The sequence below is a fragment of the Methanomassiliicoccales archaeon genome, from assembly GCA_026394395.1.
Taxonomy (GTDB): domain Archaea; phylum Thermoplasmatota; class Thermoplasmata; order Methanomassiliicoccales; family UBA472; genus UBA472.
Window position 1 is genome coordinate 115,344 of the sequence record JAPKYK010000006.1, and the last position, 40,550, is coordinate 155,893.

Annotated in this window: 42 protein-coding genes (1 of these 42 only partly in view); 24 read left to right on the top strand and 18 right to left on the bottom strand. The window is 58.6% G+C overall.

The window, feature by feature from the left end; all coding sequences use genetic code 11:
* A protein-coding gene (gene hflX / locus NT131_08565; GenBank protein MCX6651686.1) for a GTPase HflX crosses the window boundary here: on the bottom strand, positions 1-1,116 show its 5' portion. It extends 159 nt beyond the left edge of the window; 1,116 of the gene's 1,275 nt are visible here — the first part of the coding sequence; the start codon lies at positions 1,114-1,116; its stop codon lies off the left edge, out of view.
* A gap of 223 nt (positions 1,117-1,339) precedes the next feature.
* On the opposite strand from hflX, the gene NT131_08570 reads away from it, so the two are divergent.
* Positions 1,340-2,578 (top strand): ORC1-type DNA replication protein, encoded by a 1,239-nt coding sequence (locus tag NT131_08570; GenBank protein MCX6651687.1) that lies wholly within the window; start codon positions 1,340-1,342, stop codon positions 2,576-2,578.
* Here NT131_08570 and NT131_08575 read toward each other — a convergent pair whose 3' ends face one another.
* Positions 2,579-3,493 carry a S26 family signal peptidase gene (locus tag NT131_08575; protein ID MCX6651688.1) on the bottom strand — a complete coding sequence of 305 codons (915 nt, stop codon included), beginning with the start codon at positions 3,491-3,493 and terminating at the stop codon, positions 2,579-2,581.
* Positions 3,494-3,548: 55 nt separating this feature from the next.
* Positions 3,549-4,457 (bottom strand): S26 family signal peptidase, encoded by a 909-nt coding sequence (locus tag NT131_08580; protein ID MCX6651689.1) that lies wholly within the window; start codon positions 4,455-4,457, stop codon positions 3,549-3,551.
* 78 nt (positions 4,458-4,535) lie between these two features.
* Between NT131_08580 and NT131_08585 the strand changes: the two genes are divergently transcribed.
* The 11 genes from NT131_08585 to NT131_08635 all read left to right on the top strand — a co-directional run bounded on the left by NT131_08585 (position 4,536) and on the right by NT131_08635 (position 13,679).
* The gene (locus tag NT131_08585) at positions 4,536-4,997 is read left to right on the top strand and encodes a cytidine/deoxycytidylate deaminase family protein (GenBank protein ID MCX6651690.1); all 462 of its coding nucleotides are present in this window, start codon (positions 4,536-4,538) and stop codon (positions 4,995-4,997) included.
* A 214-nt stretch (positions 4,998-5,211) separates the two neighbouring features.
* The gene (locus NT131_08590; GenBank protein ID MCX6651691.1) at positions 5,212-5,556 is read left to right on the top strand and encodes a hypothetical protein; all 345 of its coding nucleotides are present in this window, start codon (positions 5,212-5,214) and stop codon (positions 5,554-5,556) included.
* 28 nt (positions 5,557-5,584) lie between these two features.
* Positions 5,585-7,603 (top strand): V-type ATP synthase subunit I, encoded by a 2,019-nt coding sequence (locus NT131_08595; protein MCX6651692.1) that lies wholly within the window; start codon positions 5,585-5,587, stop codon positions 7,601-7,603.
* Between the two features lies 1 nt (position 7,604).
* On the top strand, positions 7,605-7,823 hold the full coding sequence (locus tag NT131_08600) for an ATPase (GenBank protein MCX6651693.1): 219 nt from the start codon (positions 7,605-7,607) through the stop codon (positions 7,821-7,823).
* 46 nt (positions 7,824-7,869) lie between these two features.
* Positions 7,870-8,427, top strand: a complete 558-nt coding sequence (locus tag NT131_08605) for a V-type ATP synthase subunit E family protein (protein ID MCX6651694.1) — start codon at positions 7,870-7,872, stop codon at positions 8,425-8,427.
* A gap of 4 nt (positions 8,428-8,431) precedes the next feature.
* Positions 8,432-9,493 carry an ATP synthase A1 subunit C gene (gene ahaC, locus NT131_08610; protein MCX6651695.1) on the top strand — a complete coding sequence of 354 codons (1,062 nt, stop codon included), beginning with the start codon at positions 8,432-8,434 and terminating at the stop codon, positions 9,491-9,493.
* Positions 9,493-9,792, top strand: coding sequence for a V-type ATP synthase subunit F (locus tag NT131_08615; GenBank protein ID MCX6651696.1), 300 nt, complete (start codon positions 9,493-9,495; stop codon positions 9,790-9,792). Before ahaC ends, NT131_08615 begins: the two co-directional genes overlap by 1 nt.
* 10 nt (positions 9,793-9,802) lie before the next feature.
* Positions 9,803-11,533 carry a V-type ATP synthase subunit A gene (locus tag NT131_08620; protein MCX6651697.1) on the top strand — a complete coding sequence of 577 codons (1,731 nt, stop codon included), beginning with the start codon at positions 9,803-9,805 and terminating at the stop codon, positions 11,531-11,533.
* Entirely contained in the window at positions 11,534-12,919 is a 1,386-nt protein-coding gene (locus NT131_08625) for a V-type ATP synthase subunit B (GenBank protein MCX6651698.1), read from the top strand.
* A gap of 2 nt (positions 12,920-12,921) precedes the next feature.
* Positions 12,922-13,557 (top strand): V-type ATP synthase subunit D, encoded by a 636-nt coding sequence (locus NT131_08630; GenBank protein MCX6651699.1) that lies wholly within the window; start codon positions 12,922-12,924, stop codon positions 13,555-13,557.
* A complete protein-coding gene (locus NT131_08635) occupies positions 13,557-13,679 on the top strand; it encodes a hypothetical protein (GenBank protein ID MCX6651700.1) in 123 nt (40 codons plus the stop codon). Before NT131_08630 ends, NT131_08635 begins: the two co-directional genes overlap by 1 nt.
* Before the next feature lie 3 nt (positions 13,680-13,682).
* On the opposite strand, the gene NT131_08640 is transcribed toward NT131_08635, so the two are convergent.
* Positions 13,683-15,122, bottom strand: a complete 1,440-nt coding sequence (locus tag NT131_08640; protein MCX6651701.1) for a DNA-directed DNA polymerase II small subunit — start codon at positions 15,120-15,122, stop codon at positions 13,683-13,685.
* A 55-nt stretch (positions 15,123-15,177) separates the two neighbouring features.
* On the opposite strand from NT131_08640, the gene NT131_08645 reads away from it, so the two are divergent.
* Together NT131_08645 and NT131_08650 are read left to right on the top strand one after the other, a co-directional pair.
* The gene (locus NT131_08645; GenBank protein ID MCX6651702.1) at positions 15,178-15,558 is read left to right on the top strand and encodes a hypothetical protein; all 381 of its coding nucleotides are present in this window, start codon (positions 15,178-15,180) and stop codon (positions 15,556-15,558) included.
* Positions 15,555-16,319 (top strand): sugar phosphate isomerase/epimerase, encoded by a 765-nt coding sequence (locus NT131_08650; GenBank protein ID MCX6651703.1) that lies wholly within the window; start codon positions 15,555-15,557, stop codon positions 16,317-16,319. The genes NT131_08645 and NT131_08650 overlap by 4 nt, the downstream gene beginning before the upstream one ends.
* A gap of 1 nt (position 16,320) precedes the next feature.
* Here NT131_08650 and NT131_08655 read toward each other — a convergent pair whose 3' ends face one another.
* A complete protein-coding gene (locus NT131_08655; GenBank protein MCX6651704.1) occupies positions 16,321-17,586 on the bottom strand; it encodes a CPBP family glutamic-type intramembrane protease in 1,266 nt (421 codons plus the stop codon).
* Between the two features lie 169 nt (positions 17,587-17,755).
* On the opposite strand from NT131_08655, the gene NT131_08660 reads away from it, so the two are divergent.
* Positions 17,756-18,007 carry a hypothetical protein gene (locus tag NT131_08660; GenBank protein MCX6651705.1) on the top strand — a complete coding sequence of 84 codons (252 nt, stop codon included), beginning with the start codon at positions 17,756-17,758 and terminating at the stop codon, positions 18,005-18,007.
* Between the two features lie 9 nt (positions 18,008-18,016).
* On the opposite strand, the gene cyaB is transcribed toward NT131_08660, so the two are convergent.
* Positions 18,017-18,535 (bottom strand): class IV adenylate cyclase, encoded by a 519-nt coding sequence (gene cyaB, locus NT131_08665; protein ID MCX6651706.1) that lies wholly within the window; start codon positions 18,533-18,535, stop codon positions 18,017-18,019.
* A gap of 35 nt (positions 18,536-18,570) precedes the next feature.
* Between cyaB and cobO the strand changes: the two genes are divergently transcribed.
* From cobO to NT131_08680, 3 genes are all read left to right on the top strand, one after another.
* On the top strand, positions 18,571-19,128 hold the full coding sequence (gene cobO / locus NT131_08670; protein MCX6651707.1) for a cob(I)yrinic acid a,c-diamide adenosyltransferase: 558 nt from the start codon (positions 18,571-18,573) through the stop codon (positions 19,126-19,128).
* Between the two features lie 100 nt (positions 19,129-19,228).
* A complete protein-coding gene (locus NT131_08675; protein ID MCX6651708.1) occupies positions 19,229-23,467 on the top strand; it encodes an FG-GAP-like repeat-containing protein in 4,239 nt (1,412 codons plus the stop codon).
* A 13-nt stretch (positions 23,468-23,480) separates the two neighbouring features.
* The gene (locus NT131_08680) at positions 23,481-24,650 is read left to right on the top strand and encodes an NAD(P)/FAD-dependent oxidoreductase (GenBank protein MCX6651709.1); all 1,170 of its coding nucleotides are present in this window, start codon (positions 23,481-23,483) and stop codon (positions 24,648-24,650) included.
* Here NT131_08680 and NT131_08685 read toward each other — a convergent pair.
* From NT131_08685 to NT131_08720, 8 genes are all read right to left on the bottom strand, one after another.
* Positions 24,647-26,314 carry a UbiA family prenyltransferase gene (locus NT131_08685; protein ID MCX6651710.1) on the bottom strand — a complete coding sequence of 556 codons (1,668 nt, stop codon included), beginning with the start codon at positions 26,312-26,314 and terminating at the stop codon, positions 24,647-24,649. The genes NT131_08680 and NT131_08685 overlap by 4 nt on opposite strands.
* A 25-nt stretch (positions 26,315-26,339) precedes the next feature.
* Positions 26,340-26,969 carry a hypothetical protein gene (locus NT131_08690; GenBank protein MCX6651711.1) on the bottom strand — a complete coding sequence of 210 codons (630 nt, stop codon included), beginning with the start codon at positions 26,967-26,969 and terminating at the stop codon, positions 26,340-26,342.
* Positions 26,956-27,915, bottom strand: coding sequence for a transcriptional regulator (locus NT131_08695; GenBank protein MCX6651712.1), 960 nt, complete (start codon positions 27,913-27,915; stop codon positions 26,956-26,958). The genes NT131_08690 and NT131_08695 overlap by 14 nt, the downstream gene beginning before the upstream one ends.
* A gap of 66 nt (positions 27,916-27,981) precedes the next feature.
* Positions 27,982-28,485 carry an Hsp20/alpha crystallin family protein gene (locus NT131_08700; protein MCX6651713.1) on the bottom strand — a complete coding sequence of 168 codons (504 nt, stop codon included), beginning with the start codon at positions 28,483-28,485 and terminating at the stop codon, positions 27,982-27,984.
* 4 nt (positions 28,486-28,489) lie between these two features.
* Positions 28,490-30,673, bottom strand: a complete 2,184-nt coding sequence (locus tag NT131_08705; GenBank protein MCX6651714.1) for a CDC48 family AAA ATPase — start codon at positions 30,671-30,673, stop codon at positions 28,490-28,492.
* 34 nt (positions 30,674-30,707) lie between these two features.
* A complete protein-coding gene (locus NT131_08710; protein MCX6651715.1) occupies positions 30,708-31,187 on the bottom strand; it encodes an Hsp20/alpha crystallin family protein in 480 nt (159 codons plus the stop codon).
* Between the two features lie 83 nt (positions 31,188-31,270).
* A complete protein-coding gene (locus NT131_08715; protein MCX6651716.1) occupies positions 31,271-31,573 on the bottom strand; it encodes a hypothetical protein in 303 nt (100 codons plus the stop codon).
* Positions 31,563-32,186: a helix-turn-helix domain-containing protein gene (locus tag NT131_08720; GenBank protein MCX6651717.1), complete on the bottom strand. Its 624-nt coding sequence runs from the start codon at positions 32,184-32,186 to the stop codon at positions 31,563-31,565. Before NT131_08720 ends, NT131_08715 begins: the two co-directional genes overlap by 11 nt.
* Before the next feature lie 110 nt (positions 32,187-32,296).
* Between NT131_08720 and endA the strand changes: the two genes are divergently transcribed.
* Entirely contained in the window at positions 32,297-33,340 is a 1,044-nt protein-coding gene (gene endA, locus NT131_08725; GenBank protein MCX6651718.1) for a tRNA-intron lyase, read from the top strand.
* On the opposite strand, the gene NT131_08730 is transcribed toward endA, so the two are convergent.
* The 3 genes from NT131_08730 to NT131_08740 form a co-directional block, all read right to left on the bottom strand.
* Positions 33,337-34,269, bottom strand: a complete 933-nt coding sequence (locus NT131_08730) for a tetratricopeptide repeat protein (GenBank protein ID MCX6651719.1) — start codon at positions 34,267-34,269, stop codon at positions 33,337-33,339. The two genes, endA and NT131_08730, sit on opposite strands and share 4 nt — an antisense overlap.
* Positions 34,270-34,337: 68 nt before the next feature.
* Entirely contained in the window at positions 34,338-35,276 is a 939-nt protein-coding gene (locus NT131_08735; GenBank protein ID MCX6651720.1) for a transcription initiation factor IIB, read from the bottom strand.
* Positions 35,215-35,511: a Gar1/Naf1 family protein gene (locus NT131_08740; GenBank protein ID MCX6651721.1), complete on the bottom strand. Its 297-nt coding sequence runs from the start codon at positions 35,509-35,511 to the stop codon at positions 35,215-35,217. Before NT131_08740 ends, NT131_08735 begins: the two co-directional genes overlap by 62 nt.
* Positions 35,512-35,732: 221 nt before the next feature.
* On the opposite strand from NT131_08740, the gene NT131_08745 reads away from it, so the two are divergent.
* The 5 genes from NT131_08745 (at position 35,733) to NT131_08765 (ending at position 40,345) form a co-directional block, all read left to right on the top strand.
* Positions 35,733-36,494, top strand: coding sequence for a phosphopantothenate/pantothenate synthetase (locus tag NT131_08745; protein ID MCX6651722.1), 762 nt, complete (start codon positions 35,733-35,735; stop codon positions 36,492-36,494).
* Positions 36,495-36,496: 2 nt separating this feature from the next.
* Positions 36,497-37,738 (top strand): adenosylhomocysteinase, encoded by a 1,242-nt coding sequence (locus tag NT131_08750; GenBank protein ID MCX6651723.1) that lies wholly within the window; start codon positions 36,497-36,499, stop codon positions 37,736-37,738.
* Positions 37,738-38,646, top strand: coding sequence for a carbohydrate kinase family protein (locus NT131_08755; GenBank protein MCX6651724.1), 909 nt, complete (start codon positions 37,738-37,740; stop codon positions 38,644-38,646). Before NT131_08750 ends, NT131_08755 begins: the two co-directional genes overlap by 1 nt.
* Positions 38,647-38,864: 218 nt before the next feature.
* Positions 38,865-39,161, top strand: coding sequence for a hypothetical protein (locus NT131_08760; protein MCX6651725.1), 297 nt, complete (start codon positions 38,865-38,867; stop codon positions 39,159-39,161).
* Between the two features lie 119 nt (positions 39,162-39,280).
* The gene (locus NT131_08765) at positions 39,281-40,345 is read left to right on the top strand and encodes a hypothetical protein (GenBank protein MCX6651726.1); all 1,065 of its coding nucleotides are present in this window, start codon (positions 39,281-39,283) and stop codon (positions 40,343-40,345) included.
* 1 nt (position 40,346) lies between these two features.
* Here the strand turns inward: NT131_08765 and NT131_08770 are convergent.
* The coding region (locus tag NT131_08770) for a hypothetical protein (protein MCX6651727.1) at positions 40,347-40,550 on the bottom strand (204 nt) is incomplete at its 5' end.

Consider the following 40,550-nt stretch of genomic DNA (forward strand, 5'->3'; position numbering starts at 1 on the left):
GATCCTTGAAATAACGGTAGAAGCTGCAGAGGTATTGTTGGCGGAAAAACGGACCAGCACCGGTGGTCGCAAATAGGTGCTCACCACGTCCATCAACGAATCGACACCCTCCCCAGTCATCGCCGAAATAGGGACCACGGCCAGTGGATCCAACAGATCATTGACGATCGTCATCATGTCCGTCATGCGGTCCGGATCGACGTCGCACTTGTTTAATGCCACCAGGATACGGCCCCCCGGGACCCCGCTTCCCAATATGTCCTGCACCGCCCCCACCTTCACATTCACATCATAGAGCGGCTCGGACGAATCGACCACCAATATCACCAGGTCTGCGGTGTAGATGTCCCGCAAGGTGTTCCGGAACGATTCTATCATATAGTGAGGCAGGTCCCTAAGGAAACCGACCGTGTCAGTGAGCAGGACCTTGGTGGACCCCACCCGTCTGGTGGTCGTCCCCAGCGTGGAGAACATGCGATCGGCCACCAGGACCTCTTCCCCGGTCAGCCTTCGCATCAGGGACGACTTTCCGGCGTTCGTATAACCGGCCAGGCAGACCGCCCTAAACCCCTTGTACTGCCGAACGCCCCTGCGGAGGTCCCCGTCCCGGGCCAGCCCCCGCAGCTCCTCCTCGATCTGGGCTATCCTTCTCCGGATGACGTTGTAATACACATCCACCGTATACTCACCAGCACCAAGGAATCCCGGGTGCTCCCCAGCCTTCGCGCTGTGCACCCACTCCCTCATCAACGGAACCTGGTAGTGCAATCTGGCCAGCTCTACCTGCAGCTTGGACTCTCGGCTCTCCGCCCTGGACGTGAAAATGTCCAGCACCACGCCGATGCGGTCCAGGCACTCCTTCTTCAAGCCGTTCTCCAGGTTGAAGTGCTGCGACGGCTTCAGGTCGCCGTTGATCACCAGCACCTCCACGTCCCTCTCCTTCAGCAGCTCTTGGAGCGCCCGGAACCTTCCCTTTCCAAGAAAATAGGACCGGTCTGGTCTGGTCCGCTGCTGCACAATCTCGAAGACGAGGTCTATATCAGCAGAGCGACACAGCTCCTCTATCTCAGCAACATCCTGATGCAAACTTATCAAAGCGCCCTTTCTTACGGTCACGGGGTATCTCCCCCCAATCCCCTCCGCATGCTTTACCTTATTTGGTAACAGAGGCTATCTCCGTTCCATCGGAAATGATGGGGTGGGGGTCGTTTCTATGGGCAAGGGAGGCGGGCGACATACTTACACCGCCAAACGATAAAAATAGGGTTTTAGTAAGTGATAGCGCAATCTACTTGTCCCTGACCGCGTCGGGGTCTGTTGTTATCGGCAGAGGGGCATCATGGAATCCAACGTATTCACGCAGCACATGGACCGCAAGCAGATATTCAAGAAGAACAACCGTGAGATCCTGCGGCCATCTTACATCCCGGACATGCTGCCTCACCGCCAGGAAGAGATCAATTCCCTGGCTTCCGTTCTGGTCACCGCCCTGAAGGGGGAGAGGCCCAGCAACATACTCATATTCGGCAAGACCGGGACGGGGAAGACGGCCTGCGTAAAGTTCATCGGCAACGAGATCAAGAAAGCGAGCGGCGAAGAGAGCAAGGCCATCTTCATCTACATGAACTGCGAGGTGGTGGACACTTCGTACGGTGTGCTGCAGAACATCGGCAACCAGTTCGTCAAGGACTTCGACCAACGCATACCCTTCACCGGCCTGAGCATCATGCAGGTCTACAACATGCTGCGGGACAAGCTCGACGAGCAGAACCAGGTCATCATCATCGCCCTGGACGAGATAGACAAGCTGGTCTATAAGAGCGGGGACGATGTCCTTTACCTATTGTCCAAAATAAACGACGACCTGAAGAAAGCTCGCGTATCGATCATAGGCATTTCCAACGACCTGCTGTTCACCGAGATGCTCGACACCCGTGTGCGCAGCCGCATGGAAGGTGAGCGGATGGTCTTCCCGCCCTACAACGCCGACCAGCTCAAGGACATCCTGCGGCAGAGGTCCTCCCTGGCCTTCGACGACGGGGCGCTGGAAGAAGCGGTCATACCGTTATGCGCTGCCCTGGCCGCCCAGGAGCACGGGGACGCCCGCCGGGCCCTCGACCTTCTGCGCATCTCCGCGGAGATCGCCGAGCGGGACAACGCGGACAGGGTCGCGGAGCTGCACGTCCTGAAGGCCAAGAACAAGATGGAGCTGGACTGCGTGAGCGAGGCCATCCGCACGCTGCCCACGCAATCCAAGCTGGTGCTCATGTGCATCGTGACCAACGTGGAACGGGGGGTGGAGAAGCTGACCACCGGCGACGTCTATGAGACGTACAAGGAGACGTCCCGCATCCTCGGTATGGGCCCGTTGACGCAGCGCAGGATTACCGACCTCATATCCGAACTGGACATGCTGGGTATCATCCACGCCCGGGTGCGCTCCTTCGGGCGCGGAGGGCGGACCAAGGAGATAGATATGGGCGTGCCATTGGCCGAGACCAAGAAGGTGCTAGAAGAGGACGAAATCTTTATCGGCCTGAAGCACTACAAGCAGAAGAACCAGACCACGCTCATGTGATCAGCCCTTCCCGCGCTTTCGCCTCTCTCTTATCCTATTCCCAGGGCGCTTCCCCCCTTCCCTCCATACCATCCGGGCAAGCTCGATCGACAGGGGCACCAGGACGAACAATGACAGCACCAATATCAGACCGCCCTTGCTGTTCTCCGGGGTGTATACATTCTTGCCACCGTTCACATAGAGCCGGATCAGCCCCAGCCAGGGGATCTCCACCCCCGCCTTCCCCTTGATCCAATCGTCAGGAATAGGTTCCCGGCACATATCGGTGACCGAGGACTGATCGCAGAGCCCCAACCACTCGCCGTCGACCAGTTCAAGGTTGTGGTCGCCCATGGTAATGAGGCCGCCATGGCAAGGCCCGAACACCGTGAAATATTCTAGCAGCTCGGTCAGGTTTACCCGGAGGGTGGCCGAACGGTAACCGACGTCGTAGATCTCCACGCGCTCGGACAGGTTCCACCAACGCCCGTCCTCACATTCCCCGTTCCCCCACTTATCTGCTGGCAGGTCGGCCAAAGAGGGGGCGTCGAACCCGCCGCCCGATTCGTTGTACTCCAGGCGCAACATGGCCCGATGACATATCCAGGTGAGATGATAGAACCCATAGCGCTCATAGACGATGACGTCCCCGTAATCTCCGAAGCTCTTATCCCCGAGGGGATAGCACTCCACGTACGTACGGACATCATCGCCATCTGAAGATTTGACTATGATCAGATCCCCGGTGTCGATGACCCCCAGAGCGCTTTCCCTGTCGCTATGTTGCATGCTGTTCGATTTCACTGCGTACAGCGGAGGCCACACACCGCTGTAGGCCAACAGCGCGCCCTCCAACAGCGCCACGACCAATAATATGGCGATCAAGACCCGGAAGCGCCGGACCGCGGCCCAGAACTCGCTCTCCTCATCGAACAACAGTACTGCTTACACCATGCCGCTAAATATATTTGAGGAACGAAAGTCCACAACCTCACTTCTTCCTTTTTATGCCGTTCCTCAGTTTGGCCCAGGGGTCGATGCCCTTCTTCCTCAGGACGCTGATGGTGATGTCAAAGGCCAGCGGCACGGTGATGAGCAGCGCAACCAGGACCATGAGGTCGGTCTTGCTGTTGTCCGGGGTGTCCGCGGGCATGTTCCCGTTAACCCAGAGCTTGATCAGACCCAGCCAGGGCAGTTCGAGCTTGGCCTCTCCCACGATCCATTCCTCCTCGACCGGCGAGCGACATATGGCGGAGGAGGTCTGGTCGTAAACGCCTACCCACTCGTTCCCGGAAAGTCTGACGTTGTGGTCGCCCATGGTTATGATGCCGTCGTGGCTAAGCCCAGCCGTGTTGTAATAGGAGAGCAGGTCGGCCAGGTCCACCCGGAGCGTGGCCAACCGGTATCCAACGTCGTATATCTCCACTATGCCGGACAGGTCCCACCATCTACCGTCCTCGTAGACCCCGTTCCCCCACTTATCCGCCGGAAGGCCGGCCAGTGAAGGGGCGTCAAAGCTTTTCGAGGTCTCGTTGTACTCCAAGCGCAACATGGCCCTATGGATGATTGGGGTGAGGTCAGAACGACCGTACGGTTCATAAACGATCACATCTCCATAGTCCCCGAAGCTCTTGTCCCCGTCTGGGAAGCACTCGACGTAGGTTCGCACGCCCCCGCCGTCAGTTCCTTTGACCACGACCAGGTCCCCGGTGTCCAAAAGACCGATGGCGCTCTTCTCGTCGCTGTGCTGCATGCTCGCCGATTCGACGACGTAGACAGGCGGCCAGAGCCCGCTGTAAGCCACCATCCCCCCGAACAGTAATGCCACGATCAATACGGCTGCGATGGGCCAACGGTTGCGCTTGATCGTTCCTATTATCTTACCAGAGAGCTCAGACAACGGGCCTCCATTACGTTCTTCTTTGTAATTAATGGTGATGAACGAGGGATTAATATCATGTGGTTGCATGCGTGAGCGATGAGCGACCGGCCGGACAACGACACCTACTTCATGCGCATGGCCGAGCTGGCGGCCACCCGTTCCACCTGCCTGCGCCGCCAGGTGGGGGCGGTCATCGTGAAGGAGAAGAGGGTGCTCACCACCGGATATAACGGTGCGCCCCGCGGCCTTCGCCACTGCGAGGAAGTTGGCTGCGTCCGTAAGCAGAACAACATAGAGTCCGGAACGCGCCACGAACTTTGCCGGGGTGTGCACGCCGAACAGAACGCGGTGATCCAAGGGGCCTATTTCGGGATTAGCATCAAGGGCGCGACCATCTACACTACCAACTTCCCCTGCGTGCTCTGCGCCAAGATCCTGCTGAACGCAGGTATAGAGGAGATAGTTTACCTCGACACCTACATCGACGAGCTATCGAAGAGCATCTTAAACGAGGCCGGGATCAAGGTTAGACAATACGTTAAACCTGTATTAAAATAGTCATATTTAATATAATATTTTATAAATGATATTTCCCCTCAGCGATTCCTATGTTAATTTCTATCATCTAAAATCTGGCTTTTAGAAAAATATTCCCAAAAGTAATCAAAATTTTTTATTTGAGGTCGAGATTTTGTCATCTTAACATGCTCATTTTAACAAATTGTTTATATACTTTAATTAAATTTCCAGACTATCTTCCGGGGAGACACCTGTGAACAGATCTGACATTCTTCTTCAAGTAAAGGACGCCGAGACCAAGGCGCAGCAGATCGTCAAGGAGGCGGAGGAGAAGCAAAGGGTCACCATATCCGCTGCTCGAAAGGATGCCGCCACCCGCGTGAACGAAGCCGACGAGAAGCTTAGGACGGAGCACGATGCCAAGTTCGCCCAGGAGCGCGAGAGCATCGCCGCCGAGAAGCAAACCTACCTGAACAAGGGAAAGGAGGAGGCCGCCAAGGTCAAGGCCAGCGCCGAGACCAAGGTGCCGAACGTCATAACCCACCTGATGCAGAGCTTCGAGAGGACTTTAGATGTTGCTGCCAAAACAAATGACTAGAGTCCTCATTGTGGGGTCCAGAGGGGCATTGAAGGACACCATTGAGGTGTTGTACCAGCTGGAATCCGTCCACCTTATCGACTTCAGCGCAGAGGACGCAGAGGAGGAAGGGTTCTCTCTTGGCAAACCGTTGCCCGAATCCTCCGAGGCCTCTCAGAAACTTCTGAAGCTCAGGTCGTTTGAGAAGGACCTGGACCTCGAGTCCATGGACATCAATGACACCATGGACATAGCCAAGATCGACGAGGACATCTCCAACACCATCATCGGCCTAGAGGCCGAGATCACCGGAGCCCTGGAGTCCAAGAACAGCATCCAGGGACGCATAAACGAGCTGGAGGCCGAGAAGGCCGTCCTGCAGAACTTCCAGAGCATCCCGCTTAACCTGGAACTTTACCGAGATTACGATTCTTTGAAGGTCTTCACCGGCAAGATACGCGGGGACGCCTCCGCGGCCCTGAAGGCCACCGTACCTCAGCACGAACTTTTCACCTCGACCGACGGCGGCTTCGTGGCCGCCTTCGTCCCCAAGGCCCAGGCCGACGAGGCCCAGAAGGTCTTGGTCCAGTTCGGTTTCACTGAAGTGGCACCTCCCACCGGGAGCGGCTCACCCCAGGAACGCCTAGGCAAGATCGAGGAAGAGCTCGTCGCCCTGAACGGAGGGATGGACGACGCTACCAACAAGCTGCAGGAGCTCAGGGAGAAGCACGCCCTATTCGTGAAGGCTGCCGACGAGCACCTTAGCATCATTGTGGAAAAGGCCGAGACGCCCCTGCGCGTCGGCACCACCGATTACACCTTTGCATTGGACGCCTGGATTCCCACCGCGAAGATGCCCAGGGTGGAGAAGGCCATCGCCGACAAGCTGGCCGGCAGGGTGCACATAGAAGCTCTGGAGGTAATGTCCCGCAAGGAGCCCCACGAGCACGAGGAAGCGGTCGAAGAAGGGCACAAAGCGACGCACGTGGAAGAGATCCCTTCCAAAATAGAAAACGGCAAGACCGCTAGAAAGTTCGAGTTCATGGCCCGGATGCTATCTACTCCCAAGTATCGGGAGATCGACCCCACCGTGACCATGATGATCACCATCCCCATATTCTTCGGGCTGATGGTCGGGGACATAGGCTACGGAATACCGTTCATGATCCTTGGCGCGCTGGGACTAAGGAAATGCACTTCTAACGAATGGAGAACAATATCCACACTTCTGTTCTTTGGTGGTATCTGGGCCACCATTTTCGGCATATTCATGTTCGGCGAAGCCTATGGGCTTCACTTCGCAGAACAGGCCCACGAGATGAGCTGGTCCTCGTTGCTTGGTATCCAATTACCGCATGAGATAGCCATCGGAGGGTTCGAGATACCCCTCGGCATCTACAGTAAGCTGCACAATGTCAAAGAGATACTGTACATGACCTTGTGGATCGGCATTGCCCACCTGTTCATAGGGTTCTGCATCGGATTCTACAACAAGGCCATCAGGTACGGTCTGAAGCACGCCATCATCGAGAAGGTAAGCTGGCTGATGATCCTGGTGGGCGGCGCCGTCCTGCTGCTCTTCCTGGTCGACGCTATGATCCGCGGGGTCGCCGTGGAGATGACCGACATACGCCTTCTCATCGCCGTGCCGTTAATGGTCGTCGGTATAATAGTGGCCTACAAGGGTGAGGGTTCCGGGGCCATCCTGGAGCTGCCCGGTCTCATGGGCAACATCATTTCCTACACTCGTTTGGCCGCCATAGGCATGTCCAAGGCCGGTCTGGCCTTGGCCTTCAACACCATAGCGTTCGAGGTAATATTCGGGCACGACTACCTCATACCCGGGTCGAACAATGGTGACATCGTGATGCTCATCGCCGCATTGGCAATATTCCTGATCGGCCACCTGACCATATTCATACTGGCCATCATATCGGCTGGATTGCACAGCCTCAGGTTGCACTACGTGGAGTTCTTCATGAAGTTCTACGAGGGCGGCGGTGTTGACTTCAATCCCTTAAAGGTGATCCGTAAGTATACGATAGAGAAAAAAGGAGTGAGTGAGTAAAATGGCAGACGCAGGTTTGATAGCAATAGGTGCTGGAATCGCAGTCGGACTAACTGGGTTGGCCTCCGCATGGGCGGAGAAAGACATCGGTTCGGCCGCCATCGGCGCCATGGCCGAGAACGAGAAGCTCTTCGGTAAGGGTCTCATCCTGACCGTTATCCCGGAAACCATCGTCATCTTCGGTATGGTCGTCGCGATTCTGCTCTGGCTCAACATGTGAACAGTGCGGAACGCACGGGAACGTAAAAAGGACAAGAGGCCGACGCATGGCATTGGATGAAGTGATAGGTAACATAACGGAGAGCGCCCAGGCCAAGGCCCGGGAGCTTGACGCTGAGACGGAGAAGGAGCGGACCGCCATCCTCAAGCAAGCCGACGAGAAGGTCGCCGCCAAGAGGCTGGCCCAGCAGAAGGAGCTGGAGGTCGCCCTGAAGCGCCTGAAACAACAGGAGATATCCAGTGCCGAGCTTGAAGCGAAGAGGATCGTCCTGAACGCCAAGAAGGACGTCATGGACAGATCGTTCCAGGTGGCTCTAAGCTCACTGCTCAACATGGACGAAGGGAACCGGAGGCGCATGTACCATAAGATACTTGACGGCGGCAAGGCCGTCATCAAATCTCCCAAGGTATACTGCCCCCGTGGCGAGTCCAAGTTGATCAGTGGAGTGACGGGTCTGGGAAAGGTAGAGGAAACCGACATGGAAACCGGGCTCATACTAGAGGATGCCTCGGGCACAGTTCGGCTAGACTACCGTTTCCGGGTCCTCCTGGAGAGTGTTTGGGACAAGGAACTGAAGAACGTCTCAAACATATTGTTCGGGTGAAAGGATGTTGTCTGTTTGGGGTAGCAAGGGTAATTACGCCTACGTGACCGCCAGGGTCAAAGCCAAGAAGAGCCTGCTAATCTCCAAGGACAACTACCCCAAGCTTATGCTGATGGACCTGAACGAGATAGGCCGCTTCCTTGGTGAAACCCAGTACCAGGTCGAGATGACCGAGCTGGCCACCAAGTATGACGGCGTAAATCTCATCGAGCTCGGCACCAGCAGGAATTTAGCCAGAGTGTTCACGGACATACTGGATTACAGCAAAGGGGACCTCCGGGAGATGCTGGAGCGTTACCTGATGCGCTGGGACATTTGGAACATCAAGACGGTGCTCCGCGGCAAGTACTACGGTGCGTCAACGGAGGAGATTCAGGAGGACATAGTCGCCGCCGGGAGGTTCAACGAGGAGTACATCAACGTACTCATATCGCTGGAGACCGTCGAGGACGTCCTGAAGGAGCTCAAGAGCAAGAAGGGGTTGGCCATACCCGACGATATAGTCGCCGAGTACAACGAATCAAAGACGCTAGCTCCCATCGAGGACTACCTGGACAAGCTCTATTACCAGGATGTCCTGGCCTGTGTGAAGTGCCGGGACAAGGCCGAGCGCCTGTTCAAAGAGTTCCTGCGCAAGGAAGTAGACGTCACCAACCTGATGACGCTCATGAAGCTCAAGAAAGAAGGGCTCACCCTGGAAAGGCCGGAAAAGTACTTCATCGAGGGCGGCGAGGAACTGGAGGTAAAGGCGCTGGTCGGGCTCAGCAAGGCGGAGTCCATGGACCAACTGGTCAGCGAATTGACCAAGTATTCATTTTACGTAGATATCAAGGACGCGCTGGAGGAGTTCAAACAGACCGGCTCCCTGAGCCCGGTCAGCCTGGCGATGCAGAGGCGCCTCCTCAAGCAGTCACAAAAGTTCTCGCACATCTATCCGTTGTCCGTCCTGCCCATCATGGACTTCATGCTGAGGAAGAAACAGGAAGTGGATAACATAAGGATAATCGCGAGATGCAAGGAGAGCGATCTGGAACCGGACCAGATAAAAAAGCTGTTGGTGATATGATGGACATTGCGGTATTAGGTAGCGACGAGTTCGTATTAGGGTTCCGGCTGGGCGGAGTGAAGCGCATCTACACCGCCAAATCCAAGGATTACGAGACCAAGGCGCTGGAGCTCATAGGCGACAGCACCATTGGCGTGCTAGCAATCGATTCCTCCGACCTGGAGCTCTTGAGCCCCAACGCCCGGAAGAAAATCATGGAGAGCATCGCCCCCGTCGTGGTGATGGTGGGCAAGGCCGAGAGCGACCTCAGGGAGAAGGTCAAGCGGGCCATCGGTGTTGATCTGTACAAAACTAATTGAGGGGTTAGAAATGGGAAAAGAAGGCGTGATCTATAGAGTCGCAGGCCCTGTGGTAACGGCGGTCGGCATTTCGCCTAGGATGTACGATGTTATCCTGGTGGGCAAGGAAAAGCTCATGGGAGAGGTCATCAAGATCGTGGGCGACAAGACCGTCATCCAGGTGTACGAAGATACCTCGGGCGTTCGACCAGGTGAGAAGGTCGTCGATACCGAACAGCCCCTCGTGGCCGAGCTGGGACCCGGGCTGCTGGGCTCCGTCTATGACGGTATCCAGAGGCCATTGCCGGTCCTGATGGCCAAGATGGGCAATTTCATTGAGAGAGGAGTTACCGCTCCCGGTCTGGACCACGGCGTCAAGTGGCCCTTCACCCCCACGGTGAAGCAGGGCGACAAGGTGACCGCGGGCCATATAATCGGTACTGTTCCGGAAAGGGCCATCACCCACAAGGTCATGGTGCCCCCTGGAATCAACGGCACCGTGGACATGATCAAGTCCGGTGATTTCACGGTGGACGACATCGTGGCCGTGATCGATGGAAAAGAGGTCCGCATGATGCAGAAGTGGCCCGTTAGGCGTGGCCGGCCGTTCCAAAAGAAGATGGCCCCCGAGGAGCCGCTCATCACCGGGCAGCGCGTGCTCGACACCCTATTCCCGTTGACCAAGGGAGGCACTGGTGCCATCCCCGGCGGTTTCGGTACCGGAAAGACGGTCACGCAGCAGCAGCTAGCCAAATGGTCCGATGCGGAAATCGTCGTATACATCGGTTGCGGCGAGCGCGGCAACGAGATGACCGAGGTTCTTACCTCCTTCCCGAAGCTGACCGACCCCAAGACCGGCAAGCCCCTGATGAACAGGACCGTGCTCATCGCCAACACTTCCAACATGCCCGTGGCCGCTCGCGAAGCGAGCGTATACACCGGCATGACCATCGCCGAATACTTCCGTGACATGGGGTTGAACGTCTCACTGATGGCCGACTCGACCTCCAGATGGGCCGAGGCCATGAGGGAGATATCCTCCAGGCTGGAAGAGATGCCTGGTGAAGAAGGATACCCCGCTTATCTATCGGCCAGGCTCTCCGAGTTCTACGAGAGGGCTGGCAGGGTCATAGCGCTATCCGGTAGCACCGGGTCCATCTCCGTCGTGGGAGCCGTTTCCCCGCCGGGCGGTGACCTGAGCGAGCCGGTTACGCAGAACACCCTGCGTATCGTGCGCGTCTTCTGGGCCCTCGACACCAAGTTGAGGGAGAGGAGGCACTTCCCGGCCATCAACTGGCTCACGTCGTATTCGCTGTACTCCGGACAATTGGACGGCTGGTACAAGAAGAACGTGGCCGAGGACTTCCCGGAGCTGCGCAACTGGGCCATCGGGCTTCTACAGAAGGAGGCCGAGCTTCAGGAGATCGTGCAGCTGGTCGGTTCAGACGCGTTGCCGGACGAGCAGAAACTGACCTTGGAGATCACCAGGATGATCCGCGAGATATTCCTGCAGCAGAACGCCTACCACCCCGTGGACACCTACTCCCCGATGAGCAGGCAGTACACTTACCTGAAGCTGATCAACAGGTTCGCCGCCAACGCCTCCAAGGCCGTGGAGAACGAGGTTTCCGTGGAGGCCATCGCCAACATGAACCTGCGCAACCGCCTAGCCAAGTCCAAGTTCGAGGAGAACATCGATGACGAGCTGAAGGCCATATCCGAGACCATGGACAAGGAGTTCGAAGCCCTGGGAGGTAAGTAAATGACAACCAAGGAGTACCGCACGATCACCCAGATCGCCGGGCCGCTGGTCTTCGTGGAGAAGACCGAGCCCGTTGGATTCAACGAATTGGCCGTGGTCACACTGCCCAACGGCACCGAGAGGATGGGGCAGGTCCTGGACAGCTCCGATGATGTCGTGGTCATCCAGATGTTCGAAGGCACGTCCGGTATCCCCCGGACCGCAGGCGCCCGCTTCTTGGGCGAAACGATGAAGATGCCCGTGTCCAAGGACATGCTGGGCAGAATCCTGTCCGGCTCCGGCAAGCCCCTCGACGGCGGCCCGGCCATCGTGCCCGAGGACCGCCTGGAGATAATCGGCGCGGCCATCAATCCCTGGGCCCGCGACAACCCTCAGGAGTTCATTCAGACCGGCATTTCCACCATCGACGGCATGAACACCCTGGTCAGGGGGCAGAAGCTGCCCATCTTCTCCGGGTCCGGTCTACCGCATAACGAAATAGCTTTGCAGATCGCCCGCCAGGCGAAAGTGCTCGGAGGTACCGAGGACTTCGCCGTAGTGTTCGCGGCCATGGGCATCACGAACGAAGAGGCGCAGTACTTCATGAAGGACTTCGAGAGGACCGGCGCCCTGAAGCGCGCCGTGGTGTTCCTGAACCTGGCCGACGACCCGGCCATCGAGAGGATCATCACTCCACGGCTGGCCCTCACCACCGCGGAGTACTTGGCTTTCACCCTGGACATGCACGTGCTAGTCATATTGACCGACCTTACGAACTACTGCGAGGCGCTGAGGCAGATCGGCGCCGCCCGTGAGGAAGTGCCCGGTCGTCGCGGCTATCCAGGGTACATGTACACCGACCTGGCAACCCTATACGAAAGGGCCGGGAGGATCAAGGGCAAGAAGGGAAGCATCACCCAGATCCCCATCCTGTCCATGCCCGGGGACGATATCACCCACCCCATACCAGACCTGACCGGATACATCACCGAGGGCCAGATCGTGGCCAAGAGAGAGCTGGTCAGGGCAGGCATCTACCCGCCCATCGATGTCGGTTCGTCCCTCTCCAGGCTGATGAACGAGGGTATCGGTCCGGGACGTACCAGGGAGGACCACAAGGCCGTCTCTGACCAATGCTACGCCGCTTATGCGGAAGGACGAGACCTGCGCGGTCTGGTGGCCATAGTCGGCAAGGACGCGCTGTCGGAAAGGGACCGTAAGTTCCTGGAGTTCGCCGACGAGTTCGAGAAGCGCTTCGTCCGGCAGGGCCGGGAAGAGGACCGCACCATCGAGGTCACCCTGGACCTGATGTGGGAGCTTCTGGCCTCCCTCGACGAGAGGCAGCTGGTCAGGATCGACCGCAAGTACATCGAGAAGTACCACCCGAAGTACCGCCAGAAGGAGTAAGGATGCCCACCGCCGACGTCAAACCGACCCGCTCCGAGCTCCTGGAGATCAAGAAAAAGATCAAGCTGACCAAGTCCGGCTACAAGATCCTGAAGATGAAGCGGGACGGCCTCATACTTGAGTTCTTCAAGATACTGGAGCAGGCTAAGGACATCCGGGACAAGGTCAACCACGATTACCAGGAGGCCATGGAGCGCATCGCCATAGCCAAGGCCGTGGACGGGGCCATAGCGGTGCAGAGCTCCGCCTTCGCCCTGAAGACCCACCCGGAGCTGACGCTGCGCTCCAAGAACATCATGGGCATCGTGGTGCCGGAGATCGAGGCCTCCTCCATCCGCACTCCCATGGACCAGCGCGGCTACGGCGTCATCGGCACCAGCGTCTACATCGACGAGGCGGCCAAGTCCTTCGAGAACCTGGTCGAGACGATAATCGAGGCGGCGGAGATCGAGACCACCATGAAGAAGCTGCTCGACGAGGTGGAGAAGACCAAGCGCCGGGTAAACGCCCTGGAGTTCAAGGTCATACCGGAACTGCAGGAGGCCGAAGCATTCATCAGGCTCCGCCTGGAAGAGATGGAGAGGGAGAACACCTTCCGGCTGAAGCGGGTCAAGCAGAAGGCGGAAGCGCGCGGCTGATGATAGAAAGACTTTTCGACACGCCAGAGAAGAAAGCCCGCCTGGTCAAGTGGACCTGGCTCATTTCCCTTCTCATGCTGGTGTTAGGCTATATCCTGATGGTCGTATTCTGGGGCGACTGAGCTTCAGAAATCGGCCTGGGACATCTTTCCCGTCCCCAGGTGCACCAGGGTCAGCTTGGCCGGGTCCGGCACGAAGTTGTGCATCTTCTGGAAGGAGGTCTGGTCCTGCCAGGTGGAGGCGTTGATCAGCCGCACGCCGTTGTAGTTGGATAGGCCCGCGGCGTGCACGTGCCCGGTGACGAAGATGTCCGGGACCTCCTCGATCACCAGATAGTCCTTGCGCTCCGGGGCGAAGGGCGTCTTCCCACCGTACGTAGGAGCTAGATGTCTTCTTTTTAACATCTCCTCCATGGCCTTGAGCGGTTGATTGTATGACAGCCCCTTGATGCCGCTGACCAGGTCGTCGAAGCTCTTGCCGTGGTAGCTCAATATGGTCCTCCCCTCTATCCTGAGGTAGGCTGGGTTGCCTATCTGGAGCACGTTGGAATCGAACAACTTGGCCACCTCATAGCTCAGCGCCGGCTGCGGTTCCGCCGGGCGCACCATGTCATGATTCCCTGGCTGCATCACGATGCGTACGTCGTCCGGAACGTCCTTGAGGTGCTCGGCCAGGGCCTTGTACTGATCGATGACGTCCTCGATCAGCAGCTCCTCCTCCTGCCCCGGGAAGATGCCCACGCCGTCCACGCAATCGCCGGATATGACCAAATAGCGCAGGTCCAGGTCCTGGGCCTCCGTCCTGAGCCAGGAGACCATGTCATTCCAGCGTTCCTCCAGGAAGGTGTTGCTGCCGATGTGCACGTCGGACATGAAGGCCACCTGGGCCGTGGAGCCGCTGACCTCCATGCCCGACCCGAAAGGCACGTCCGGGCGGATGAGCTCCTTCAGGATCATCTTGTGGTCCTTGCGCGTCAGCTTGCCCACCACCCCGATGACCTCGTCCAGCAGCACCGAGTCCTTGGCTACCTTGTTATCCTTGGGCACCATCACTGTGCACTTGCCGGTGTCGTCCTCGATCTCGATTATCTTATCCCCGCTGCGGGTCTCCCGGACCTCGTTGACCATGCCGATGACCTTGAGCTCGCCATCGCCCTGCAGCCTGTTGGGGTCCAACGCCCTCTGGATACTTATGGCTCCGGCCATATCCCGCCGTCGGGCGATCAACCCTCGCAACGTCGCGTAGCGGTCCTGGAAATAGCGGGCGAAGCCCTCCACGGAGGCCAGGCAATCGGAATGTGAGGTGATGTCCCGCAGCACCTCCACCTCCCCCAAGCGCCGCCTGGCGGGCGACCCCGGGGTCGGCAGCGACTCGAAGCGCGGGGCGTCGACACGAACGACCGTGCGCAGGTCCCGCAACGTCACCACCAGGGGCTGGTACTGCATCTGGTGTATGGCCTGACGGGCGAACTGCAGCGGCGAAGGCTGCGACAAGATGAACTCCTCGGCCTCCTGGTCCAGGAGAAAACCCTCGTTGGCCAGGGCCTCTACCACACTGCTCCGCATCCATCCTTGCCATGCCGCCCCCATTTTAAATAGTTTCTTCAGGTATCCATCCCCGATGCCCGAAGTCACGGCCAGCACCGTCCAATATCCTACCGAGGACCGGGAGAAGGTGACCCAGGCGCTGCTCAACATCTTCCCCGGGAAGATATCCGCCTCGGAGGGGGAGATGACGGTACGCACCACCGACCTTTCCCGCTTCAAGGAGGTCATCCGCAACCACCGCATACTGGACAGCACCAGGGCGGTCCTGCTGCGCGGGGTTGGCGAGGGCAGTATGGTCTTCCAGCTGAACAAACAGGCCGCCTTCGTCAGCAAGGTCAGCTTCGCCGAGGGCAAGGTCCCGTTGGGCCCCATCACTGTTACCATAATCGCCCCAGATCTCGAGGCGTTGATCGACGAGGTGGCCCCGCGCACGGTTAACGGAGAGATACAGTGATAGCCATATCCTCGCCGCACCTGTCAAGATGGGACTTCCCCTACGCCCTCGGCCGGGCGGCCGAGCACTACCAGGCCTGGGAGATAGTGGCCGAGGGCAAGCACCTGCTGCGGGACATCGTGGACGATTTTCTTAAGTTGTCGCCGTCGTACGATCTGCAGTACTCGGTCCACGCCCCCCTGAGCGACGTGAACATCGGGTCCATCAACCCCCGGCTCAGGCAGGCCGCCCTGGAAGAGGTGCTGGAATGCATGGAGATAGCGCACCGCATGGGCGCGGACCCGGTGACGATACACCCCGGCTTCCTCTCGCCCCTGACCCGCCTAGACCGAGAGACGGCGGTGGAGCTGACGACGTCCTCTTTGAAGGTCATCGATACCAAGGCCAAGGAGCTGGGGCTGCGGGTGGCCTTGGAGAACATGCCGGACATGCCCATGGCCATGGCCAAGACCCCCGAGGAACTGGTGCACTTCCTGGAAGGCACCGACCTGGGGGTGTGCTTCGACATCGGCCACGCCAACACCAACGGCAACATCCCCGATTTCCTGAGGATCAAGGACCGCTTCATCAACATGCACGTGCACGACAACCCGGGGGACATGGACCGGCATATGGTCATCGGCGAGGGGAACATCGATTTCCACAGGTGGCTAGCCGCTTTCCGTCCCTACTCGGGCAGGTACGTCATCGAGGCCCGGGAGCTGGAGCACTCGCTTCTCTCCCGGGACCGATTGAACGCCGCCCTGGCCTCCCTGGATTAGCTCAGTTCTCTTTTCCGCAGCGGGAGCACCTGAACTTACCGTCAGCGTAGCTGGCCTCGGTGCCACCGCAATGCCTGCACACGAACCCGAAGGAGGGGCTGTGGGCCGGTCCGGCATAAGGCTGGTACGCCGGAGCGGACGGGCTGGCTTGATAATAGGCGGCCACCGGCCTCTTGCTCTCCCAGCGCCATATGCTGCGGCCGCTGAAGAGCTCCAGGGCGCGGAAGAAGTAGTAGACCATGTACACGAAACCTACCACCATGGCCACTATCAGGAAGATGCCTAAGAACAGGTCGGTGCCCGTGCCCGGCCAGACGTAGGTGGGCATCGACAGGTAGTCGATGAAGAAGTGCAGCATGATGCTGGCATAGACCCCGTACTTCAGGAACAAGTATCCCAGGGCCAGGCCGGCCACGAAGGTGGGCAGCACCTTGTAGAGGTCCCAGCTGAACACATGGGCTATGGCGAAGATGGACGCGGATAATATTAGGAACACCTTCTCCCAGGTGCCGAACTGGAACCCTCCGCCAAAGATATAGCGTCCGTAGGGTGCGGCCTTGCCCTTTACCGCGTACACCACCGCTAGAGGCAGGCCGATGTAGAGGATGCGGCATATGACCTCCTCCCAGACCGAGGCCCTCAGCAAGCTGTAGAGCAGCTCCCAAAGGGCGGCGTTCTCCGATCCGCCGGAGGAGGCGTCCACCCCGAACAGGCCGATGAGGACATAGTACCCGGTGTTCATGGTCAGGATGGCCATGAAGAGGGTGGAGATGGTGTAGGCCGGCGAATGCCTGGTCTCCTTGAAGGACAGCTCCTTCAGGAACTCCTTCCGGCCCAGGCCCAGCATGAAAAGGTATGACAGCAGGACGGCCGCGATCAACAGCACGTAATAGATCACGAAGGAAAGGCCGGGAAGGCTAAGGATGCGTACCAGCCAGGGGAGGGCGAGGAAGAGGGAGGTGGTGCTTTCCAGGGCCTTCGGTATCACTAGGCCCGCTCCCCATATCATGAGCCCAACGTTGACGGTGACCAGGGTCAGGATGATCAGGGTCATTACCGCGCCGATGCCTCTCAGCACTTCCCTGGTGGTCTGCAGGCTGCTCTTCCGTTTCAGCGGCACGGGGGTCGGTGCATAATAGGCGTACTGCCCCCTCACGTCCTGGCCCGATGGCTGGGTGGTCTGCCCGCAGCGGTGGCAGAACAGGGCGTCCGCAGGCAATGATGCGCCGCAGTGCGAGCAATAAGAACGCGGAGCCTGCTCTTCCATACCCCACGCCATCCCGATTTTTCTATTTTTAACTGTCGATAGTAGTTGAACGAGAGGAAAACCAGCGAGATCATTTCATGCGCTACGACGGCCAGAATAAAATATCCGTAAGGCAAACCTTTATAATTTTATCAAATGTTGCATACATATCAAAACGGAGGCAACCGCAATGGATGACGATGCGCCGGGAAAGAAAGTAGATTTTGTGACACTGAGCTCCGAGAAGATACCCTTCGGCCGCAACAACTTCATAGAAGTGGCGCGGAAGAAGGCCATAACCGAGGACGGAGAGAACGAGTTCATCTCCCTGTCCCGCGGGTACTACCTGCCCGACGGCACCGAACGATTCAAGAAGTCCGTGACCATACCGGACGACAAGGCCATCAAGGACTTCGTGATCGAGAAGATACGCACGATGTGAGCGTCCCGCTCACCTCTTTTCCATAAGGAGCTCCAGGTAGGAGCGCCGCTCATTTCCTTCCAACTTCAGCTGGCGCTTCAGCTCCATGATCTTCCTCTTCCCCTCTTCCAGGTCCTGTCCCTCGTACTCCATCTCCACGAAGTCGCCCAGTCCCTCGACGCGGTCCAGGCAGAACTGGACGCTCTGGAGCAGATAGACGCGGCGGCGCTTGATCACTCGGTAGTGAGGTCTGAACCCTACCCGCTCCAGCACCTGGGACATGCGAGGCAGGTCCTCCACGTCCAGTTCGATCTCTTCGCGCATCTTGGTGTCCTGGTCCAGCTTCGGCCCCTTGTAGGTGATGCGCGAGCGGTCGTTCTCCCTCCGCAGACGCAGCGCTTCGTCCGTGATCCCGAAGTCCCGCGAGGGGTGGGAGAAATAGACATCCTCCTGGTCCAGGTCACCGGCCAGTCTGGCGCCCATCTCGATCAGGCGCTTCTCCAGGGCTTCCAGGTCCGGGCAGGGCACCTTGATCTCCAGTTCTATCATCGGAACAAACCTTACTCCGGGATGCAATATATAAATTGCTGGAGCCGAATGAAGGGTGCGATAGCATGGAAAGGAACGAACTGGGCCTACTGCACGTGTACACCGGCGAGGGGAAAGGCAAGACCACCGCCGCCCTAGGGCTGGTCCTTCGGGCCTGGGGACACGGTCTCAGGGTTTGCGTGGTCCAGTTCATGAAGAGGGGCGAGGACTACGGCGAGATACAGGCCCTGAGGAAGATTGGTGTAGATGTCTACCAGTTCGGGTCGGGAAAGCTGATTCGGAAGGGCCACCACTGCCAGGATGACGTGGACTGCGCCCGGCGGGCATTGGAGTTCTGCAGGTCGACGCTCAGCTGCGGGGAGTACGACCTGGTGGTATTGGATGAGGTGAACGTGGCCGCATATTTCGAGCTTGTACCGACAGGCGAAGTAATAGGGGCGCTCAGGGGACGGGGGAAGGAAGTGGAAGTGGTCTGCACAGGCCGTAACGCGCCAGACGAGCTCGTACGGGAGGCGGACATCGTCACGGTGATGACCATGGAGAAGCACCCCTACGACCAGGGACTGGTGGCCAGAAAAGGCATAGAATACTAACGTCAGTCCACTTTTCTATATTATTCTGATAAATATTATATATGGATGGGCCGCATTGTTTATATTCAGGAGCGTAAGCTATCCTTAAGGAGGGGCATCCATGGCACGATTCGATAAGCAGCTCAGAAGATGTAAGCGCGCAGTATCCGATGTAATCGGGAACCTGCTCATCCTGGCCATCACAGTCACCCTATTCTCCAGCATCATGTACTATGTCGGGACCATGCCCGAGCCCCAGGACAACACCTTCGCCGACATAAGCTACGAGATATCCGAGGTGTCGGGCGGAGCCCGCTGGATATACCTCACACACGAGGGCGGCCAAACCCTGTACAACTCCAGCACCAACTTCTACATCTACACCGACGGCACCAATCTGATCTATACCAACATGTCCGCTTCGGTCGGGGACGAATGGACCGCTGGCGAGGTCTGGTCATATCATCTAACCGGGATCACCGAGGACACCACCGTCAGCATAATGATCGTCGATACTGATAACAACGTCATCGTCTGGCAGACGGACCTGATAGGTGGGATGTTCAGTGGCTCGTACGCCCCCATAATCACCGTACGTGGCACCACCCCCTCCCCCATCGTCGATAGCAGCCTTTTCACCTTCTTCGTCTCGGTGATGGACCCCAACGGGGACCTGAACAAATCTAGCGTCTACATCGACGGGACCGCGATCGGTATGGGGGTCATCACCCTAACCGATATAGACAACGATGGCAAGTTCGTCAGCGCCGCCAAGACCGGCAAATATGCGTTCGATGGAAAAACCGTTCTCATATACGCCTCGGACCTCGAGGGGCACGTCAGCTCCAGCATGATGACCCTGTCGGCGACGCAGTCCGTCAATAGCGGTAACACCACTACCAACTGGGGTCCTTTCTACAACTACTCCAGCTACTTCGTGAACGGAACCTATCCCCCGGACGCCAGCGGCGGGCAGAGCACCAGCAAGGGCACGACCTTCTATTACATCAGGAGGGCCTCGGACGACAACATCACCAACCTCTTCAAGGCCAAGGAGGCCTTCTACATCGAGGTGTACAGCAACCAGCTGCAGAACCTAGCCGTAGACAACTCCTTCTACATGTTCAGCCCCACCACCGGTGGGATTATCTCCCCGCAGACCAAACTAATTAACGCCTTCTCCTACGGTGGAATATTTGCGACGTTCCATCGTTATATCATCAACCTGACCGCACCGGAACAACTATTGACGTTCCCCATCCAGATAGTGCTGCGGGACAACACCGGCACGGTGGTAAACATAATCGACACCATCAAGGTCATTGGGGCCACCTATCCCATATTGAAGACCTATAAACTAAACACGACCACATCCATGCTGGAGCCGTGCACCAGCTTCCAGCATACCGACATTGTCTACCTAAAGATATTCACCAAGGATGTGGACCTGAACATCAGCAAGGTGATCATATACGACCTCCAGGTGGACGCCTACACCGGCAAGTACATCATCAAGCAGACCCCGGCTACGCCCACCACGTACTTCTCAGCCCCAGTACCCACCTTGGCGAGGAACGAACCGTTGTCGCAAATCTACAAGACGGACAAAGCATCGCTCAGTCCTACTCGAGTATATGACAACAACCTCAACAGCGTATATACCATCCAGATCAACCTGCTGAAGGCCAACCAGGCCTGGTGGCTGGCGGGCAGGAACTCCTATACGCTATACATACCGATATTCTCCGATTCCGGCAGCTACGGAACAGGTGAGACGTACTACAACATGAACCTCCAGTTCAATGTCACCGCGCCCAAGACCACCACGGATATCGTGGCCAGCATAGGCGCCGGGTCGTTCACCTGGAGTGCTTCTGGGGCAAGCTGGAATGACAATCAGCTGGCCTGGTTCAAGAACGGCGAGAAGTTCGACCAGTGGGAGCGCATCTCCATCGACGATGACACTTACGCCGGCCCAGTGGGCATGTGCCTGGTGGACGTGGACAATGACGGCTACCAGGACGTCGTGGTCGGATATCAGGACACTTCGGTGGCTCTGGCCTGGTATCGGAACAAGGATGTGGACGGTAGCCAGTGGTCCTCCTCACCATACCTCATCAGCAGCGCCTTCGATGCCTACCCTGGACTGCAGGCCGACATGACCTCCCACGGTGGCTGGGTGGCCACCTGGTACGGAAGCAGCGACACCGGAACGGCCAACGAGGATGTGACCGTCTGGTCAAGCGACCGCAGCAGCTTCATCTCTAGGTACAGCTCCAATTACTACTACAACCAAAACGAGATAGTGGGAGCGATCCAGAACGGCGACTTCAACGGAGATGGCAAGCAGGACCTAGTGGTGTCCTTCGTTCACTCGGTGGTCTTCACCTCGGCCAACTCGCCAGGCAGCGCTGACTACTCAGATTCCTACGGCATGTTCTTCAACCGTGGCGTTTACATTTTCTGGAACGATGGTAGCTGGACCCGGACCCAGCTGTCCGGAACGGCCACATACACCAACACTAACGCCAACCCGGCCGCAATGGACCTGGCCGTAGGCGATCTAAACCAAGATGGTGTGGACGACATCGTGGCGGTTTACGAGACCGGCGTGACCAAGATCTGGCTGAACCAGTGGTACAACGTCATAGGCTCCTCCAGCCAGCCAAAGGTGGATGCCTTCGGTGCCGCCTCCTTGGTCGCAGCTGCTAGCGTGCCCACAGTTGCCGGTACCAATCCCTGGGACCACACCCAAAGGTCGCCCTCCGTCACCATCGCCGACGTGGACCGCAATGGATACCCGGACATAATCAGAACGTCCACCTACATCTCAGGCGGTGTGAACGCGGTCACGGTCATCAGGACCATGCCCTCGACCCCGACGACCTACATGCAGTACCCCAACAAAGAATATACAGACGAAGCAAATGTCAGCGCCTACATCCAAGGGAGCCTTTCCAACCTGCAGCTAATAGACAGCAACTACCAGACGCTGACGGAGGTCTACAAGAACACCTCGGTCATGTTCGGGCTGCCCGATCAGAAGCAGACCTCCGGAACGTACATCGACAACACTGGTCAGAATATCAACAACCTGAAGTTCGATGATGGGACGACGACGACATACAACGTGGACATAGGACAGACCATGGCCATGAGGACCTTCGCCATCGACAGCACCTATTCCACCAAGCCAGTAACCCAGGTGATCCTAAAGGTGAAGTATTCTGCGACCGCCACCTACACAGGTACTAACTATCTGATGTACTCTGTGGACGGAACCAATTACTATGCGACGAGCATCCTACCAACCAGTTCATCATTGAACGTCAACACCACCTACAACCTATACCTGCAAGGTGTCGACACCTGGAGCGAGTTGACGAACCTAAGGGTGGCCTTCGTCAACAACGGCCAGGGCACTGTCCAGTTCGACTACATCCACCTGGAGGTCAAGTTCGCCCAGACGCGCTGGATGGAACAGGTGTTGGAGATACCCAACGTGCAAACCCAGATTCTGCATCAGTTGACCATGACGGCCAATATCAAGACGACGGGGGAGGCGTTCAACGTCTACTACTCCACTGACAACTTCATCTGGTACCCGGCCTTCATCTACAACAGTACCACCGAGACCACGTACTCGATCATGCTCCCAGACACCTCCAACGCAGTGTACTACATCAAGATCTCGGCCGTGGACTCGTCAACCAGCGACGTCACCAACAATTCCCTTATGATCAACTATATGGCAATGGTCCACACCTCACCAACGGTGTATTGGCCTACGGCCTCGGAATCCACGGTCAACTTCAACGTCGGAACCGGTGAGTACATCACCTGTTTGGAGGTAGGCGACGTGGGTAGTTCGGCGACCAATCACCTGCCTGACCAATACCCAGACATCGTCGTCGGGACCACCAGGGTCGGGGACGGGTACACCACCCAGACCATAATGATCGCCACTGGGACCGGTGCGGCTTTCGACTCGGTAGTATCGGTCGATACCTCAAAAATGGCCTCCAACGTCGGTACGAACAATGCCATATACAACGCCCAAGCGATCGCCCTAGGAGACTTCAACGGTGACGGCTACGTGGACATCGCCATATCCATCGGCTTTGCCCCCGGACGCAGCGGCGGTACCGCGACATCCGTCTGGCTTTACCGCAACCAACCCCTGGAAGGCGGCTGGCAGTGGGAGGAGCAATCCCTGAACATGCTGGCCACCGGAGAATCGGCCATCAACATCCAGTCGGGGAACGTCGACCTATCCATACTGTTCCCGCTATTCGGGATGCTGGGTCTGGTGGTCGTCGAAGGAGCGATGAGGAAGGTGGACCGCAGGCGCAAGAAGTAGCGACGGTCGGGCTGTGTACGACGTGGCCATATCCGGAGGAGGACCGGCCGGGTCCTACTGCGCCAAGCGCTGCGCCCAGGCCGGGCTATCCACGGTGCTGATCGAGCGGCAGGTCCCCCCCTGGACCAAGACCTGCGCCGGAGGGGTGCTGTTGCGGGCGGCCTCCCGCCTGGACTTCGACCTGCCCGAAAGGATCGTGGAGAAGGAGGTCCGGGGCTTTCGTGTCGTGGGCCGGGACTTCCAGGAGCGCTTCCGCTTCGACCGCTGCCTGACCTATACGGTGGACCGAACGAACTTCGATAGCTACCTGCTCGAAATGGCCCAGAAAGCCGGGGCCGAGGTGCGCATCGGGACCTCGGTCGAACGCATCACGGACAACCAGGGGGTGACGTTTGACCTTGGTTCCGAAAGGGTCGAGGCCAAATGTGGCATAATCGCCGAGGGGGTCAGCAGCCGCAACGCCCTGCGCCTGTTCGGCCCGCCCCCACACGACGGCAAGGCCATGGGCCTCAGGTCGGTGCTGCGGACGGCCGAGGACCCCGGGGACGAGATCGAGGTCTTCCTATTGGACACGCCCACGAAATGGATCAAGCGCTATCCGATGTTCCCTCTTATGGGCTGGATGTTCCCCTACCGCGGAAGGGCTAACTTCGGTGTGGGCGGCCACGGCTACACCAAGGCCGAACTGCTGGTCGGTCTCGATACGGTGGTGAACGGAAGCAACGCCAAGGCCGTCGAGGCCAATGCGCCGTCGGCCCACCCCATCCCCATACTCCCGCGGAAGCGCCTATCCACCTCGCACGTAATGCTGGTAGGGGACAGCGCCGGCCTGGTCTCCCCGCTGAGCGGGGAGGGGCTGTCCCACGGTCTGGCCAGCTCGATATTGGCCAGCGAAGCGGCGGTCGATCTGGTAAACCACGGCCAGAAGGACGCCACCAGGATTTACGAGCGCCAGGTCAAGGACACGGTGGTCCGGGACATCAAGGCCGCAGCGGTCATATCCCCGGTGCTGCACTGGTTGCTAGGCGTGGTGGACACCGGGGCCTTCTTCCGCACCGTCAGGAAGGAGCAGCCGTACGTGGAAGCCTGGACCCGTATGGCCTTGGGAGAGGAGAACTGGCAGCGCCTGCTCATGATGACCATCCCCCGTTTCCACCGCCTGCTTTTCGGTTCTCTGGACTAGATGACCGACAGGAAGCGCAGGGCGGCGTACAGAAGCCCGATCAGGGCGATGGGCATGACCGCCCGGGACGACCGGACCTTTCTGAAGCGCAGGGCCGCTACGACTCCCAGCACAGGAAAGACCAGCACGTCCATCCAGGAAGAGAACAGGACCAGCGGGGTCAGGGAAGAGAGGAATATCAGCACGGCCACATAGTCCGCCCCCTTCTCCAGGCCAAAGGCGGTGTAGACGGTCCGGACCCCCCCGGACCTATCCTCGTCATAGCCGTCAGCGTCGGTGATGATAGATCCAACGACCAGGCCTATGAACATGAACGCACCCACCAGGAAGATGTCCGAATAGAGCGAGGGGTACACCACCTCTCCGGTGAGATAAGGGATATTGCCAGCGTAGCCCACCTCGCTGAACGGGGTCAGCGCCCCGTAGATGAAGGCCAGGAAGGTGCCGGCACCCATCAGCAGCGGGCTGAGAAGGGCGTTCTTGAAGCGGATGGGCGGAAAGGAATAGATGAAGGCCATCCCCAGGATGGCCAGCATCACGATGAACTGCTGCACGCTCAACAGGAGGGAAACGGCCAAGGCCACCAAGGCCATCACCGCCGAGGCCTCCTTCAGGACCCGCGGGGGCAACAGTCCCGAGGCCAGCACCCTGCCCCGCTTGGCTGGGGAGTCCCATTGTCGATCGCTGAGGTCGTTCCAGATAACGCTAGCCTGCCAGGCGAGGACGGCCGAGACGACCGTCGTCAGCACATAGGATAGATTGACCCAGTATGGCCGGTCCAGGATATTGCTTACCAGCGCCGGCTCCCCCCACCCCTGCCAGGAGAGGGCCATCCCGGCTACCACGATGGCGGCGAAGAAAGCCGTCTGATACGGTCGCAGGGCGCTCACTTCCTTCCGGAAGACATTGCGCAGGGCGATATAGCTGAGGGCCAGGACCAGCAGGGCGGTGGTCAGATAATAGTAGGCGAAGATGAAGAGGTGGAACTGGACGTACTTGGTGCTGTCGAAATTAGGGAACACCGGAAGGCCGTTCTCCGAACCCACTGGCATGTACGCGCCCGGGGTGCCCAGGACGAACATGGCGGAGATGGTGAAGACGGCCATCAACCCCAGGCGCAGTACCAGCCAGCTTCGGCCTGGCAGGTCCTGCAGGTCTTCGCGATGCCTCCAGAACACGTAGGCGAAGAGGGCGAAGAGCACCACGACGACCTCCACGCCCTGTCCTGGATGAAAGGATTCGCCCCCCAGAAGGAAGAAGGCCGCCAGGAAGTCCGTCCAGGAGAAGTAGGCGTAGTTCACCGTCTGGCCGAACAGGAAATGGTCGATCCAGGGCGGAAGGAGCAATATCCAGTAGTACCAGTTGGTGTAGTTGATGCACTTGCGCAGCCCGGACCCCGAGAAGACCTTCAATATGAGCACCAGGCCGAGGTAGGTCAGGACGAAGAAGGCCACGTGGTGGGAGATGCTGAATATCCAGGGGTGCGAGGTGCTGACGAACTCCTTGTCCAGGAGGTAGTACTCGGAAAGGTCCCTGACCAGAGCGATCAGCAACACGTAGACGAAGGTCTGCCACAGGTTCAGCCGGTCCTTCTCCAAGAGATCGGCCAAGGCGTCCACCTTGCGCGTGAAACGCTCCGAGATCGATAGACCCCCACCCTCCATGGCCGACAAAACAATTTCCTGGCTATTAATGACTACCGTCGCCGGCCAGGCGTTCGAGGTTGCTTGCCAGTCCCGATGACCTTTCCAGCTCCGCCACCACCAGTATGTTCGGGCGGCTGGCCGCCAGGTCCAGCACCGTTTGGGCCATGTGCTTCTCCCTTTCCAGGTTGAGGGTGCGGATCCCCTGCCCTCCGTTCACCTTGCGGTCGTAATCGAGCACGAAGGCCTCGGCGCTCGCCAGATCGAACTTCTTTCTCGCCAGACGATGGGAGAAATAGGACTCCTTCATCAGTTCGAACCCGCCGATCAGCTCGCAATATCTTTCGGAGAACAGGTCCTCGTTCATGTCCACGGGGATGAGGGGGATGGCGAGCTCGTCGCAGACCTTCACGGCCTCGATGTAGCAGGGCGGGGGCAGCTGCACCTCCCCGAACTCCTCCAGGCCGGCCTTGTAGGCCTCCTCCAGGTCGCTCAGCTCGATCTCCTCCCCTTCGTAGGAATACAACCCTTCCAGCTCCTCCTTGGATATGGAAACGCCCACGGCCGCGGGCCGGATATCGGATATGGCCGCGCGCACCTTGTCCCTCTCGTTCACCAACCCCTTGATCACGGGCAGCACCCTGACCAGGGAACCGTTGACCCTAATCTCTTGCATCCACTTCGCTCCGGGCGTTGACCATCTTGCGCAGGCGCTCCGATTCCTGGATCTTCTTCAGCTCGTCCCGTCCGATGAGCGCCGTGCCCTCGATGCTTTTCCTGGTGTGTAACCGCTCGATGAATATAACCGATTCCTTCCCGGTGATGCGCGACAGGTCGGAGACCATCTTGGCCTTGTCGGCCAGATGCGCCTCGTCCTTCCCCAGTCCAGTGAGGATAAGCAGTTCCTTGTCCACGGTCAGGGCTTCGAAGGGGCACTTAGCCGTGGGCTTTATCAGCAACCCCAACTGCATGAGCATGGTGTAGATGTTCTTGCTGAACTCGTCGCACTTCTCCATATTCAAGGGCTTGCTTTCGTGGGGCAGCGGCTTGTAATTGAGCGGGTCCACCGGCACCACGATCTGATTGCCCAGGTACTCCTCCAGGCGAAGGGCCGCGTCGATCATGGCCCCCATGCCCGCCTCGTACATCTGGATGGTGCGTCGGGACACCCCGGCCACTTCCGCCAACGTTCCCAGGCTCACGCTGCGATCCTCGCGGATGCGGTGCAACAGCTCGCTGTCCAGGCGGACGTAGAGACCGCCAGGGGCGGCGAAGATGAAGGGCGGCTCGTCATCCATCAGCAGGTCCTTCATCGTGGAGAAGGCAATGATGGGGATGTCGAAACGGGAGTAGACGATGCCCTGCTCCAGGTCGCCCGAACCGGAACGCTCCCCAATCAGCATGATCGAGCCTCCCAGCGCTTCGGCCAGCACCTTCAGCTCCTCGGCGTTCTCCTTGGAGAAGGCGTCTATGTTAGTTAGAACTTTGATGAGCAACAGGCTCAGGTCGCGGCGGGCCACGACGTCAAAGGCTATGCTCCTAAGCCTCAGGGGCACGGAGGCTTTGAACCCTGAACGGAGCAGAAGCTCCCGCACTGACCTTATGAGCTCCTCGCGCTGCACGACTGTAATTCGCTATAACTTCTATATAATGTTTGTTAAAAAAAGGAGGGGGGCCAGCCCCCTCGCTCAGGCGATGCCGATCCGCTTCCCCCGGCGCACCTTGGGAGCCCTGTCCATGATCACCGTGAGCACGCCGTTCCGGTACTCCGCAGCAGCGCTGTCGTCCACCACGTCGCAGGGAAGGTCCAGGCTCTTGCAGAACTTCTTACTCTCCGTATCCACGGAGATGTTCAGCTCCTTTCCCTCGGAGCGCAGGTCGATGTCCTGCTTGTCCACTCCCGGCAGCTCCACGATCACCTTGACCTTGTCCCCCTCCTCCACGATGTCGGTCAGGGGCTCCCGGCAATTGAGGTCGGGAGCGCCGTCCCGGGGCACGTTCCCGAACTCCTGCACCACCGGGCGGCCGTCCGCCCCCGTGCACACGGAGAGGCCGTAGACCAACGGCTCCGCGCCGGTCCCCTGCAGCGCTGCCTCCATGAACCGGTCCATGCGCTCCCGCATGACGTCGAAGTCCTCGTCGAAGGATTGGAACAGGTCGTTCCAATCGCCTCCGCCCATTCTTTTCACCATGTCATCACCTCACGTACTCGAAATCCTTGGCTATCTTCTGGAACTTGTTCAGCTCCTGAAGGGATATGGGGCGGTGCTTCTCCACCGCGTCCAACACATGCTTCATGCTCACCCTGGTGTCCTTCATGGCCTCCGGGTCCTCGCCCTTGCCCTCGGCCACCGCTGCGCGAATGGCGCTCATGACCGACTCGTTGGCGATGGCCGCCAGGTCCGCACCGGTGTAGCCGTCCGTCTTGTGCGCCACCTCGTCCAAGTTAACATCCTCGGCCAGGGGCTTGCGCTGGAAGTGCACATTCAGTATGGCCTTCCTGGTCTCCAGGTCGGGGGTTTTCACCTGTATCAGGCGGTCGAAGCGCCCCGGTCGCAGCAGCGCTGGGTCGATGATGTCCGGACGGTTCGTCGCGGCGATCACCACCACGTTGTGCAGGGACTCCAGACCGTCAAGCTCGGTCAGCAGCTGGGATATGACCCTCTCGGTGACGTGCGAGTCCGAGTCACATCCGCGGGTGGGGGCGATGGAATCGATCTCGTCCATGAAGATGATGCAGGGCGCAGCCTGCCTGGCCTTGCGGAACGTCTCCCGCACCGCCTTCTCGCTCTCGCCCACCCACTTGCTGAGGAACTCCGGGCCCTTGATGCTGATGAAGTTGCTCTCCGATTCCGTGGCGACGGCCTTAGCAAGCATGGTCTTCCCCGTCCCCGGCGGACCGTAGAGCAGCACGCCTTTGGGGGGCTCGGCGGCCATATGGTCGAACAGCTTGGCGTACTTCAGCGGCCACTCCACCGCCTCCTTTAGCTCCGCCTTGACGTCCTCCAGCCCACCGATATCGTTCCAGTGCAGGTTGGGGGACTCGATGAACACCTCACGCAAGCTGGACGGGGCCATCTCCCGCAGGGCGGAGAAGAAGTCGTCCTTTTGCACGGTGATGCGGTTGAGCACCTCGATGGGTATGCTGTCCGCCTCCAGGTCCAGGTCCGGCAGTATGCGGCGCAGGGAGTGCATGGCCGCCTCCTTGCACAGGGCGGCCAGGTCTGCTCCGGCGTAACCGTGCGTCAGATCAGCTAGCTTCTCCAGCACGACGTCCTCGGCCAAAGGCATACCGCGGGTGTGTATCTGCAGGATGTCCAAGCGGCCCTCGCGGTTGGGGATGTTGATCTCTATCTCGCGGTCGAAGCGGCCCGGGCGGCGCAGGGCCGGGTCCAGGGCGTTGGGCCGGTTGGTGGCGCCTATCACCACGACCTTGCCACGGGCCTGCAGCCCATCCATCAGGGCCAGCAGCTGTGCCACTATCCTCCGTTCCATCTCCCCGCTGACCTCGTCCCGCTTGGGAGCGATGGAATCGATCTCGTCGATGAATATTATGGATGGGGCGTTCTCCTCGGCCTGCTTGAATATCTCCCGGAGGCGCTCCTCGCTCTCTCCGTAGAACTTGCTCATGATCTCCGGTCCGCCGATGGAGGCGAAGTTGGCGCTGGTCTCGCCGGCCACGGCCTTGGCCAGGAGGGTCTTCCCCGTCCCTGGCGGGCCGTGCAGCAGCACGCCCTTGGGGGCTTCCACGCCCAGGCGCTCGAAGAGCTCCGGGTGGCGCAGGGGAAGCTCGATCATTTCCCGGACCTTCTTCACCTCGTCGCCCAGCCCTCCGATGTCCTCGTAGGTGACCTTGGGCACGCCGGTCGCGGCCTCCTTCACCGGCTTATCGCTGATCTTGATCTCCGTCCCGCTGGTAAGCAGCACGGCGTCCGCCCCCGGCTGGTAGGACATGACCACCAGGTCGATGCGCCTGCCCATGACGTTCAGCTCCACTATGTCGCCGCGGGTGAACACCCGGCCTTCCATCATCTGCGCCAGGTATTCCTCGCCGCCCATGATCCTCAGCTCCTCGGTGGGGGCGAAGGCGATCTTCTGGGCCGGCTTGACCACCACCTTGCGTATGGCGACCTTCTCGTCCATGCTGGTCTGGGCGTTCCGTCGGATGGTGCCGTCTATGCGGATCATCCCGCGATTGGCGTCCTCGTTGTAACCCGGCCACACCAACGCCACGGTCTTCTTCTTGCCCTCGACCTGCACCACGTCCCCGGCGGCCAGCCCCAGCACCTCCATGACGGCGGGATCTACGCGGGCGATGCCTCGGCCAGCATCCTTGGACTTGGCCTCAGCGACCTTCAAGACCTTGTCAGATGTGCTCATCTCAGCTCACTCTTTCGTTCAACGATAGGGATGTTCACTCCACCGCTATCTTCGTTCTACGTTCCTCGGTCGCCTGCGCCTTGGGCAGGGAGACCTCCAGAACGCCGTTCTCTATCCGGGCCTTGACGTTCTCCCGGTCCACGTCGTTCGGAAGGGGGACCTGGCGGAAGAAGCACAGGCTACCCCTCTCCTTCCTGATGTATCCCTCCTCCTTCTCTTCCGAGGCCTGCTCCTTGCAGGCGGAGATGTGGAGCGTCTCGTCGTCCATCTCTATGGAGACGTCCTCCTTGGCCATCCCCGGCAGGTCAGCCTGCACCACGTAGCGGTCCTTCTCCTCTCTGAGATCGACCATGGCCATCCTGGCATTCTTCGCTACCGGCCGATCGTCGTCCTCGAACGCGAACATGGGATGAAAAGCGCTCATCAACTGTTCCACGTCCTTGAACATCGAGACCGGTCCCGTGTTGCAACATTGGGGGACCAGTTCCACGCGCCCTTTAATCAAACCTAGCATTTCCCATCATCTCCTTTTACATATCAACCAATAGTTGTATACTATTAGTGATGTAGTATAGTATTTGTGCTTCTATATATACTTTACTTAACTCGTCGGTCAAGCTCCTGTTCCAATCTTGCGGCCAGCTCGGTCATGCGGCGCTGCAGGTCGTTCATCTCTTTCTTGATGTTAGGGCCGCCCTCCTTCAGCTCCTTCTCCAAACGCAACAGGGCTTGCTCTGCCTCCTTCCCGCCCAGCTTAGCGTTGTCCGCCGCATCCTTCACCGCGTCACGTCCCAAGCGGTCCATGTCCTTGGCCGCGGCCCGCATGGCCTTGTCCAGGTCCGTGCCTATCCTTTTCAGTTCCCTCAGATACTTGTCTAATTCGCTTCCCTCATCCGTCATTTTTTTCTGCCTCTAGTGGGCCGATGATTTTGTCGACCGCGTCGTCACGCAACCCCAAGCTGCGGGCCAATTCCTTTAGCTCCATCTCCGGGTGCAGGACGTATTCGAAAACGATCTTGCGGCTGCGATAGTCGTGGTACTCCGCCTCCACTATGCGCCCAGTCTCCTCCAGCAGCGTTTCCTTGTCGTTGATGAGCTGGGCCCGCCGCTCCTTGATCCCTTCCATCTCCCGGTCTATCTCTCCCAGGCGCATCCTGAGGCCCAACAGCTTCCCGCCTCCTCCGCCTTCTCCCGTCTCTTCGGCATGCTCCTCTATGTGTCGGGTTGTGGATTCGGTGTTGAACAGCCCCGGCCCGATGTCCACGACCACGGTGAACCCGGTGGTGGGGAAGTAACGACGACGGGCCGGACCTCCCTGGTCGCTCTCCTCAGAGAAGGAACTGATCAGTTCCAGGTCCTCCAGCATCCGCAGGTGCTTCATTATCCCTTGCTGACTGAGCCCCAGCTCCCGGGACAGTTGGAGAGGGTAGTGCGGTTCGCGCACCAAGGCCTCCAGTATCCTGCGCCGAGTGGGGTTCTCTATGACCGACAACAGCATGTCTAGCTCGTCCATGTTCCACCAACTATGCAACTTATTGTTTACATCTACTAATTGTGAACATACTATATATATAATAAATGCTGGGGCGGGAACATTTATCTAAGGTACATCGTTCAAGTGGCATGGTAGGTGAGCTGGTGGGCGAGAGCGTTATCATCGCCGACATGGCCGAGGGTAGCCAGGTATACAACAAGGGCTATTACGGCTACCCCCGCCCCGGAGGCGGACTGGAGCTGGACCTCCTGGAAGCGCTCTACCTCCTGGAATGCGACAAGCTCAAGGTGCAGATCGCCGGCAAGGAGGTAGACCACGCCACCCTATATCGGCGGGTCGCTCGTTCCGTGGAAGAACTTCAGACCCGGTACATCGTCTACCGCGACCTGAGGCAGAGGGGATACATCGTCAAGCTGGACCAGGGGGATTTTAACTTCCGGGTTTATTCCCGCGGGGCCAACCCGCACAACTCGCAGGCCCAGAACTGGGTGCTGGCGATATCGGAGAGAGACATCTTCAACATCGCCGCCCTGCAGGAGAAGAGCGAGACCTCGCAGCGGACGCGCAAGGAGCTGCTGCTGGGCGTGGTGGACGAGGAAGGGGACATCACCTACTACACCGTGGAGAGCGCCGATCCGCACGGGGTCACGGAGGAATCGCCCACCACTGCCGAGGGGGCGCTGCTGGACGACGCGGTCATCGTTCTCGGGGAAGACGCCGACCGCCTATACGAGAACGGCTTTTACGGCAAGAAGATCGGCCCCATGCTCCAGCTTTCATTGATAGAGACGGCCTACCTCATCGAGAAGGGACGGCTGGAGGTGCGCTCCATCCGGTCCGGGCAGAAGATGGGGGAGAAGGGGTTCCTGACCAGCGCCAAGCGCTCCCAGCCCGATTTCGAGCTGCGCATGAGGGCCTACCAGGACCTGCGGTCTCGGGGCATGGTAGTGAAGACCGGTTTCAAGTACGGCACCCATTTCCGGGTGTACGAGGGGAACCCCTCCAAGCATCACTCACGATACCTGGTGCACGTGGTCCCGGACGATTACTCCACCGTATGGGCGGAGATATCCCGGGCGGTAAGGCTAGCGCACGGGGTGAAGAAGGAGATACTGTTCGCCAGCTCGGGGCAGGACCTTCGCTACGTTCAGTTGACCAGGGTGCGGCCTTAAGCGGGACAGGTCGGTTCGGCCCTCAATGACTCCATGACCTTCTTGGCCCCGGCCACGTCCTCCGGGTCTAGGCTCATCGCCTCGGTCAGGAGCTTGTCCGCCTCTTCCATATGGCCCTTGTTAGCCATGACCACGGCCATCTTGACCATGAGGTTGGTGCGCTTGCGCTCGTACCTGGTGTGGTTGATGGCCGTCCGGTAGGCCTCCACGGCCTCGTCCGGCTTGCCGGCCTTCAGCAGCCCGTCGCCCAATCGGGCGTAGTGGGCCGAGCGGGTCTCTGGCGCAGCCTCGGACTCCGCGGTCTTCCGCAGCGTTTCCACCATCTTGAGCAGCGACGGGGAATTCTCGATGACGGTCCCGCATTGACAACAGGAATGCTCCCCCTCCTTGATCTCGGTGCCGCAATTGGCGCAGATGTGAGGCAGGTACGTACCGCAATCGGGGCACCGCACCCAATCGATATCCACGACACCAGAGCACTTGGGGCATTGGGACACGACCTTGACCGTGGTCCGGCCGAAGCGCTTCAGGGAAGCCTCCACCTCCTCCTTGCTAGGCATGAAGGCCTTGCGGTAGATGAGCAGCAGGACGATGGCCAAAGCCTCCAAGGCCAGCGCAGCTAAGTTCAGCTGTAATATCAGGTCCGCCGTCAGAAGCAGCAGGAACAGATGCAGCACGACAGCAATGCCCAGGGCCTTCATGACCCCCGGCCACTCCCCGATCTGAGTGCCGGCGATGGCCCGAGAGGTGGATATCTCCCAGATCCCGAACACGGTGAAGACGAGCAACATGAATATGCCTTCGATGGTGCCCACGGTCTTGAAGGAGAACATGGCCATTACCGGGGATATTATAAGCATGAGGCCGGCGAAGATCACGCCTGCCGACGGTAGCAGCAGTATTAGTTTCTTGAACTTCCTAACCTTCAAACGGCTCACCTCTCAAAGGCACTTGAATGCTCTCCTTTAAAATGTTGAAAAGATAAGAGGTTTGCGGGTCAGAGCTGTATCTCTATGCCCAACTTGTCCGTCAGCTCCTTGTAACGGTTCCTGATGGTGACCTCTGTCACCCCGGCGATGTCCGCCACCTCCCTCTGGGTGCGCCTCTCGTTGCACAGGATGCTGGCGATGTAGATGGCCGCCGCGGCGACGCCCGTGGGGCCGCGCCCGGAGGTCAGCTCCTTCTTGTTAGCGTCCTTCAGGATGTCGGCGGCCTTGGACTGGACCTCTCCGCTCAGCTTGAGCTCGGAGCAGAACCTCTGCACGTAGTCCTGGGGCTTGGTAGGCATCAGCTTTAGGGAAAGCTCCCTGGTCATGAACCTGTAGGTGCGCCCGATCTCCTTCCGGCCAACGCGGCTGGAACTGGCCACTTCGTCAAGGGTACGGGGGACGTTGCACTGGCGGCAGGCGGCGTAGAGCGAGGCGGCGACCACGCCCTCGATGCTCCTCCCGCGGATCAGGTTCTTGTTGACCGCCTTGCGGTACACCATGGCCGCGGTCTCGCGCACGTTGCGGGGCAGACCCATGGCCGAGGCCATACGGTCCAACTCGCTGAGGGCGAAGGCCAGGTTGCGCTCCGTGGCGTTAGAGACCCGGATGCGCCGCTGCCACTTCCTAAGGCGGTAAAGCTGGGCACGATTCCTCGTGGGGATGCTCTTGCCATAGGAGTCCTTGTTCTTCCAGGAGATCTCGGTAGAAAGTCCCTTATCGTGGATGGTGTAGGTCATGGGCGCTCCGGTCCTGGCCCGCTTCTCGCCCTGCTCCACGTCGAAGGCCCTCCATTCAGGGCCCAGATCTATGAACTGGTCATCGATAACTAATCCGCACTCTTCGCAGATCAGCTCGCCTCTCTCATAGTCCCTGACCAGATGCGCGCTATTGCACTCTGGGCACCGGGTTATCTCCTCTGCCCCTTTCTCTTTGTTTGCCACTACCATGGTCATCGACCCCATCAATATACACCTGCTTTCCAGCGACAGACAGCAGGCTGGTGTCTCCGGTCGGTTCAACGGTCACATAAGGCGAGTCCACCGGTCCGAAGATCCTGACAACGCCGCCCATCAATCTCTTGCGGTTGTCCCAGACCTTGTCACGAAGCTTGGGAGTGAAGGCGGCGCGGACCACCAGATTGCCATCCACGGTCACTTCCTGCACGTTCCCAAGGAATTGCATGGCCCACCATAATCACCGTTTGTTAACCGGTGTTGAGAGAGAGGATTAGAAAACAACTATAAAAGCATTACGCAAAGGTATATTTATTTGACATCTCAAGGGTTATAACCTTTGCCTAAAACACTCCAACCTCTGGATATATAACATTATCATAAGGGCCTGTGACACGGCATCGTACGGGAGGCGCACAGTTTATGTCAATGTTACGCTTTCTACCGGCCGTGAAGATATCCGAGGACCATCCCAGATATCGCTCCCTCATCACCAGGGAACGAATGGCGGCCATGGTTGGCGAGGGCGTGGTTTCCACGACCGGGCTCATCGCCCACGGCCGGGGGGAGGCCTTTGACTATCTGCTGGGGGAGAGGACCGTCCCCGAGGCCGAATCAGCGGAGAGGGCCGCCGCTGCCTTTCTGGTCCTCGCTGAGCGACCGGTTATAACCGTCAACGGCAACGCCGCCGCCCTGGCGGCCAGGGACCTGGGGGAACTGTCCCGGGCCTCCGGCGCCCCCCTGGAGGTCAACCTGTTCCACCGCAGCGATGAGCGCGTGGAGAAGGTGTGTGCCTTCGTGGAGAGGGAGAGCGGCGAGAAGGTCCTCGGGAGACAACAGGACGGCATCCTGGAAGGCATCGCCTCCGACCGGGCCAGATGCACCAGGAAGGGTCTGCTGGCCGCGGACGTGGTGCTCATCCCCCTGGAGGACGGGGACCGGGCCGAGGCCATGGTGCGGGCAGGAAAGAAGGTCATATCCATCGACCTCAACCCGCTCTCCCGGACCAGCCTGACGGCCACGGTGGCCGTGGTGGACGAGATCACCAGGGCGGTGCCGAACATCATCGCCCAGGTCAAGAGATTCAAGAACGACCAGGAAGAGGCCCACCGCGTGCTGACCGCCTTCGACAACCGAAGGAACCTGAACGCGGTCCTGGATCGCATATGTCATGAGCTCAAGGAGAAAGGCTCCGCTCGAACCGAGGGATAGGCATGGACCAAGAACTTCTGTTGAAAGGCTCTCGCCGGCTAAGCTGGGCGGAGGCGCACATGTCGGTGCTTAGAGAGGTGGGGGAAGCACTACGAAAGGAAGGCTCCCTGAAAGGCGTTAAGGTGGGCATGGCCCTGCACGTGGAGGCCAAGACCGGCATGCTGGCAGTGACGCTGGCCCGGGCCGGGGCCCAGGTACGACTGGCCAGCTGCAACCCCCTGTCCACGGACGACTCGGTGGCCTTGGCGCTCAAGGAGGAGAGGGGCGTCGAGGTCTACGCCCGGAAGGGGGAGAGCCATTCCGAGTACTACGAGAACCTGAACGCCGTTCTGGACATGCACCCCCAGTTCGTCATCGACGACGGGGCTGACCTGATCACCATGCTGCACACCACCCATCGGGAGCAGCTAAAGGAGGTCAGAGGGGGTAACGAGGAGACCACCACCGGGGTGATACGCCTCAGGGCCATGGCCGCCCAGGGCGAGCTGAGGTTCCCGGTCATGGCGGTCAACGACGCCCGCATGAAGTACCTCTTCGACAACCGCTACGGCACAGGCCAGAGCACCTTCGACGGCTTCATGAACGCCACCAACCTGCTGGTGGCCGGCAAGACGCTGGTGGTGGCTGGCTACGGCTGGTGCGGAAGGGGGGTGGCCATGAGGGCCAAGGGCCTCGGGGCTGACGTCATAGTCACCGAGGTGGACCCGATAAGGGCCATAGAGGCCCGGCTGGACGGCTACCAGGTCCTGCCCATGATGAAGGCGGTCCGCCGGGCGGACATCATCATCTCCGTCACCGGCTGCAAGGACGTGGTGCGGGCCGAGCATTTCGCGGTCATCAAGGACGGCTGCGTCCTGGGCAATTCCGGCCATTTCGACAACGAGGTGTCCAAGAAGGCCCTGGAAGAGCTGGCCGCTCCGCCGGTAAGGGTCAGGGAGCAGGTGGAGCGCTACGATCTGCGGAACGGGAGGAAGGTCTATCTGATCTCCGAAGGCCGCCTGATGAACCTGGCCGCGGGGCAAGGCCACCCGGTGGAGATAATGGACATGAGCTTCTCCATACAGGCCTTGGCCTTAGGGCATCTGGTCCAGAACCATTCGAAGATGGGACCGAAGGTGTATCCCGTGCCGCCGGAGATAGACGAGATGGTGGCCAGGATCAAGCTGCGCACCATGGGATTGAGCATCGATGAACTGACCCCCGGACAGAAAAAATACCTTGAGGACTGGCAGGAGGGCACCTGATGGAGCCTTTCCTGTGCGTCTATGGTCACACTAACATCGACCAAATCCTGAGGTTGAAAGAACTGCCGGAGAGGAACACCTCCGCTAATGTGCTCAGCAAGAAGAGCTTCTTCGGAGGCACCGGGGCCAACGTAGCCACCATGGCCTCGGCCCTCGGAGTGCCCACCGCCCTGGTGTCGTACGTCGGCAAGGACCTGCCACCGGCCTTCCGGGAGCTGATGGTCTCCAAAGGGGTCATACTGGACGAGCTGGTGGAGGTGGAGGGAGAGGAGACGCCCACGGTATGGATAGCCACCGACGACCGGGAGGACCAGGTGGCCTACGTCTATCAGGGAGCCATGGCCGGCATGGGCTCATACCCTCTGCAGGTTAAGGCGGCCAAGGAGGCCCTCGCCGTCCACTTGATGACCGGCTCGCCCGATTATTACCTGAGGCTGCTCTCCCAACCGTTCATGCTGCGCAAGAAGAAATCGCTGGACCCGGCGCAGGAGATCCACCACGTGTGGGACCAGGCAAAGTTCGTTAAGGCCCTGGGATCCTCCGACGTGTTCTTCTGCAACCGGAGCGAGCTGGCCACAGCCCTCCGTTACATAGGGAAGGAGAACCCGGAGAACCTATTGACCCACATTCCTGTGGTAGTGAGCACCCTGGGGGCCAAAGGCGCGCGCATAATGACCAGGAACGAGACGGTGGACGTGCCCGCGATCAAGGCCAAAGTACTGGACCCCACGGGTGCTGGGGACGCTTTCCGTGCCGGCTTCTACGCCGGGCTGTACAGGGGCATGGGGTGGCTGGAATGCGGAGCGCTAGGGTGCGCCGCCGCCTCCTACGCCATCTCCTCACCAGGCTCCCTGACCAACGTCCCCGATTGGGAGATGGTGCGGGAGAGGGCGGAGCCCCTGCTGTGACGACCGCCCGCCCCACTGGATGAGTTCAAATGATGCGAGGGCTGGGAGGAAAAATATAATAAGTGAAAAACCTTAGAGGACGCCCAAGGTGAACGAATGGCACAGGGACCGTTCCTGACCTCCTAGGCCGTGCCAGGCACGGAAGGAAGGGCTGGACCTCGCCTACTGGTCATCGACACCAATATCCTCGGATGAATATCAACGAAAGGTGATCAAGAATGGATCTGATGGAATTCCTGACGGTGCTCCTGCTGACTTTCAGCCTATTCATGCTCCTGGCTGGGGTTTTTACGGCATATTTCGGAAGCGGCAAGAGCAGGATGATCGGTGTCGTCTTACTGGTGGTCGGCCTATTAGTAGGGCTGGTCTGGGCCTACTTGGGGTACATGGATACGGCCGGCGTCGAAGTGGACATATCCGAAGTGATATGGGTCGCCTTCGTCAACATACTGGCTGCGCTCATCGGGGCCCTGATAGCCGTGGGAGTCTTCCTGCTGGCCATCATGAAGAGCTGAAAAATCCCTTCCCTATCCCTTACTTTGTCTCTCATGGAGGGGCTTTGCACCAGAAGTCGTTCTTGCACCTAAAGTCTTAAGGTTGCACCTAAATATCTGGAGTAAGAACACTCATCAAAGTGGGTGAAGGTGAAACTATTTCAGATTATCGAATTAGGCCGGGACCAGTGGACGAGAATATCAATGCAAGGGTACTGGAGCTTCAGCTATGTGGTCGAAAGGTACTGACGCCCTGCAAGACGGTCGAGAAGACTATTCCAAATGGAGATTTCTTTGATTTTACTGTCCAGTTTAATGCAGAATACCTGGACCAGATTCTTGTGGGGAACTTCGGGAAGGACGCCAAAGGAGAACCAAAAAAGACCAACTCACTGAATGAAACTCATAAAAAGAGGTCTAGAGACCTTATCAATGTGATGCTACCTACTTACAATGATAAATCCATTTCAGACAAACAACTCAGCAAGATGGAATCCATCCATTACGTCAATTCAGACGTTCTTGTTTTGCCAAATTGGGAAGGCGCATGGAAATCTACGGACTCGGTTGTAGAGGTTAAAAGATTGAATGGACGGTACATCAAAGAGATTCGCACACTGAATAATAAGCTGATAATGGGCTACTTGCCCTTGTCACAACCTCCGGACGTCCTTTCAGAATTGGTCGATGATTTCCGCAACCAGGATGTAGTTTCATTTGTTGTAGATTATAGAACATGCGCGTCGAGCACGAAATCAGACCTAATCCGTGATATTCAGAAAAAGATTATCAATGATGGATATTATGATGAGTCATTTCTGTACTCCGTAAACACGAGACGGACGACTCTTGTGAACAAGGAACTCTATCCAGCAGACGATTTTCTTTTGTATGGTCACGGAATTGACATCATCGGGAATCTACATATGGGTGGGGGAAGCCCCGACAGCACTCCAAGTCCAGCAAAGAGATTCGACAAGACGCAGTATACTTATTTTATAGATTCCACATCTGCTAGGCAAGATTCGTCAATGATCAAAGCTCACAACTATGTAGACCAAAACAGTGAAACTCGCAGTTTGATAGATACAATCAGCGAGGAAGGGTCCACTCTCGAACTATTGAAAACAAAGAATGGAGCAAAACACTCGCTAAGGGACATGTTGAGGAATAGAGACGCACGAAGTTTGGACGACCTCTTCTAATTCAGAGATCATTGAGAGTAAGAATCAGCCCATTAGGAATCCACCGTTTCCTTGAAATCAGGTCATCCACCACCCCTGATATGTATCCCTTGTCAATCATTCCTTCTCGAATGAGTTTCTTCAAGAATCCTATAGATCCAGTCGTGATTATCTTGTCAATGCACGGAAATCTCTCTCGAATATCGGGTATTCTTCTTATCTCCTG

Excerpts from the sequence above, each read along its gene's own strand:
- NT131_08570 (MCX6651687.1), top strand. The coding sequence starts at position 1,340 with ATGGAATCCAACGTATTCACGCAGCACATGGACCGCAAGCAGATATTC.
- NT131_08585 (MCX6651690.1), top strand. The coding sequence starts at position 4,536 with ATGAGCGACCGGCCGGACAACGACACCTACTTCATGCGCATGGCCGAG.
- NT131_08600 (MCX6651693.1), top strand. The coding sequence starts at position 7,605 with ATGGCAGACGCAGGTTTGATAGCAATAGGTGCTGGAATCGCAGTCGGA.
- NT131_08605 (MCX6651694.1), top strand. The coding sequence starts at position 7,870 with ATGGCATTGGATGAAGTGATAGGTAACATAACGGAGAGCGCCCAGGCC.
- ahaC (MCX6651695.1), top strand. The coding sequence starts at position 8,432 with ATGTTGTCTGTTTGGGGTAGCAAGGGTAATTACGCCTACGTGACCGCC.
- NT131_08615 (MCX6651696.1), top strand. The coding sequence starts at position 9,493 with ATGGACATTGCGGTATTAGGTAGCGACGAGTTCGTATTAGGGTTCCGG.
- NT131_08620 (MCX6651697.1), top strand. The coding sequence starts at position 9,803 with ATGGGAAAAGAAGGCGTGATCTATAGAGTCGCAGGCCCTGTGGTAACG.
- NT131_08625 (MCX6651698.1), top strand. The coding sequence starts at position 11,534 with ATGACAACCAAGGAGTACCGCACGATCACCCAGATCGCCGGGCCGCTG.
- NT131_08630 (MCX6651699.1), top strand. The coding sequence starts at position 12,922 with ATGCCCACCGCCGACGTCAAACCGACCCGCTCCGAGCTCCTGGAGATC.
- NT131_08635 (MCX6651700.1), top strand. The coding sequence starts at position 13,557 with ATGATAGAAAGACTTTTCGACACGCCAGAGAAGAAAGCCCGCCTGGTC.
- NT131_08640 (MCX6651701.1), bottom strand. The coding sequence starts at position 15,122 with ATGCGGAGCAGTGTGGTAGAGGCCCTGGCCAACGAGGGTTTTCTCCTG.
- NT131_08645 (MCX6651702.1), top strand. The coding sequence starts at position 15,178 with ATGCCCGAAGTCACGGCCAGCACCGTCCAATATCCTACCGAGGACCGG.
- NT131_08655 (MCX6651704.1), bottom strand. The coding sequence starts at position 17,586 with ATGGAAGAGCAGGCTCCGCGTTCTTATTGCTCGCACTGCGGCGCATCA.
- NT131_08660 (MCX6651705.1), top strand. The coding sequence starts at position 17,756 with ATGGATGACGATGCGCCGGGAAAGAAAGTAGATTTTGTGACACTGAGC.
- cyaB (MCX6651706.1), bottom strand. The coding sequence starts at position 18,535 with ATGATAGAACTGGAGATCAAGGTGCCCTGCCCGGACCTGGAAGCCCTG.
- NT131_08675 (MCX6651708.1), top strand. The coding sequence starts at position 19,229 with ATGGCACGATTCGATAAGCAGCTCAGAAGATGTAAGCGCGCAGTATCC.
- NT131_08685 (MCX6651710.1), bottom strand. The coding sequence starts at position 26,314 with ATGGAGGGTGGGGGTCTATCGATCTCGGAGCGTTTCACGCGCAAGGTG.
- NT131_08690 (MCX6651711.1), bottom strand. The coding sequence starts at position 26,969 with ATGCAAGAGATTAGGGTCAACGGTTCCCTGGTCAGGGTGCTGCCCGTG.
- NT131_08700 (MCX6651713.1), bottom strand. The coding sequence starts at position 28,485 with ATGGTGAAAAGAATGGGCGGAGGCGATTGGAACGACCTGTTCCAATCC.
- NT131_08705 (MCX6651714.1), bottom strand. The coding sequence starts at position 30,673 with ATGAGCACATCTGACAAGGTCTTGAAGGTCGCTGAGGCCAAGTCCAAG.
- NT131_08710 (MCX6651715.1), bottom strand. The coding sequence starts at position 31,187 with ATGCTAGGTTTGATTAAAGGGCGCGTGGAACTGGTCCCCCAATGTTGC.
- NT131_08715 (MCX6651716.1), bottom strand. The coding sequence starts at position 31,573 with ATGACGGATGAGGGAAGCGAATTAGACAAGTATCTGAGGGAACTGAAA.
- NT131_08720 (MCX6651717.1), bottom strand. The coding sequence starts at position 32,186 with ATGGACGAGCTAGACATGCTGTTGTCGGTCATAGAGAACCCCACTCGG.
- endA (MCX6651718.1), top strand. The coding sequence starts at position 32,297 with ATGGTAGGTGAGCTGGTGGGCGAGAGCGTTATCATCGCCGACATGGCC.
- NT131_08735 (MCX6651720.1), bottom strand. The coding sequence starts at position 35,276 with ATGGTAGTGGCAAACAAAGAGAAAGGGGCAGAGGAGATAACCCGGTGC.
- NT131_08740 (MCX6651721.1), bottom strand. The coding sequence starts at position 35,511 with ATGCAATTCCTTGGGAACGTGCAGGAAGTGACCGTGGATGGCAATCTG.
- NT131_08750 (MCX6651723.1), top strand. The coding sequence starts at position 36,497 with ATGGACCAAGAACTTCTGTTGAAAGGCTCTCGCCGGCTAAGCTGGGCG.
- NT131_08755 (MCX6651724.1), top strand. The coding sequence starts at position 37,738 with ATGGAGCCTTTCCTGTGCGTCTATGGTCACACTAACATCGACCAAATC.
- NT131_08760 (MCX6651725.1), top strand. The coding sequence starts at position 38,865 with ATGGATCTGATGGAATTCCTGACGGTGCTCCTGCTGACTTTCAGCCTA.